We start from the raw sequence: 57,671 nt of genomic DNA, 5'->3' as shown, positions 1-57,671 counted from the left end.
CCGCACACCAATTCCTCGAATCGACACCCGAATTCAAGTCGGTCGTCGACGCGTTGGACCGCGCGACCCCCGACATTCTCGATACCTTGGCAGCCGCCACAACCGTCTCGAGCAACATGGTCGCCAACAGAGCGAATCTCGAGTCCTCGATCGGCGCGGCCGCAGTCTTCGCCGCTACCGTCGACGATTTTGTCGTGGAGAACAACCGAAACATCATCACTGTGATCGATTCCGCCGGAAAGATACTCGCAACCACCGCGGCCAATCCCGGAGGACTGCGTTCCACCCTCGCCAATGCCAGTACGTTCGGCGCCGCGGGCGCGCGGGTCTTCGCCACCGGTAAGTTCGACATCACAGCAGTTGCCACGTTCGCCGAACCGCTCCCATACACCGGCGATGATTGCCCGCAGTACGGGGACTCGCGCGGCGCGCAGTGTTCAGGCTCCAACCTGACGCCTGCACAACCCGTCAGTGCCCCGGTCGTGGGCGGCGAAGCCGAAGCGGCCACGCTGCGCTACCTCGAAGATCAGCTACTGGGCGGATCGCCGGAACGCTCGGACACCCCCAACCCGGCAACAACACTGATGTTGGGGCCGATGGTCAGAGGCAATGAGGTGACCGTCCCGTGAAGGTCCGTCCTGGCCAGGTAATTCGGTTGTCACTCTTCTGTCTCACCGGCGTCGCTTGTGCGTCGTTCGTGGCGAACACGTTGTCGGTCCCGGTTCGCGGAAGCACCGATTCGTATTCGTTCGAGTTCACCGATGTCGAAGGCCTCAACCCGGGTAACCCGGTCACGATGTCCGGTGTGCGTATCGGCCGCGTGGACTCAGTTGCGTTTGCCGACAACGGCGGCGGCACGAGCAAGGCGATCGTCGACGTCGAAATCGAGTCGCAATATTCCCTCGAGTCGGATGTCCGTGCCGCCGTGCGCTACGGCGACATGCTCGGTGCTCGATATCTGGCACTGACGCAGGACGACAGCGCGACAACGGTATCCGCACGACAGCTCGAACCAGGTGACACGATACCGCTGGCGCAGACAACACCGCCGATCAACTTGACGGCACTGATGAACGGGTTCAAACCGTTGTTCGCCGCGCTGCAGCCCGAGCAGGTGAACACGCTCACGCGAAGTTTTGTCGAAACCTTCAACGGCCAGGGCCAGGCGATGACCACCCTCCTCGACCAGATCGCGACCATGAGCTCCGGCCTTGTCGACCGTCAGGACGTCTTCGCACAACTACTCACGAACATGAACACTCTTCTCACCTCCGTCGACGAACGCCAACCCGAATTGGTCGGTCTGCTGGACGGTTTGAACGATCTGAGTACTTCCGTCGTCGGGCAGAACGATCAACTGGTCCCGCTCTTGGATCAGGGAAACCGAACTGTCTCGTCGTTGGCTCAGATCATGGCCGGGTCGAACGGCGCATTCGGTCAGACCGTGCAACAACTCGAAAGTGTCACCGGGAGTTGGATTGCGAGCACCGACGAGTTCAACAGACTTCTCGCCAACCTTCCCCAGTTCGCCGACGCCGCCAACCGGATCGGAAGTTACGGAAGTTTCATCAGCCTGTATCTGTGCAATTTCACTCTGAAGGCAGGCGACATGGAAGCCAACATCTTCGGTCCGACACATTCGCCGGTGTGCTCATGATGTTCCTGGTCAAGCTGATCGACGTGTTCGTCGGCATCATGCTCTTCCTGTTCAAAGGGGATCGCCGTCGCAGCGGTAGCGGCACCGCTCTCGCCCTGGGTAGTCTCGGAATCTTCGTTCTGGTGGTGGGACTCGGCGCCGCCTTGGGCATTCCGAAGCTCTGGTACAACGTACGCACGTCGGCATACACAGCGGAGTTGGCCAATGCCAGCGGGCTTTCCGACACCGATCCGGTTTACGTGGCCGGGGTTCCCGCGGGCCGAGTGGATTCGATCGACCTTGCCGGCGACCACGTCGTCGTCAACTTCCGCTTGGACAAGGACCAGCCTTTGGGAAACCAGAGCACGGCGACTGTCAGGCTCAAGACGGTCCTTGGCAAGCGCTACCTGGAGATCGTGCCGGCCGGAGTCGTCGACGACTCCGATGCGCGGGTCATCCCGCTCTCCCGCACTACCGTGCCGTACAGCCTCGACGACGTCAGCAGTGATGCCACCACTGCGGCTACCGGCGTCGACCTACAGGCGATGGAGTCCATGATGAACACCCTTTCGCAGGTGATTCCAACTGATTCCGATCAGGTGGGCCGGGCTCTGGCCGGAATCAGCGGCGCCTCGGCGGCTTTCGCGCAGAACAGTGAACAGATCGACCAGATTCTCATCATGTCCCGCGAGCTGTCGGACATGGCTGCGGCACAAACCGATTCGATAGTCGGTACTGCGGCCAATGCTCAGACGATCGTTCGTACTCTTGCGATGCGCAAGGACGCACTGACTCAGCTGGTCGACAACCTGACAATCATCATCTCGAAGCTCTCCACCACTTTCGTCGATCGTCAGGACGAGTTCGGAGCCATGACCGACAACCTCGTCGAGGTCACCACCACGCTGAAGAACAACGCAGATCAGATCGACCTGCTGTTGACTCGTCTTCCTTCCGCGCTGCGTTCGGTCACCGATTCCACCGGCACCGGCAATTGGACCGACGTCAACGCGCCGGCCGCCGTGATCCCGGACAATCTGCTCTGCGCGCTCGGCATCATGGAGGGCTGCAAGTGAATACACGAAGAGCCGTCACGGCCATGCTGGTCGTGACCCTGGCGATTGCACTCCCCGGTTGGTACATCTTCGGACGAACGGATCAGTCCAAGACCGTCTACGCCGATTTCAGCTACGTCGGCGGAATCTACGAGGGAAGCAAGGTCACCGTCCTCGGAGTCGGCGTCGGGACGGTCACGTCGGTGGAACCTCGCGGAACTTCTGTTCGAGTGGCGATGTCGATGCCCAACTCCGTGGACCTGCCCGCCGACGCCTCAGCCTATGTACTCAATCCATCGGTGATCAGCGATCGCCACATCGAACTCGGCCCGGCTTACACCGGCGGAGAGACGCTGAAAGACGGCGACCAGATTCCGATCGAACGTGCCCACTCCCCCATAGATTTCGACGGCTTGATGGGAAGCGTCAGCACTTTGGCCGACGCATTTGCCGGGGATGGGGGCAATCTCGGCGATCTCGTGAGCCGCGGCGCTGCCGGATGGCAGGGCCAGGGCGATCAATTCAACACCGCAATTCGCAACCTCAGCACGGCAACCGGAGTTGTCGGCGCTCGGTCGGAAGACATCGGTGCCCTTGTCGACAATCTCAACACCTTGATGAATGCTCTGGACGCACGGCAGGTCAGCCTCGACGAACTTGTCGGTGACCTCGGCACATTGGGCGATCAGTGGGCGAACCAGAACATGGACATCTCACAGCCTCTGCAGGATCTGCAGGTGGTCTTCGACCAGTTGAACAGTTTCATGACAACTCACGGCGATGATGTCGGTGCCATAGCCGACAACGTGCGAGTTCTCGGTGACACTCTGGCTGCCAAAGAACCCGGCCTCGCTGAGTTCATGGACCTGGTGCCGTTGATGATGCAGAACCTCTCCCAGACAATCGGTCCTGATCAGCGCGGGCGCATTCGGCTCAACGTCTCGACTGCATTGACTCAGTTCGCGGTTGCGAAACCGCTGTGCGACACCTACAAGTTGCCGATCTGTACCGGAGCCGGGTTCACGAATCCGATTTCCTTCCCCCTCAGCACTTCTGATCCGCTCGGAATCGCCTCCGCGATTTCCGGCGGAGCCGTCCCCGGAGGTGGCAATTGACGCGGCAATCGGTTCGAATAGTCGCCGGTATCGTGATCATCGGCGTGGGTTCTGTGGCCGTGTTCGCCTTCGGCGGCTGTAGCGCAGGCATTCAAGACCTACCCCTGGGTCGTTCGGCCGACGGTGATGCGTACAACGTGGCGCTGCAGCTGGCCGGCGCCGACGGCCTGGTGTTGGGGGCAGACGTCCGCAGCGGCCAGAAAGTCATCGGCCGAGTATCCGCGCTGTCCGCCGACGTCGTCGGAGCCGATGTGACGCTGAGTCTGGACGCCGCGACGCCGTTGCCGGACAACGTCGAAGCATCCGTCGAACTCCCGTCCGCACTGGGCAACCCGTTCATCAGACTATTGGTGCCGGAGGTTCCGTCCGGCTCGATGCTCAGCGACGGCGACACAATTCCGGAGTCTCGCACCGAGATCGGTCCGCAGGTCGAAAGTGCGCTTGCCACGCTCGGTACGGTTCTGACCGGAAGCGGCATCGATCAACTCGACACCGTGGTGCGCGAGCTGAACACCGCGTTTTCCGGGCGCTCCGGTGAAGTTCGTTCTCTGACCGACACCCTGACCTCGCTCATGGCAGAGGCAAGCAGTCACCGCAGCGAGTTCGACGAGGCCGTCGACCTCGCTGCCAGGGTCTCCTCCCAACTGGCCGGCCAACGCGACGTCGTCGACAACTACCTCGATTCCGTTCCACAGCTGGTGTCGATTCTCGTGGGACAGAAGGATCAGATTGCAAGCCTGTTGAACTCGACCGTTCAGCTCGCCACCAACGCAAACACCATCCTCGACTCGTCACCCGACGGCCTCGACGCGATGCTGCACGATGCGTCGACCGTTGTCGGGACTCTGGATTCGTTCAACTCGGAGATCGGTCAGACACTGGCGAATATGAACGGATTGCTCGAGAACTTCACCAGTGCAGTCCAAGGTGACTACCTCGTTTTCGACGGCGCCCTGGATATTCCGGGAACGATCGACAAGCTCTGGAGCGGCGGGATGGCCGGTCAATCGATCGCACCGGCGGGAACTCTCACCGATCTACTTCAGGGAGGTCTGCGTTGAGTCGCCTTGCGCTTGTTCAACTTGTCCTGTTCGCTCTGATCGCTGCTGTGGTAATCCCTTTCGGAATCGTCTACGTGGTCGGCCCTCAGGGTTTCGGTGGCCAAATCCGGCTGCACGCCAACATGTCCGACGCCTTCGGGCTGACCAAGGGCACGGTCGTCACGTATCGCGGCGTACAGGTGGGGAAAGTGAGTGAAGTCGAACTCGACGCAGGCACCCGCTCGGCTCGGGTGGAACTCTCACTCAACGACAACACCGAGATACCTACCGACAGCGTCGCCAAGGTGACGATGGGAACCGCAGCCGGAATTCAGAATGTCGACATCTATCCCAACACAGACCACGGCCCGTATCTTCGGGACGGCGACGAAATCGCCATGCCCGCGGATCAGCAACCGGTCCAGATGAGCCAGTTGATGCTTCAGGCGTCCGGTGTCCTGGAAGGGATTGATCCGCAAGCGATCAGCGACATCGGGACCGAACTGGGAAATTCGTTCAACGGGCTCGGCCCGAGCTTGGCGACGATGATCGACAACGGTGGGACCATGTCCGCGCAGTTGAACGACCAGTCGGCCGAACTCGCCGCGCTGCTGTCGCGAACCTCCACGTTGGTGGACTCCATGGCGACACAATCGGATTCGTTCGTCCGAGGAATGGCAGCTGCCAAGAACTTCACCGAACAACTCGAATCCAACGCTCCGGTACTGATCTACCTCACCGATCATTCGCCCGCCGCCCTGAACAGCGCTCAACAGTTGTTCGACAAGTACCACAACACTTTCGGAGCGGTCCTGGCCAATCTCGTCACTGTCGCACCGATCATCTCCGACCGCACAGACGCCCTCGAAACCGGACTTGTCACGATTCCTGAAGGTCTCGCCAAACTGGCATCCATCGTCAAAGGCGATCGCGCCGACTTTGCCTTGGTTGCCACACAGGGGCCGGTCTGTAACTACGACACCCCTCGGCGTGAGGTCGGCGATCTGTCTCCCACCAGTCCAAGTCTGGCGATGTACTGTCCCCCCGCCGACGACCTCGTCCAACGCGGAGCACAGAATGCTCCCCGCCCGAACGACCTCGGATTGCAGAACTCGACGGTCCCCGGTACGCCGATCGGACCGCCCGTCGTCGCAGATCCGATTCTCGTCCCGACCGGAGTCGAAGCCCTGAACTACTGGAGATTGATGTTGGAAGGACTGGGAAATGGCACACGGTGACAACGCACTACTCGACGAGGCTGAAGCCGAGGTGGCCGAACATCCGACTTCTCCGTCGCTACTTCGCCGCCTCAAGGAGCCACGCAACGCACTGATCTCACTCATAGCGGTAGCGCTGGTCGCAGCATTGGTGGTGCTCGGATTCCAGATGTACTCGGCGAATCAGGAAGACACGCTGCGGCAGGAGGCTTTGGACACCGCGCGGGATTACTCGACCATCATGTCCTCCTTCGACTATCAGAACCTCGACGCCAACAAAGACAGCATCGCCTCGATGTCGACCGACGAGTTTGCCGGCACCTACCGAACGATGGTCGATTCACTGCGCGAAGTCGTCGCCGGGGGGCAAGGCCAGGCGAGCGCAACGGCGACAGACGTCGGCATCGAATCGCTGGACAATTCGTCGGCCAAGGTGCTCGTGTTCGTCGACCAACAAGCGAAGAATGTCGCAGCGCCAGAGGGAAACACACAGAAGTACCGCATGGTCGTGTCCCTGGTCCGCTCGGACGACCGGTGGCTCGTGAGCAACGTCGAGACCAAGTAACTCACCACGCGCGGAGGAAGATCCATGCCCACTCACTACCTGGATTCGGAAAAGTCCGAGTCGTCTCTTCGGACCGATCAGACACGCATCACCATCACGGCGGAGCGTAGGCGGTGGGCACGTAAACCCGCACACATCACCGACGCACTCGATTTCTGGTCGTTCGCCGGAGCCGCTGCCAACGTCATCCTGCAACTCGGTTGGCCCGAGGTGGCGTACGGCGTCATGGAGAGCAAGGTCGAATCTGGTGCTCTGACAGCGCATCCGTGGAAGCGCGCACGAACCACAACGCAGTACCTGACGGTCGCGATCCTGGGCAACGAGGAAGAGCGAAAGGCCTACCGCGAGGCCGTGAATTCGGTACACCGACATGTGAAGTCGGATGCGAACAGCCCGGTCAAGTACAACGCCTTCAATCGCGAACTCCAATTATGGGTTGCTGCTTGCCTGTTCATCGGTTTCGAAGACAGTCATCAGTTGCTGCACGGCAAGATGTCGGAAGAACAGGCGGAGTCGTTCTATCAGTCCGCATCAACTTTGGGAACGACACTGCAGGTCACCGAAGAGATGTGGCCGGCCACACGCGCAGATTTCGAGCGCTACTGGAACCTCGGTTGCGAACGCGTCGTCATCGACGAACGCACCAAGCAGTATCTGATCGACCTGGTCAATCTACAGATGATCGCTTGGCCGATACGCTTGGTGTTCCGAAACTTGTTGCGGTTCCTGACGGTCGGATTCCTTCCACCGATCTACCGCGACCAACTCGACCTCGAGTGGACCGAAGACGACCGCCGCCGGTTCGAACACCTCTTCATTTTCGTGTCGTTCGTCAACAGGTTCATTCCACGCTCCGTTCGTCAGGCCGGCAACACCATTCAGATGCGCGACATCCGTCGTCGGATCAAGGCGAGCAAGAATCTCGTCTGAGCCAGCAGCGCGTAATTCGTTTTCAATTCTGCTGCCCCACAGGTAAATCGGGGCGGTCGGTCGACAACAAATCGCGGTTCGACACAGCCTCCTGTGTGACCAGAACTGGGGCCGGAAAATCGACAAAACCGGCCGATGGAGCGCCACATACCGACGCCATCAAGACGCATTTCCAGTGACTTGCATCACACTTTATCTCGATTATGTAACGCCGAGAGAGGTGGCATATCGCCACGCGACCTGGGAAAACACTCTTTGATGCATTTCTGTTGCACAAACATGCGTCGACACGCCGACCCGTGACCAATCCGTAATCATCTCTTATGGTTGGTGACAGCCCGATCAACCGGGCATTACCGAATCGCCACCGCCCGTCCCACCCCGCGGTTCGGACTCGACAACATTCCTAGTGGTGGGAGCGGAGCTGAGACGGTCACCGTCCTCCGTCGGCGGGACTCGAGAGGATTTACCAAAAATGACCAAGACCACCGTTACCCGTGCCCTTGCCTCTGTCGCCGCAGCCGGAGCCCTCGCAGCCGGAGCCCTCGGACTGAGCGCCGGCACCGCGTCCGCAGCCACCCACGACTGGTCGGGTGTCGCAGAATGCGAATCTTCGGGCAACTGGGCCGCGAACACCGGAAACGGCTACTACGGCGGGCTCCAGTTCAGCCAGAGCACGTGGGAAGCCTACGGCGGAGCCGGCAGTGCCGCCAACGCCAGCCAGGCAGAACAGGTCCGCGTCGCGGAAAACGTCCTTGCCGGTCAGGGTGCCGGCGCATGGCCGGTTTGCGGACAGTACCTCCGCTGAGCCCAGCCCAAGTAGTGCGTCACTGCCCGGTGTTCGTCGAGAATTCGACGGCCGCCGGGCAGTGTTGTACACCGATACCTATTTCCCACCACCACTACTGTTGAAAGATGTTACAGCGGTGCGTGATCCGTCGGGATGACGCGGTGCGAGCGAGGTATATCGACTCGCCTTCCGATCCCCCATCATCCCGCGAAGAATTATCGACAACCTTTGGAGCATCCTTCTGAACCGGTTGCGAGAACTGACCGGCGCAGCCGTAGACGCGTATGGGATGGGCTCCTTGCGCACGTAGTGCTCCATAACCCCAGCGTAGCCGTGTTTCGATGCCGAAATGTTCGATTTCAATCACTACCTCGCATCCCTCACGGCGACCGAACAAATCGATCCGGCGCACTCGACGGCCCATCCTTGACCAGGCGTACAAACCGGTCGGGTAAATCGCGTGGCCCGAACACTTCTCGACCATTGTGTGACAGAAGGCGGTCAACGCTCCACCACTCGAAGTGCTCGACCAGCTCGGCGGCCAGCGCTTCGCGCCCCAACGACCCACAGGGCTCGAATGCGGCCGCTACCGGCACGAGGAAGTAGTCGTTGATCGCACCGTCCCAACCCGGCAATATCGTCGGATCATGGATCTCCTCATGCCACACATGGGTGGCGGCGCCGTAGTCACGCAAGCCGATCTCCTCGTCCAATTCGCGCGCGAGCGCCTCGGGCGGGGTTTCGTCTCCTTCCAAGCCTCCGCCCGGAGGACACCAGACCGTCAGCCCGCCCCCGGGTGCGATGTATCGGTAGAGCAGAAGACGAGACTGGTCGTCAACGACCAACCCCCTGGCCGAATGCCTCAGACGCATGAGTGCCACTGTAAGTCAGCAGGTCAGGCCACAACGGCCAACTCCGGCAGTCCGGCAACCACAACCGCGAGGTTGTAACCCGACATCCGCAGTTCTCCGTTGTCCCCGGTTCTCGCGTACTCCGCATGACCGAAAGCCCGCTCGTGCTTGACACCGTCCGGGGTGATCCCCTCGGCCGTGGACAATCGGTGGAACTCGGTGCGTGTCGGATCGCCACCGAAACGGCCGAACCCCGCGATACTGTCGCCTTCCGCTTTCATGACGTAGACGTGGCGGTCGGCGATACCGAGGTCCGACTCCACCTTGGCCCGCACGCCGGGTGAACCGTAGAACACCACGTCGTCGACCGCTGCGCTTGCCCCGCGTTGCAGCGCAAGAGAAGTCGCAAGCGATCCGTAGGAGTGACCCAACGCGGTGATATGGACTCGGTCGTTGACCGACGCAGCACGAAGACCGTGAAAGAAGCTACCCAATGCGTCGGCGGCTATGCCTGCTTTGGACGATCGACTTACGTCGAAGCTGGCCCGACCGATGTCGAACTTTCCCGGCCCGATCACCTGTGGCGCGTCGTATCCGATCCAGGCGATGGTGGCCACGCTCTCCTTTCGGCCGGCCAGTTCGAGTTGGCGCATCGCCTCGGCTCGTAATCGTGTTGCCTCGCCGACCATTCCGCGCATCGAGTCCTTGACGTTGGTGTTCAGTCCGGGAATCGTCACGGAGATGTGATCCGCTGTGTCCGGATCACCGATCGCGATTGCCGCGAAGCCGCGTTCACCCGAGCGCATGTCCATGAGCAGTAACCGTCGACAAGGTTCGGCGCGAAACAACTCGTCAAGCGCGTCCAGATCCTCGAGTTTGCGTTCGGCGTACCACTGGCCCGCCCCTGTGTTACTCAGCCTGCCGCCGAAGAACTCACGGTGGAGTTCTTGCGAGATTCGGACTGAATCATCTTGCAGCCGTGCTCGTTCCGATTGAATTCGATCGAGATTGGCCGGACTACGAACCGCAGAAGGAATTCCGTCGAGGTTGGCGATCAGGCCGGGTGCATGACGCAACATCTGACGCTGCCGATCAGGGCTGAACGCTCGCCACTCCTCCCCCACACGCACAGCTTTGTCACGGAGGTCGGTGCCGACCTGAGACCGCAGAGACAACGCATGATGAAGATCCGCGCTGACCAGCAGTGCCTCACCGATCAGTTCTCGCACCGCGACCTCGAGCAACTGGGCATGCACGTGGAGCGGGTGACCGTCGGCGATGGGCGCAACGGCAGAGACGGTTCCGTCCTGACGAATATGCAAGTCGTCGGCGACGGCCTCTTTGCGCAGCGTATCCAGCCGTCGCCGGATGTCGCGGACACGATGAGCGACCAGAACGCCCTCCAGCCCAGCTGACAGCTGATCCAACGGTTCGACGTCCCATACGTCGATATCTGTGAGATCCACTCGGGTCAGGACGAACGAGCAGCGATCCGCGCCTGTACTTCCGGACGACGCAACGGAGGGACGGTCTGAGGTGGCTGTCTGCGAGGCGGCAATGCGCTGAGCAGGCGCGTCGTCGTTTCGGTCACCTCACGCACCGCCTGTTCGAAGGCGTCTCGGTTCGCGTCGGACACCTTGGCTATTCCACTCACCTTACGTACGTATTGGCGAGAGGCGGCCTCGATCTCCTCGGGCGTAGCAGCGGGCTCGAGTCCACGAAGTTCAGTGATGTTTCGGCACATAATTCGACGATAACCCTGCTCACCGACGCCGTCACGGTTCGATACACCAATGTATCCAAACTGCCACGCAGATCCGGGCATCACGGTAGTTTCAGTGAAATTCCCCCAGTGACTGGAAGTAGCCACTAACTCATGGACTCTGCACTCACCTCCGTCGGCCTACCCGCCGCACTCGCCATCATCATGTTCGGCCTCGGGCTTTCCCTGACGGTCGGAGATTTCGCCCGCGTGGCAAAAGCGCCGAAGGCCGTTTCGATCGCCCTGATCTGTCAGTTGTTGTTGCTCCCGGCCGCGGCCTTCGGATTGGTCACGTTGTTCGACCTCGACCCACTGCTCGCGGTCGGCATGATGCTCCTCGCCGCATCACCAGGCGGCACGACGGCAAACCTGTTCAGCCATCTGTTCCGCGGCGATGTTGCTCTCAATGTGACACTGACTGCGGTCAATTCGGTGATAGCGGTGGTCACTCTCCCCCTGATCACCAACTTCGCGTTGGGTTACTTCGAACCCGAGGACGCGGACGGCACTCTCGGGCTTCAGTTCACGAAGGTGCTCCAGGTCTTTGCCGTCGTATTGATTCCTGTCGCCCTCGGAATGTGGGTTCGGTTGCGCTCGAGCGCCTTTGCCGAGCGGATGGACAAGCCCGTCCGCATCGGATCCGCGGTGGTTCTGGCACTGGTGATCGTCGGAACGGTTGTTTCCGAGCGCGAGAACATCGCGGACTATCTCGTCGACATCGGCGTCGTCGCTGCCTTGTTCTGCCTGCTGAGCCTCTCGATCGGTTACATCGTTCCCCGCATCTTCGGTATCGAGGATCGTCAGGCCATCGCCAGTTCCATGGAAATCGGCATCCACAACAGCACGTTGGCGATCACCATCGCCGTCAGTCTCCTGGACAATGTGCAATTGGCAGTGCCGGCTGCGGTGTACGGCGTTCTCATGTTCCCGCTCGCCGCCGCCTTCGGCGCAACGATCACCCGCAAGTCACGGACAATGGCCGAAATCGACTAATATCAGGCGGTTTTCGATATAGGTGATCTGGTATCGCCGACCCTACGATCGATACGGACTCAGACCGAAGGGTATCGAAAAATGCTGACCACCACACCTACCGTGCTGGACGAACGCGCCTGGCAAGAGCTAGTCGACGCACTGACCCGTCGCCAATTCGGCATCGGAGCCGGGATGGCAGCAGTAGCAACAATTCTGTCGTCCTGCAGTTCGAGTGACGGTTCGGGTACATCTGACGACACTCAAATGCGCACCGTCACCACACCGTTGGGAACTTACGACATACCGACCAACCCCAAGCGGGTCTTGTCCGTCGACGCCCGCACCGACCTCGAGCTCGCCATTGCCCTGGAACTACCGGTCTTCGGATACAACATCTCGCCCGCCACCGAGTGGGTTCCCGTCGACGGCTCGGCCGAATACCTCAGCGACAAGCCCAATCTGGAGCAGATCCTCGGACTCGCACCCGATCTCATCATCTGCGTCAACGCCGACAACGAGTACTGGCCCGCTGCAAAACTCCAAGCCATCGCTCCTGTCCTGACGACCGAATCGAAGCAGACGTGGCGAGAAAATCTCACCCGACTCTCCGATTGGTTGGGCCGAACCCCCACCATGGATCGCCTGATCACCGACTATGACGCTCTGATCACCGACATCCGCTCTCGACACGCTTCGGCGATCGCGGGAAAGACCGTCGCGAGTTTGTCCTACAGTCCGGACAAGGCCACGATCTACATCGACAGCCTGCCTGTGTCGGAGGAAACCGGTAAGAAGAATCGCCAGCCCACCGACATGACGCTCGCCGACATCGGTGGAAGAACATTGAACACAACCGGTTTCGACAATCAGGGGCGACTGAGCATCGAGGAGATGGATCGCCTTCGCGATTGCGACGCGTTCATGGTTTCCGTCACCGACAGCAGCGACACCACCTTCGATCAGCTCTCGGACAACAAGTTGTGGCAACGACTTCCGGCTGTGCAGGCCGGGAACGTCACCGTTCTGCGCGGCAGTACGTACTACGGATCCATCTACACCAACATGTACCTAGCCAAGGGCTGGGACGATCTCTATTCGACGCTCGACTGATCAGACTTGTCCGTGGAAATGCCGGCCGCTCCCACGCGGTCGGCATTTCACGTTTCGAGGTCGATGCCCAACGCTCCGGAGAGGGTCCGCAGACAAATCACTCTCAACTCTTCCTGCGGTATGGAAGGTTGATCGAGCCAGTCGAGGCAGACAGCTCGGACGAATGCGATCCATCCCCGAACTGCGACGGCAGCGATCTGTCTTCTTTCACCCTCGAATTCCAGTGCGTCGAGGATTCGAATCTGCTGCTGTTCGAGTTCCCGTTCGACGATCGCTCGGATACCGGCCTCGGCGGAGAGCGTCCCCACGTTGATGGCGCGTACTCCCCTGCTGTGCGACTTCACGTACGCGAAGTAGGCGTCCAACCCGGCTGCCACCTGTTCGCGCACCGGTAGCGTCGCGTCCGGTGCGGTCACCTCGAGCAGGTGCTGCGATTCGCGCTCGACGATTGCGGCGAAGAAGTCTCGCTTGGTCGGAAAGTAGTGGTACATCAACCCGCGCGAGACGCCCGCAATCTCGGCGACCTCTTCGATCCAGACGTCCTCGTACGAACGATCGGCAAAAAGTTGCGCGCCGATGTCGAGCAACTGCGTGCGCCGCTGCTCTCGGTCCAGGCGTTTTCGTGGTGCGACCATAGACAAGTCAGATTACTACTTGACACCGATTCAGTAAGGCGTACTTTGCGTACTAGACACCAATTCAGTAAGCGATCTCACCCGGGGGACACACCATGAGCGTCGACACCACTCCAGAGGCGACGACCGATGCTCGGATTCCGCATCCGGCATGGCGCCTGCCAGTCCTCGGGGACGTCCTCGGGATCAATATCCGGACGCCGCTGCAGAACTCCGTGAGCATCGGGCGCGAACTCGGCCCGATCTTCGAGAGAAATGTCCTGGGAAATCGCTTCGTCTTCGCCTCGGGCGCGGACATGGTGGCAGAACTGTCCGACGAGTCCCGGTTCGCGAAGCACCTTGCGCCTGGAGTCAAAGCACTCCGCGGAATCGGCGGCGACGGACTGTTCACTGCGTACAACCACGAACCCAACTGGGGCAAGGCGCACAATCTCCTGGCCCCGGCGTTCAGCCAGACTGCGATGCGCTCGTACCACCGCACCATGCTCGACGTGGCCGGCGAGCTGGTCGATCATTGGGACAGTCGTGACAGCGACTCCCCCATCGACGTCTCGGCAGACATGACCAAGCTGACGTTGGAGACCATCGGACGCACTGGATTCAGCTACTCGTTCGACTCTTTCGAACGTGAAGAGCAGCACCCGTTCGTCAAGGCGATGGTCGGCGCTCTCTCCCATTCACAACGCACGACGTTCTTGAAGTCGACGGCCCTGGGGCGAGTCCTCGCACGTCGGGCCGATCAACGTGACGAGGTCCGCAAGGCGTACATGGCCGAGGTTGTGGACGAGGTGATCCGTGCCCGGCGGACAAGTACCGAACCGGGGCCGGAAGATCTTCTCGAACTGATGCTGCGGGCGGCACGCGAAAACGATCCCAACCGTATCGACGAACTGAACATCCGCCATCAGGTCGTGACCTTCCTCGTCGCGGGACACGAAACCACCTCCGGCGCGTTGTCGTTCGCGCTGTACTACCTGTCACGAAACCCTGACGTGCTGGCCAAGGCGCAAGCCGAGGTCGACAAGGTCTGGGAGGGCGAGGAGCCCGCCTTCGAGAAGATCGCGAAACTTCGATACGTACGACGCGTCCTCGACGAATCGCTGCGTCTGTGGCCGACCGCTCCCGCCTACGGCCGTGCGGCGCTCGAAGACACCACGCTCGTCGGCAAGTATCCGATGAAGAAGGGCGATTGGATGCTCGTGCTCATCCCGTCACTTCATCGCGATCCCGTGTGGGGCAACGATCCCGAGGCTTTCGATCCGGATCGCTTCCTACCTGCCAACATCAAGGCCAGGCCGGCGCACGTGTACAAGCCGTTCGGAACAGGTGAACGCGCCTGCATCGGAAGACAATTCGCCATTCACGAAGCGGTCCTCGTGTTGGGCACCATCTTGCAGAAGTATACGATCGAAGCCGATCCGGACTACGAGTTGAAGGTGGCCGAACGGCTCACCCTGATGCCCGAAGGCTTCAACTTGACGGTCCGCCGACGCTGAGCTCGGCAAACGGCGTCGAGTAAGTCGGTTGAACAGTCCCGAATGCGGTAATCCCTGAGGTGGCAGCAGCGAGCACCGGCGCACCCTGGGAGTTCACATGACAAAGAGGCCTGCAGTTGGAATCGTCTTGCTCTCGGCGGCATTGGCCACGGGAGCTTGCTCGGCAAGCGTCGGGACGCCGCAAGTGGACAAGTCCGAAGTCGCAAGTCAGATCTCCACTCAACTCGCCGAGAAGATCGGCGAGCCACCTGACGACGTGACGTGTCCGGAGAACCTCGACGCAGAAGTCGGCGCATCGATCACGTGCATCCTGACCGAGCAGGGCACCGAATACGACGTCACAGCTACCGTGACCAGCGTTGACGGTGAAAGTGCGAACTTCGACATCAAGGTTGCGGATGTGCCGAACAACTAACTGCTGTGCGCCTTTATTAACCGCCGGCGGTTAATAAAGGCGCACAGCAAGGCGTCAGAGCCGCTCGATAATCGTCGCGTTTGCGGTGCCACCACCTTCACAGATGGTCAGCAGGCCATAACGACCGCCGGTGCGCTCGAGTTCGTTGAGCAGGGTTGCCATCAGCTTGGTGCCGGTCGCGCCGAGCGGGTGACCGAGTGCGATCGCGCCGCCGTTGACGTTGACCTTGGCCGGATCTGCGCCGATCTCCTTGATCCAGGCCAGGACGACTGGGGCAAAAGCTTCGTTGATCTCGACGATGTCGATGTCCTCGATGCTCAGACCGGCCTTCGCGAGAGCATGCTTCGTGGCCGGGATCGGCGCACTGAGCATGAAGATCGGGTCGTCGCCGCGAGCGCTGAGGTGATGAATCCGGGCGCGGGGCTTGAGGTTGTACTTCTCCACCGCTTCCGCCGACGCCAGCAGCAGCGCACTCGCACCGTCGGAGATCTGGCTGGCCACCGCTGCGGTCATGCGGCCGTCTTCGACGAGAACCTTGAGCGTCGCCATCTTTTCGAGGCTGGTCTCGCGGGGTCCTTCGTCGACGGTCGCGTCGCCCATGGCAACGATCTCGTTGTCGAAGCGACCCGCGGCGATTGCAGCCTTGGCGCGCTCATGGCTCTGCAGGGCCCACTTCTCGAGCTCTTCGCGGCTGATGTCCCACTTCTCGGCGATCATTTCGGCGCCCTTGAACTGCGAGACTTCCTGGTCACCGTAGCGCTCGGTCCAACCGACCGAACCCGAAGTCGGCGTGTCGAATCCGTACTGCTGACCGACGATCATCGCTGCCGAGATCGGAATCTGGCTCATGTTCTGAACGCCGCCGGCAACGATCAGATCCGCGGTGCCCGACAGGATTGCCTGAGCGCCGAAGTGCACTGCCTGCTGGCTCGAACCACACTGACGGTCAACGGTCACCCCGGGAACGTGCTCCGGGAATCCCGCTGCGAGCCAGGACATACGGGCGATGTTGCCGGCCTGGCCGCCGATGGCGTCGACGCAACCGAAGATCACGTCGTCGACGTCACTGGGGTCGATACCGGTGCGCTCGACCAGTGCCTTGACGACGTGCGCACCGAGATCGATGGGGTGCACGCCGGACAGCGCGCCACCCCTCTTGCCGATCGGTGTGCGAATGGCGTCGACGATGTAAACCTCGGACATAGCGTTAGCTCCTAGTTTCGTTGTGCAGCAATAGTTCTTGAAGTTGATTCAGCAATAGCATCTGAAGTTGTAGCCGGATCGGAGAGCCCGTCGAGCACGATCGCGAGATATTGAGCCGCGACGGCGTGAGCCGACAGGGATCCACCCGGGCGGTACCAGCGAACCGCGACCCACACGGTGTCTCGCATGAATCGGAAGACCAACTCGACGTCGATGTCGGAACGGAAGGTCCCGTCCGCGACGCCGGCTTCGAGGACGCCGACCCACAGGTCCCGGAATTCGGTGTTGCGCTCGGCCAGGTAAGCGAAGCGCTCGTTCCCGACGAGGTGCTTGACCTCGTCCTGGTAGATCGCCACAGCCGAATGTGAGGCGTCGATGGCCTCGTAGGAGGTCACCACCAGCGCTTCGAGCGTCGCGCGACTGTCCAACCCCGCCGCGACGATCTCGCGGTATTTTCCGAAGAGTTCGTCGAGGAACTGGTGCAGGATCTCGTCGACCATCGACTCTTTGGAATCGAAATGGTGATACAGGCTGCCGGACAGGATCCCGGCGGCGTCGGCGATGTCGCGGACGGTCGTCGCGCGCACTCCGCGATCGGCGAACAGCCCCGCCGCGATCTCGAGCAGCTCGTCGCGGCGCCCGGACTTGCCGTTTGATTCGTCGGAATTTCGAGGTGGCGTCATGTATTCAATCCTATCCAGGGCCTTCCCCTGTGCGCGGTCAGCGAGTCCGGGGACTCCTTAACCGCGCACGGGGACGCTAGGCCCTCTGCGAAGAAACGGAGACGATCTCGCCGGTCATGTAGGTGGAGTAATCGCTGGCGAGCATCGCGATGACCGTTGCGATCTCCCAGACCTCCGCGGCGCGGCCGTAGGCCTCGCCGGAAGCCAACTGGTCGAGCAGTTCCTCACTGGTGACCTTCGCCAAAAACGCGTGACGCGCGATGGAGGGCGAGACCGCGTTGATACGGACTCCGTACTCCGCGGCTTCGATAGCGCTGCACCGAGTCAGTGCCATGACGCCCGCCTTGGCTGCGGCGTAGTGAGCCTGGGAATGCTGCGCCCGCCAACCGAGAACGGACGCGTTGTTCACCAGAACACCGCCGTGGGGAACGCTCTTGAAGTACCGCAGCGCGGCACGCGTCGAACGGAAGGTGCTGTTGAGGGTGATGTCGAGAACGCGATCCCACTGATCGTCCGTCATGTCGACGACGGGTGTCTCGCCGCCCAGGCCCGCGTTGTTGACGACGATGTCGATACGTCCCAACTTCTCGGCCGCGCCGACGAACAACGCGTCGACCTGCTCGGTGCTGGAGACGTCACAGATGATGGACTCGACCTGCTGGCCGGGAAACTCTGCCTTCAGCTTCTCCACCGTCTCGCCGAGCCGACGCTCGTGGAAGTCGGAGACGAGAACGTCGCCGCCCTCGAGAAGCACCCGGCGCGCGGTAGAGAAGCCGATGCCGGTTCCGGCTGCGGCGGTGATGATCGCCTTCTTGCCCGCGAGCAGTCCGTGGCCCGGGGTTTCCTCGGGCGCAACGGAAAGCGGGGACGCGGCTTTGGTGTCAGACATTAACGAGCCTCTCGGGGAAGACCGAGCACGCGCTCGGAAATGATGTTGCGCTGAATTTCGTTGGAGCCGCCGTAAATCGTGTCGGCGCGGGTGAAGAGGAAGAGGCGCTGCCACTCGTCGAGTTCGAGATGCTCGGGGTCGGTGATGTCCGAGGCATTGCCTTCGGAATCCGCCCACGGTGCAACCAACGACGACGCACCCTGCACGTCCATCGCCAGCTGTCCCAGGTCACGATGCCAGTTGGCCCACAACAGTTTTGCGACGGACGCTTCGCCGCCACCGGTTCCGGCGTCGACCGCGTCGAGAGTACGCATCGCGTGGGCGCGCATCACGCGCAGTCCGACCCAGGCGCGAGCGATCTTCTCGCGAATGTGCGGATCCTGGTCACTGCCATTGGCCTTCGCCAGGTCGACGACGCCCTGGAGCTCGCGAGCGAATCCGATCTGCTGTCCGAGCGTCGATACCCCGCGCTCGAAGGTGAGCAGCCCCATCGCGATCTTCCAGCCCTCGCCAGGTTCCCCGACCACCAGATCGGCGTCGGTGACGGCGTCGTCGAAGAAGACCTCGTTGAACTCCGACGTACCGGTGAGCTGCTGGATGGGCCGAACTGTCACACCAGGCTGATCCAACGGGACCAGCAGGAAGCTCAAGCCCTGATGACGCTTGGAGCCCACCTCGGTGCGGCAGACCACGAAGCACCACTGCGCGACGTGAGCCAGTGAGGTCCACACCTTCTGGCCGTTGATGATCCACTTGCCGCCTTCGAGGCGTGCGGTGGTGGAGACGTTCGCGAGGTCTGAACCGGCGCCAGGCTCGGAGTAGCCCTGCGACCACAGTTCGCTGACCGTGTTGATGCCAGGAAGGAATCGGCGTTTCTGCTCGTCGGTTCCGTACGCGATCAGCGTCGGGCCGAGCAGCTCTTCACCGATGTGGCTGACGCGAGCGGGCGCACCGGCCTTCGCGTACTCCTGATGGAAGATGACCTGCTGAGAGATGCTCGCTCCCCGCCCGCCGAACTCCTTCGGCCACCCGAGGCACGTCCACCCTGCGGCTGCGAGGTGCTTGTCCCACTCGAGTCGTTGCTCGAAGAACTCGTGCTCACTGCCGGGGCCGCCCTTACCCTTGAGCTGGGCAAATTTGCCCGTCAAGTTCTCGGCCAACCACTGCGCGACCGTGGCCGCAAACTCGTCGTCCGTCATCTGCCCGTCCGGGCTCTCGCTCTGGTCCACATATGTAAGATAACCTACCAAGCACTTGCTAGGTAGCGTGTCAGGTAGGAGTCCAGTGACCGAACAACCGAGAACCATCCCATCAGCCCTCATCCGGGCCGCCGAGGAGTTCGGTGAGCGCGCGGCTATCGCCGATGGCGACACCCGACTGACCTTCGCACAGCTACATCAACGTGTCCGCGATTTCGCCGGCGCGCTGATCAACCGTGGGGTGAAGGCAGGCGATCGCGTCGTCATCTGGTCGCCCAACACGTACCACTGGGTGATCGCCCTGCTCGGCGCTCAATATGCCGGCGCGGCCATCATCCCGATCAACACTCGATACACCGGCACCGAAGCTCTCGACATCATCGAGCGCGTCGACGCCGCGGCCTTGGTGGTCGTCGGCACGTTCCTCAAGGCCGATCGCTATCAGCAGTTGCTCGACGCCAACCCGGACCTGTCGATCCCGACCGTCATCCAGGTACCGATCGACGGGGACGACGACCGTGACGGCGTCATCGAGTTCGAGGACTTCCTCGCGCTCGCCAGCGACGCCGCCCGCACCGAAGCCGATGCGCGTGCTGCGAAGGTGCAGCCAGACGACGTCAGCGACATCCTCTTCACCTCCGGCACCACAGGACGCAGCAAGGGTGCGATCACCGCGCATCGTCAGTCCATCGCTGTCGCCAAGTCGTGGGGTGAATGCGCCGAGGTCACCGCCGACGACAACTTCCTCATCATCAGCCCGTTCTTCCACACCTTCGGGTACAAGGCCGGAATCCTGGTCTGCCTGCTGAACGGCGCGACGATCGTGCCGGTGTCCGTCTTCAACATCGACGACACCCTCGCGCTGGTCAACAGCGAAAAGATCAGCATCCTGCCCGGTGCCCCGACGATCTACCAGACCATTCTCGATCACCCCCGCCGCAGCGAATACGACCTGTCCTCGCTCCGCATCGCGATCACCGGCGCAGCACCCGTGCCGGTTGCTCTCGTCGAGCGCATGCAGGCAGAGCTTTTCGACGCCGTCCTCACGGCATACGGTCTGACCGAGGCAGTGGTCGCGACCATGTGCCGCACCGACGACGACCCGGTCACCGTCTCCACCAGTTCCGGCCGCGCGACAGCCGATTTCGAGGTCAAGATCGGTGACCAGGGTGAGATCCTGCTTCGTGGACCGAACGTCATGCTCGGATACCTCGACGACCCCGAATCCACCGCCAAGGCAATCGACGCCGACGGCTGGCTGCACACCGGAGACGTCGGAACCCTCGACGAGCGTGGCTATCTCGACATCACCGACCGTCTGAAAGACATGTACGTCAGCGGCGGATTCAACGTCTACCCGGCCGAGATCGAGGGCATGTTGGCTCGCCTGCCCGGCGTCCACGAGTCTGCTGCCATCGGCATCCCTGATCACCGAATGGGAGAGGTGGGCCGCGTATACATCGCCCAACTCGACGGTGCCGGCCTCACCGAAGAGTCGGTGATCGCTTTCCTCAAGGAGAAGATCGCAGGCTTCAAGGTGCCCCGCGAGGTGCGCTTCGTAGATCATCTGCCCCGTAACCCTTCGGGCAAGGTCCTCAAAACGGTTCTGCGCGAGGAACAATCATGACCGTTCCCTTCGAAGCCGACGTCGTGACCTACGAGGTTCGTGACTCGGTCGCCGTCGTGACCTTGAATCGACCCGACTACCGCAACGCCCAGAACTCGGTGGTCACGTACGCCCTCGACGCGGCATTCCAGCGCGCCGTCGAGGACGACGACGTGAAGGTGATCGTCCTGGCAGGCAACGGACCTCACTTCAGCGCCGGACACGACCTGGGAACTCCGGGACGCGACCATCACGTCGAGTACGAGAACAAGGCCACCATGTGGTGGGATCACGTCGACAAGCCAGGCGGTGACCAGCGTTTCGCCCGCGAGATGGAGGTCTATCTGGGCATGTGCCGCCGTTGGCGGGAGATCCCCAAGCCCACCATCGCGATGGTGCAAGGCGCCTGCATTGCCGGTGGGCTCATGCTCGCCTGGATCTGCGACATGATCGTCGCGGCCGACGACGCCTTCTTCTCCGATCCCGTTGTCCGCATGGGCATCCCCGGCGTCGAATACTTCGCGCACCCGTGGATGGTCGGTTCACGTTTCGCGAAGGAAATGCTCTTCACCGGCGATCGGTTCACCGCGCAACGCGCCTACGAAATCGGCATGGTCAATCGCGTCGTCGCCCGCAAGGATCTCGAGAAGGAGACGTTCGAGCTCGCCGGACGTATCGCCGAGATGCCGCGCTTCGGACTGGCTTTGACCAAAAAGGCCGTCAACCAGTGCGAGGATCAGATGGGGATGCGTAACGGCATCGACTCCGTCTTCGGTCTGCATCACTTCGCTCACGCTCACAACGCCGAGGTCGGCAAAGACTCGCTTGGTGGTCTCGACGCCAAAGCCATGGCTGCCAGTGCTCGCGCACCGCAGGAAGGAACAAACTAGTGGATCTCGTATTCGACGACGCCACAACCGCATTCCGTGACGAGGTCCGCTCGTTCCTGGAGGCGAATGTGCCCGCCACTCCCCTGAAGTCGATGGATACCGCCGAAGGCTTCGAAGAGCACCGTCAGTGGGAGCACACTCTCGCCGACGCCGGCTACGCCGTCGTCTCCTGGCCCAAGGAACTCGGCGGACGCGATGCGTCCCTGCTCGAATGGGTCATCTTCGAAGAGGAGTACTACCGCTCGGGCGCGCCCGGCCGCGTAAGCCAGAACGGCATCTTCTTGTTGGCTCCCACACTGTTCGAGCATGCAAATGCCGAGCAGTTGGCTCGCATCATGCCTCGCATGGCTCGTGCCGACGACATCTGGGCCCAGGCCTGGTCCGAGCCCGAATCCGGTTCCGACCTCGCGAGCCTGCGTTCGAGTGCGAAGAAGGTCGACGGGGGCTGGCTGCTCAACGGTCAGAAGACGTGGAGCTCACGCGCAAGCTACGCAGACTGGGGCTTCGGCTTGTTCCGCTCCGATCCGGATGCGCAGCGCCACAAGGGCATCACGTATTTCATGTTCGACCTGCGCTCGAAGGGCGTCACCGTTCGCCCGATCGATCAACTCGACGGCGAGCCCGGCTTCGCCGAGATCTTCCTCGAAGACGTCTTCGTGCCGGACGACCCGGCCAACCCTGGTGAGTCGGGTGTGATCGGCAACGTCAACGAAGGTTGGCGCGTCGCGATGAGCACCGCGAGCAACGAGCGTGGTCTCTCGCTGCGCAGCCCCGGCCGCTTCCTCGCCACCGTCGACCGACTGCTCGAGCTGTACAAGTCCAGCGGACGAACCGACGACAGCGCTCTGCGTAACCAGGTTGCCGACGCCTGGATCGGCGCTCGCGCCTACCAGCTCAACACATTCGGTACCGTCACCCGTCTCGCCGACGGTGGACAACTCGGCGCCGAGTCCTCGATCAACAAGGTCTTCTGGTCCGAGTGGGATATCGCCACCCACGAGACTGCTCTCGAACTGCAGGGCCCTGAAGCCGAGCTGGCCGACAACTGGATGGACGGATACCTGTTCTCCCTGTCCGGCCCGATCTACGCAGGCACCAACGAGATTCAGAAAAACGTCATCGCTGAGCGTCTGCTCGGCCTACCGAAGGCGGACCGATGAGATTCGCGCTCGACTCCTCCCACCAGGACTTCGCTGCAAGCATCGATGCACTGCTGACCAAGTCCGACATGCCCTCCGTCATCCGTTCGTGGAACGACGGTGACACCGAGCCGGGCAAGAAGCTCTGGCAGCGCCTTGCCGAGACCGGCGTCAACGGCCTCGTCATATCCGAAGAACACGACGGACTCGGCGCCGACGCCGTGGACCTGGTCGTTGCACTCGAACAGCTCGGTCGGCACGCAGTACCCGGACCGGTCGTCGAGACCATCGCAGTAGCACCGACGCTCCTGGCTTCCGTTGCACCGGAACGTCTCTCTGCTCTCGCCGAGGGTTCGCTGGCAACCGTCGCCGCTCCCCCGCGCACACCGTTCGCGCTCGACGCCAATGCGGTCGATCTGGTTCTACTCGCGCAGGACGGCACCGTCTCGCTCGGCGTCCCTGGCGAAGCCAAGGCATCGGTGGATCTCTCCCGCAAGCTCTACGAGGTTTCCGCCGGCGAATCGCTGGGCTCCGCCGACTTCTCCGCAGCCTTCGACATGGGCGCTCTTGCCACTGCCGCGCAGTTGCAGGGCCTGGGCCAGACACTGCTCGAGGTCACCACCGACTACGCGAAGCAGCGCAAGCAGTTCGGCAAGGTCATCGGACAGTTCCAGGCAATGAAGCACCACCTGGCCGAAGTTGCCGTTTCGCTCGAAATGGCTCGCCCCCTGCTCCACGGTGCCGCTCTGTCGGTTCGCGATCAGTCGGACGACGCCTCGCGTGACATTTCTGCCGCCAAGGTCGCGTGCGGGGATGCTGCTTACAAGGCCGCCCGCGTCGGACTCCAGGTTCACGGCGCCATCGGCTACACGATGGAACACGATCTCTCACTGTGGCTCACCAAGGTACGAGCATTGCTCACCGCATGGGGCACACCGTCCGAGCATCGCGCGCGCGTCGTCGAAGCGCTGGTTGCATCATGAGCATCGACACCGAAGACCAGGCAGCACTACGTGCGTCGGTACGCGATCTCCTGAGCAAGCATTCCGACTCCGCTGCCGTCCGCGCTGCCATCACCACAGAGATCGGCTACGACGCCGCGTTGTGGAGCAAGCTGTGCGAGCAGATCGGCGTCGCCGCGCTGGCGATTCCGGAGGAGTTCGACGGCGTCGGAGCAGGTTTGGGCGAGGTACATGTGGTCCAGGAGGAACTGGGCCGCACGCTGACCCCCTCACCGATGCTGGGTTCGGCGATTCTTGCCGCACAGGCACTGCTGCTTTCCGGTGACAACGACGCATGCTCGCGACTGCTGCCCGGTGTCGCGTCCGGAGAGAGCACGCTCGCCCTGTGCTGGGCAGGGGCTGCGGGTTGGAGCACCTACGGCGTCGAGGCAACCGAGGATGCGTTGACCGGCACGGCGTCGTACGTCCTCGACGGACACGTCGCTGACACCCTGCTCGTTCTCACGGCCGACGGGTTCTACGAAGTGGATCCCGCGGCCGAGGGCGTCTCCCGCCGACGCGTCCCCACCATGGATCCGACGCGAACGCTGGCGGAGGTCACGTTCTCCGGTGTTCGTGGTCGGCCACTGGAGTGGTCCGAAGATCTGGTCGATCGCATCCGAACCGTCGTTCTGATCGCGTTGTCCGCTGAACAGGTCGGAGCGGCCGCAGCGATCGTCGAACAGACCGTGGAATACACCAAGTCGCGCAAGCAGTTCGGTCGCGCGATCGGTTCTTTCCAAGCCCTCAAGCACCGGATGGCCGACATGTACACGTTGGTCGAGACGGCGCGGTCGATGACGTACGCCGCCGTGGCGACGCAGTCGGCAGACGACGCGGCAGTGGCGAAGGTCTACTGCTCGGAAGCCTTGCAGCAGATCACCTCCGAAGCAGTTCAGTTGCACGGCGGAATCGCAATCACCTGGGAGCACGACGCTCAGCTGTACTTCAAGCGTGCACACGGCAGCGCTCAGCTCTTCGGACAGCCGAGCACCTACCTGCCGAGCCTCGCTCAGGCCGCGGGTCTCTAAGACACATCGGTGCTTGTTCGCTCGCAATCCCGGGCGAACAAGCACCGATGCTGCCCAGTCAGTGGAATGAACCGCAGATTTATGCGGCTGGATCACGCAGAATCGGTCACCAGACAGCTGTCCATCTCACAGACCGGAGTTTTCTCGTGAATCGATTCGACGACAAGCGCGTCCTCATCAGCGGCGCAGGGTCCGGAATCGGCCAGGCCACCGTTGCCCGCATCCTGGCAGAAGGAGGCACCGTCGTCGCCGCCGACATTTCCGAGACCGGCCTCGAACAGACGCTGAACGCCGCGAAGGACGCCGGCCACTCCGATCGCCTCACCACGGTGAAGGTCGACATCTCCAGCGAAGAGTCTGTTCGCGAACAGGTCGGCGCTGCGATCAAGGCTCTGGGCGGGCTCGACGTGCTGGTCAATGCGGCGGGCATTCTGCGCTCCGCGCACACCCACGAGATGACACTCGATTTCTGGAACACCGTCATCGGGGTCAACCTCACCGGAACATTCCTCATGACGAGGGAATCCCTCCCGGCACTGCTCGAAAGCGGAGCAGGTGTCGTGGTCAACTTCAGTTCCACTTCGGCGACCTTCGCCCACCCGTACATGACGGCATATGCGGCGTCGAAGGGTGGAATCCAATCCTTCACGCACGCACTTGCACTCGAGTACAGCAAGCAGGGTCTTCGCGCCGTGGCCGTCGCACCCGGCAGCATCGCGTCGGGCATGACGTCCGATCCCGGTTTCCCGGCCGACATCGACTTCACGCTGCTCGGCAAGCTGGCCCCGGCAATCGGTGAGGGTTTCGCGCCCCCGTCGGCGGTCGCCGGTGTGATCGCGATGCTCGCTTCCGAGGACGGCTCGTTTGTCACCGGAACGGAAATCCGCATCGACGGCGGCACGCATATGTGATCCCCTGCTGTGCGCCTTTATTAACCCCCGGCGGTTAATAAAGGCGCACAGCAGCGAGGCGGCATACTTGTCTGGCCGCCCGGAACCCGTCCGACGGTACGACGTGCGGTGGGGAGCCAGCGGTGAGCGAATCAACAGGCAGTACGAACCTCGAGCCCGTGCTGATCAGTCCTGTCGTCAGCGGAATGATTCGCACCTGGTCCGAGGACGAGACCCGCTTGTGGAGCGTCGACGATCCCGCCGCGCTCGGCGTACTGCTTGGACGCGGCCTCGTAGCTCGTACTGCTCTGCCGGACAACAAGTTCCGAGAAGTTGCGTTTCTGGACACCCAGACCCAGGCCCTCACTGTGCAGTCGCGCTTCGCTACCCCGGACAGCACTGCCCTCGCCGCACCGTTCAAGCTCACCGACGCGTCCTCCCCGACCGGCGACGCTTGGGAAGATCTCGAATCGGTACTCGCGTCCATCGCGATCTCCGCTGCTGGACGCGGCGAATTCTGGCTCGCGGAACTCGGCGGGTGGGATTCTCCGCACGAGCCGAACTGCCTCTTCACGACCGTCGACGAATCGGGCCTGGCCAACGCAGTCATGGAGGCAACCCCCGCACCGGTGGGCACAGGCGTCTGGCCGGAGGTTCCGAGCGACCAAACCGGCGTTTCGGTGTCGGCACCAGCCTCACAGGACACCATCGAGGCTGCCGGAATCTTCGCGGTTTCAGCGATCGAGACGTGGGGCGTCACACCGTGGGACATCAACCTCACCTTCGGCAAACTGGTCGATTTCGCCTGATCAACGGCGCCGACACGCGGCGGTGAGTTGTACGTCTCCTCTCAGCCGACGGCTCACGGTTCGTCACAACACGCCCGATGGCCACGACATCGACCCCCTCGATGGGCATACTGAGGGAACTGGGGTTACTCCCGGTCACAAATACCCGTGGATCCGCGTCGGGGCGGGTGCGGTCCGACAACACGCGAGCAGCCACAGACACTGGCGGCTCCGAAAGGTTCAATCATGGCAACCGACCAATTACAGACGGTTGTATTGCACGGCGACCAGCTCAAATACGTCGACCAAGGCAGTGGCCCCGTCGTGGTGCTCATTCACGGCCTGCTGGGCGCGCACTCCAACTGGGAACCGCAGATCGAGACGCTCTCGCGTCATTACCGCGTGATCGCCCCTGATCTCTTCGGACACGGTGCGTCGGACAAGCCTGCCGGCGACTATTCACTCAGTGCTCACGCCGCCACTGTGCGTGACCTCCTCGAAGCCCTCGACATTCCGTCGGCCACCCTGGTCGGACACTCCCTCGGTGGTGGGATCGCGATGCAGACGCTGTATCTGTTCCCCGACCGGGTGGAGCGGCTGTGCCTGGTGGCCAGCGGTGGACTCGGCCCCGAGGTGAGTCCACTCCTGCGCGCGGCGACTCTGCCCGGCAGCGAACTGGTACTTCCCGTCCTCGCGTCGAGGACGCTGACCGACGTGACCGACAAAGCGCTCGGACTTTTCAACAAGATCGGCCTGTTCAAGCTCGGTGCCAGCGCGAGCGAGGCCCGTAAGAGCTTCGCTTCGGTATCGGACGCGTCGACACGTCAGGCATTTCTGGCGACGGCACGATCGGTCATCAATTACAACGGTCAAACCGTCAATGCCACTCCGCATTTCGCCAACTTCAAGAATCTGCAGGCACTACTGGTGTGGGGTGAGGAAGACACCATCATCCCCAACGCCCACACCGAGAACGCTCGCGCCGAACTACCGCTGGGGCGGGTGGAGATCTTCAAGCGCGCCGGACATTTCCCGCACCTTGACTACCCGGATCGCTTCGACCGCGTCTTCTCCGAATTCATGACGGACTGCGGAGTCGGTATCGGCACCGGACCCAAGGCCGTCAGCAGCTGAACTAGCGCCCCGCAACCAACTCTTCGAGGTAGCTCGCCACGCCGTCCTCGTCGTTCGTGGGCAAAATTCGGTCGGCGAGCTCGATGACCTCGGTTCTCGCGTTGGCCGGCGCCAGAGCCGTTCCAGCCCAGGTCAGCATGGCAACGTCGTTGAAGGCGTCACCGGCTGCGGCCACTTCCGACGCGTCGATGCCGTCGATCGCGCACAACTGCGCGAGAGCGCTGGCCTTCGAGACGCCCGCTGCAGCCATTTCCATGTACGGGGCGCCGGAGTGGGTCAACTCCACGCCCTCGATGCCCGCAGCGACGGCTGTTCGGTACAGGTCGGCGCTGGAAACCTCCGCATGCCGGGCCACGATCTTGACCATCGGCTCGACATCGAGCGGCAAGGTGTCGGCCAGCACCATCTCGTGCAGGTGCCGGTGATGGTCCGCGAACTCGCACATAGCGGCGTACTCCGGCTCAGCAAAAAATTGGGTGGGTCCGACGTTCGCGAACACGACGCCCGGAACCAGCGCCCGAACTTGCTCCATAGCCGTTGCAGCCAAGGACATTTCGATCGAGACGGTGTCGACGATCTCCGGCGTCCCGTCGGCGAGGTCGAGAATCACAGCTCCGTTGGCACACACAGCTTTACCGCGAAATCCGCACGAGTTCGCCAATGTGTGTACCGAATGCCGGGCGCGGGCCGTCGCCCACACAACTTCGATTCCGGCGAGCCGCGCGTTCTCCATGGCCTGCGCGGTGCGCGCCGAAATCGTTCGGTCGGAGCGCAGCAGGGTGCCGTCGAGGTCGGTTGCGAACATACGAATGCGGGTCACCAGACAATGATGGCAGTCCGTTCGCAGCCCTCACCAACTACGTGACGTGGACCGTTGCTCTGTCAATTACCTGACTGGGTCTCGAGAAGGTGCCGACGCATCTCGCCGAAGACCACACCGAGCCGCTCGACATCTCGCGGGCTCAGCAGATCGAACATGCTCTCCCGCACTGCGGCTACGTGCGCCGGGCTTGCCGACACCAGTTTGTCGGCACCCGAGTCGGTCAGCTCCGCATTGGCGCCCCTCTTGTCGTCGACACACTCAACCCGGCGCACCCACCCTGCGCCGACCAATCGATTTACGGCCCTGGTCACACCACTTCGGGTAGCCATCACAGCGTCGGCGAGCTCACTCATGCGCAGTTGCCGCCCGGGCGCTTCGGCGAGAGCGACCAGCAGTTCGAAATCGGTGAAGGAAATGTCGGAGTCTCGCACCAACTGCTGATCGAGAACACGCTGGAGCAGTCGGGTCGAGTCCAGGTAAGCCCGCCAGGCCGTTTGCTCCGAGTCGCTCAACCACCGCGTCGATTCCATGACACCAGTATATCCGAAGTAGTTGACAACGAAATCAAATGATCTATTCTCAATGTAGTTGATCAGTCAACTACCTGTTCGAAGAGAAGGTTCAACCGAGAGGCGGGCGCCATGAGCGACGACAACGCAGTGCAGTTCGACAACGCAGTGCAGTTCGAGGAACGCCGGGCCGAGATCAGGGATCGACATCTGCTCCCCGCCGACAGACGACCCGCATCGACCGCACGCGGCCTGCACCATACGGCCCTGATCAGCAGTGACGTCGAACGAACCGTGAAGTTCTATCAGGATCTCCTCGGATTCCCACTCACCGAGTTGATCGAGAACCGTGACTATCCCGGGTCGTCGCACTTCTTCTTCGACATCGGCAATGGCAACCTGCTGGCCTTCTTCGACTTCCCGGGTCTCGACGTGGGCCCGTACCAAGAAGTACTCGGCGGCCTCCACCACATCGCGATCAGCGTCGAACCTGCCAAGTGGGCGAAGCTGCGCACCCAACTGACCGAGGCCGGCGTCGAACTGATCGAGCACAGCGAGGTTTCGTTGTACTTCCGCGATCCCGACGGCGCTCGACTCGAGCTGATCGCCGACCCGCTCGGCGAGATGTACGGCAATCACGTCCTCTGAAAACTTGCTCTCCCCCACACCATTCGGAAGGCACACCATGACCTCCACTCTGTCGCAGCCGAACCTCGATATCCGTCGATCCGGGGATCGCTTCAAGTCCAATGCCGGCTGGCTGGACTCGAAGCACTCGTTCTCGTTCAGCAATCACTACGACCCGAAGAACACTCACCACGGTCTTCTCCTGGTCAACAACGACGACATCGTCACGCCCGGAATGGGATTCGACACCCACCCGCACCAGGACATGGAGATCGTCACCTGGGTACTGAGAGGTTCTCTCGTACATCAGGATTCGATGGGGCATTCGGGCGTCATCTACCCCGGTCTCGCCCAGCGGATGAGCGCTGGAACGGGAATCCTGCATTCGGAGAAGAACGATTCGTGGCGACTCGGTGACGTGGCGGGTGCGCATTCCGACAAGCACAGCGACCCGGTTCACTTCATCCAGATGTGGGTCGTCCCCGACGAGGCCGGAATCACGCCCGGATACGAGCAGTTGGAGATCGACGCCGAATTGCTTGCCGGTGGACTGGTTCCCGTCGCGTCGGGCATGGACGCGTACGCCGATCACTCGGCAATCCGGATCAAGAACAAGTACGCCGCGATGCACGTTGCGCGTCTGCAACCCGGACAACCTGTGACCCTGCCGGACGCACCGTTCCTGCATGTTTTTGTCGCCGACGGTCATGCCGCCATGGAAGGCGTCGGAGTGCTCGAACAAGGTGACGCGGTGCGAGTATCCGGCGGTGGAGGTCAGCAGCTCAGCTCCGATACCGGGGCAGAGGTCATCGTCTGGGAAATGCACGCCACCGTTTCGCAGGGATGACATGAAGCCCTTCTCGTACGACGCTTCACCGGCTCGAATTGTCTTCGGCCAAGGGATGATCGATACGATCGCCGAAGAAGTGCGGCGGCTCGGCCGTAGCCGAGTGATGGTGCTGGCAAGTCGTCGACTCGACGCGGTTGCCGCCGCCGTGACCGAATCTCTCGGCGACATGGCGGTGGTCCGCTTCGACGGCGCTGTGATGCATACTCCGATCGAAGTCACGACAGCCGCGCTGAGACTTGCCGAGAACCATCACGTCGACACGGTCGTCGCGATCGGCGGCGGTTCGGCAACCGGGTTGTCCAAGGCACTGGCACTACGAGCGGGGTTCGATCAGATCGTCGTTCCGACAACGTACGCGGGATCAGAAGTCACTCCGGTGTTGGGTGAAACAGAGAACGGACGCAAGACAACTCGCTCCTCTCCCCACATCAGACCCGAAACCGTCATCTACGACGTCGACCTCACTCTCGATCTGCGGCTGGATACCACCGTCACCAGCGCCGTCAACGCGATGGCGCATGCGGTTGAAGCGTTGTACTCCACCGAGTCCAACCCGATCACGGACTTGATGGCGATCGAGGCGATCGCCGGGATCGCCCGTGCGCTGCCGAGCATTGTCGATGATCCGAAAAATCTGGAAGGTAGGGCCGAACTACTGCAAGCGGCCTGGTTGGCCGGAACTTGCTTGGGCACAGTCGGTATGGGGCTTCATCACAAGTTGTGCCACACCCTCGGTGGCAGCTTCGGTTTGCCGCATGCTCCCACCCACACCGTTGTCCTCCCCCACGCAATGGCATTCAACGCGCCTGCTGTCCCGGATGTGATGTCGCGAATAGCGACTACTCTGGGCGCATCCGATGCCGCTACCGGCGTTTTCGACCTCGTCACCGCGTGCGGCGGACCGACCACTCTGCAAGAACTGGGAATGAGTCACGATCAAATCGAAAATGCAGTCGAATTCGCCACCTCCGCCGCGTATCCGAACCCGCGTGAGATCACCCCGCCGGGCCTGAGCGAACTCCTCGAGAACGCCTGGTCCGGGCGTCGACCCGCCATCAGGTGAGAACTAATCAGGCAGTACCGCCTCGAGGCCTGACGTGTTCGAAGATCAGAATCGTCTCGGTCGCAGCAACCGCTGGATGTGCCGAGAGATTGTTGACGACGAAGTCACGCAACTGCGCCGAATCCGTCGTTGCGACGTGCAGCATGTAGTCGTCGACACCGGCAACGAAGTACACGTTGAGCACCGAGTCCAGCTTGGCGAAATCGTCGCCGAGCCGGTTGAGGTGCGACCGTGCGTTGGCCTGCAGTCGAACTGCGATCATCGCCTGCAGATCCATTCCGAGAGCGGCGGGGTCGATGTCCGCGTGAAATCCCCTGATCACGCCGTTGTCCACCAAGGCGCGCACACGGCCGAGGCAAGTCGACGGCGCAATTCCCGCGATCGCGGCCAGCGCATTGTTCGGAATCCTCGCGTCTTTCGCCAGCTCTTCGAGCAGAACCCGGTCGACCTCGTCCAACTTCACGGCAGCCCGAACATGCTTCGGCGAGGCGGCCGTCTGAATACCGATTTTTGAACTTTCGCGCACCATGAATACAGCCTAGAGAATTATCTTCACTTCTCTTCACTATCTGACGACGAAACTTCATGCTTGGCACCTGCCATTCGAAGAAACAACAGACTCAGTTCGGAGCCGTGTCATGAAGGTCGGAATCCCCCGCGAAATCAAAAACCACGAGTACCGCGTGGCTATCAGCCCAGCAGGCGTCCACGAACTGGTCGGCCGAGGGCACGAGGTCGTCATCGAAACGGGCGCAGGCGTCGGCTCCTCGTTCAGTGACGAGGATTTCAAGGCCGCGGGCGCGCAGATCCTCGGGTCCGCCGATCAGGTCTGGACAGACGCAGATCTGCTCCTGAAGGTCAAAGAACCTATTGCAGAAGAGTATTCGCGACTCCGTAAGGATCAGGTGCTCTTCACCTACCTGCACCTGGCGGCGTCGAAGGAATGCACCGACGCACTCCTGGCCTCGAAGACCACTTCCATCGCCTACGAAACCGTTGTCGGTTCCGACGGTTCACTGCCCCTTCTCGCACCGATGAGCGAAGTAGCCGGACGCCTTGCGCCGCAGGCCGGCGCCTACCACTTGATGCGTCACGGCGGCGGACGCGGAGTGCTGATGGGCGGCGTCCCCGGAGTGCGCCCCGCCAAGGTCGTGGTGATCGGTGCTGGCGTCTCCGGCAAGAACGCCATCGCCGTGGCCTACGGCATGCAGGCCGACGTCACCGTTCTCGATCTGTCGATCGCGCGCCTGCGGGAAATCGACGAGCTGTACCACGGCCAGGTCAAGACGATCACGTCCAACGGCCTCGAACTGGAACAGGCAGTACTCGACGCCGACCTCGTCATCGGCGCAGTGCTGGTCCCCGGGGCGAAGGCGCCGACTCTCGTCTCCAACAGCCTGGTGGCGCGCATGAAGCCGGGTTCTGTACTGGTCGACATCGCCATCGACCAGGGCGGCTGCTTCGAGGATTCACACGCGACCACGCACGCCGATCCGACGTACCAGGTTCACGGTTCCGTCTTCTACTGCGTTGCGAACATGCCCGGAGCCGTCCCCCGTACGTCGACGTACGCGCTCACCAACGCGACGCTTCCGTACGTCGTCGCATTGGCAGACAAGGGGTGGAAGGACGCGGTCACGGCAGTTCCCGGCCTGGGGTCAGGACTGAGCACACACGACGGCCTGCTCCTGTCCGACAGTGTTGCAGCGGCACACGGGTACTCGGCTACGACTCTCTGACCCAGGCGGCTCTGACCCAGGCAAGGAAAGCTCGAGATCGCTAGCCTTGATCCATGAGCAATCCTGACATCACGCTGAATTCCGGAACCACGATCCCGCAACTCGGCCTCGGAGTCTGGCAGGCCACCAACGACGAAACCGAGCATGCAGTGCGGTTCGCTCTCGACGACGCCGGCTACCGGCACATCGACACCGCTGCCGCATATGGGAACGAAGAGGGCGTCGGACGAGGTATCGCCAACTCGTCCGTCGCGCGAGAGGACATATTCCTCACCACGAAGCTGTGGAATGCAGATCAGGGCTACGAGCCGGCGTTGAAGGCTTTCGACAGCAGCATCGACAAGCTGGGCGTCGATTACGTCGATCTGTATCTGATCCACTGGCCACTGCAGGACAACGACCGACTCCTCCGCACTTGGGACGCGCTCGAAAAGATCGCGGAATCGGGCCGCGCGAAGGCAATCGGGGTGTGCAACTTCGAGCCGCATCATCTGCAGCTTCTCGTCGATCGCGGCGGATTGTTGCCGGCAGTCGATCAAGTGGAACTGCATCCGCACCTCACGCAGCACGCGATCCGCGACAAGGCCGCCGAGCACGGAATCAAGGTCGAATCGTGGAGCCCACTCGGCGGTACCAGCAACGCGGGTTGGGGTAAGGCATCGAAGCCCAACACGCTGCTCACCGATCCGATCATCACTCGAATCGGTGACCGCCACAGCAAGACTGCCGCGCAGGTCCTGATCCGTTGGCACCTGCAGAACGGCCTGATCGTCATCCCGAAATCAGTGCATGACGCCCGGATCGCTCAGAACATCGACGTATTCGACTTCGAACTCACTGATCTCGATCTGAGCGAAATCGACACTCTCGACGACGGTACCCGCGTCGGCGCGCATCCCGATGAACTCAACATCGGTGCACCGAACTGATCAAGCCGCTCGTTTGGTGGGGCGAAGCGCATCGATTCCGTTTCGCCTCACCATGGTCCCGAGGGTTTTCCACCACGGCCGAGCCGGATCCGGCTCGCTGCCGTCACCCATTCGATGCAACTGATCGGTGTGCCACTGCAGGTCGAGTGCACCGTCGAGCATCGAGATGTCGGCAACCTTCCCCAACAACTTCCGCGCTCCGAACTCCACAGTCGGGACGATCAATCGTTCCCGATTCGATTCCAGGAGAACGGTTGCCGCGTCGGGAATCGTGATCGTCGGCCGGCCGAGACCGATCACGTCGCACGCGCCGGAAGCGAGCGCCTCGACCATCGCCGATCGCGAGCGGAAGCCGCCGGTGACCGCCAACGGAATGTCGCCGGCAATCGCTCGAACCGTCTCGGCATACTCGAGGAAATAAGCCTCTCGATCGCGAGTGCTCTGCTTCTGTGCTTTGCCCATCATGGCCGGCGATTCATAACTGCCACCGCTGATCTCGATGAGGTCGACCGACTCTTCGGTCAACGCGCGTACTACTTCTCGCGACTCGTCTTCCGAGAATCCGCCGCGCTGGAAATCAGCCGAGTTGAGTTTGACCGACACCGCGAATCCCGGAGCAACGGTAGAGCGTATGCGCCGAACGATTTCGATCAGAAAGCGTCGTCGACGCTCGGGATCTCCACCCCACTCGTCCGTCCGCTGATTGGACAACGGCGAAAGGAACTGCGCAACAAGATAACCGTGCGCGGCATGTATCTGCACGCCTCCGAATCCGGAGGACTCGGCGACGCGAGCGGTTTCCGCGAACTTGTCGACGATCCCTTCGATCTCAGCAGTCGAGAGTTCTCGCGGCGTCGCCATTCCCGGAATCTTCAGCGCAATCGCGCTCGGTGCGACCGGTCGACCTCTGCTGGCGATCGGGTTGGATTGCCGCCCTGGGTGGTTCAGCTGCATCCAGATCTCGGCGCCGCCGTTCTTGGCAGTCTTGGCCCAGGCAGTCAGCGCTTCGGCATCACGATCGTCGTCGACGACGACGTTGCCCGGTTCGGCGATCTGCGATCGATCGACCATGACATTGCCGGTGACGAGCAATCCGAACCCGCCACTGCCCCAACGACCGTACAGCGTTTCCAAGCGAGTGGACGGTCCATGAGTCCGGTCACCCAGAGCCTCGCTGAGCGCAGCTTTCATCGTGCGATTCCGCAGTATCTGCCCACAGGGCAAAGTCAACGATTCTCCGAGCGTGGTCATGGATGCCTCTCGCATGAAGGGAAGAAAGTCAATGGCGTGGCGCAGAACCGAAGTGCCGCTTGGTATCGCGCACGAAGCTCGAGAAGATCAGTGAGTTGACCGGTAGCCCGCCGCGCACCGCGAGCGACAGCTTCGGACGCGGCGAGAATGCAAAATCCCACTGCAATCTCGAACCCACTGCGAGCTCGTCGACGCGGTAGTCCTCCGCGAAGGATTGGAACAGCGGAACATTGGACTGTTCGACGTAAAACGAGTGCCGACGCGTTTCGTCGTCCCAGGTGATGAACTTTTCGCGCATCTGCATCGCGCCACCGCCCACCTCCGCGATTCGGCGCGTGCCGACGCCGTAGGGGCGCGGCGAGGTGTAGTGCACTTTTGTGAGCAGTCGGCACCACGACAAAGGCTCGTCGGCGGTCAGACCGGCCCAGACGGCATCAGGTTCGGCGGCGAGGTCGATCGAGTACGTGAAGATATGCGGTGCCGTGTCGAAGAAATCGACACCGACCGGTTCGAGGTCGAACCAATGTGTCATCGCCTACTCCTGCCTAATTAGCCGTTACATGAAGTTACGGATACTTGATGGCCGAAGTCAACCCCCGAAGGCTCAGCGGGACCAAGCCTCAGAACGAGAGAGCCCCTGCAGTGAAGCGATGACCTGTTCGAGCGGCTCGATACTTCGAGTCGTCTGGCACACCGCCACTGCACCTTCGACCGACGTGATCGTCAGGTTTGCCATCGACTTTGCTTGCACTGCAGGATAACCCGCAGTTTCGAGTTGCGATTCGATCAACTTCTGCCATCCCAGCATGACCTCAGCCGATACTTCCGCGACTTCTGGCTCACTGGCGCGTGCCAACCCGCCGGCAATCACCGGGCAGCCGATCGCGAAGTCCGAGCGCGTGAGATTGAGTCGCCAGATGTCTCCGACCGCTTCGATCACGTCGGCAGTGGAACCGGTGGCCGCAGCCGAGCTGATTCGTCTGGTGATGATCGCACCAGCCGCGCGCACGGCTTCGACCATCAGCTCGGTCTTGCCGCCGGGGAAGTGATGGTAAATCGACCCACGGGGCGCGCCGCTGTGCTTGATGACGTCGCTGAAGGATGTCGCATCGACACCGTTGCGGCTGATCAGTTCGACCGCACTACGAATCATGCGATCACGTGAGCTCAGCTCTGCCATGTCACAGATCCTTCGGCCGTCGGTACACCTGTCGACTCATACGCTACGTTATGTATGACGACCTACATAGTGATGGGATGAAACAATGAGTGACGAGACAACCGCAACCGTCGATCCGGCGCAGATGACAGGCCTCGAACTTCTCCGCTGGATGGGAACGCAGGTCAACGACCGCCCCAGCATCGGACGCCTCCTCGGCATGGAGATGCGCGAGGTCAACGAGGGATCGGTGAGCTTCGCCCTGACCCCGCGTGCCGATTTCAGCAACCCGCTCGGCACTGTCCACGGCGGAATCTGCGCAACGCTGCTCGACTCGGTCATGGGCTGCGCGGTACACACGATGCTTCCGGCCGGCGTCGGCTACACGACCCTCGAACTCAAGCTCAACTACATCCGCACGGTGCCTCTCGACGGTGACGAACTGACAGCCCACGGCAGCGTCATTCACGTGGGCGGGCGTACCGCGACGGCAGAGGGCAAGGTCTTGGACAAGAACGGCAAGTTGGTGGCGCACGGAACTACGACGTGCATGATTTTCCGCTGAGCCGACGGAGGATGGCGAAAATGTCGCTGAGCCGACGGAGGATGGCGAAAATGTAGCCGCGCCCGACGTGAGCAGGGTGCGAGTACCGATGTACGATCGGCTCGTGACCCTGCTCACTGCGCACCTCTGGTGGCCCGACCGCTGACGGTCAGCCGCAACTGCGTGCTGCCCGGACCGACATCGGGTGGTCCAGCAGGCTCCTCTCCAGGATCCCCGATCCGGCAAATGCCGTACGCGTCGTCGCTACGACCGCCAAGATCAGGTACCGAATCCACGAAGGAGAGTTAGTTGACCACCACCCCACTCAACCGTTCGCTCGAGCCTTTGGGCGTCTCCATCCCGTCGAAAGTGCCGACGCACTGGTACAACCTGGCGGCTGACCTCCCCGAGCCCGTTCCCCCGCACCTGCATCCGGGCACTCGTGAGCCGCTCGGCCCCGAGGACTTGGCGCCGCTGTTCCCGATGAACCTCATTGCGCAGGAAGTCGCAACCGAGCGCTACATCGAGATCCCGGAGACGGTTCGCGAGATATACGGCATGTGGAGGCCCTCTCCCCTGTTCCGTGCGCACCGACTCGAGCGCGCTCTGGGCACACCTGCTCGCATCTACTACAAGTACGAAGGCGTGAGCCCGGTCGGTTCGCACAAGCCGAATACTGCTGTCGCGCAGGCGTACTACAACGCGATCGAAGGAACCACCAAGCTCACCACCGAAACCGGCGCAGGCCAGTGGGGTGCGTCGCTGTCGTTCGCGGGCGCACTGCTCGGACTCGACGTCGAGGTGTGGCAGGTTCGCTCCTCCTTCGATTCGAAGCCGTACCGACGCATCCAGATGGAGGCGTACGGCGGAATCTGTCACCCGTCGCCTTCCGACCTGACGGAAGCCGGACGCGCACTGTTGAAGTCGCATCCCGACACCACCGGCTCGCTTGGTATGGCGATCAGTGAGGCCGTCGAGGTCGCTGCGCAGGATCCGAACACGCACTACTCACTCGGTAGCGTGCTGAATCACGTCATGCTTCACCAGACCGTGATCGGTCAGGAAGCAATGGTCCAGCTCGAAGAAGCCGGCGACGCCGTCCCCGACACCGTGTTCGGTTGCGCCGGTGGCGGTTCCAACCTCGCCGGACTCACCTTCCCGTTCCTGGGACGAAACCTTCGCGAAGGCACCAAGACTCGTCTGGTCGCCTGCGAGCCTTCGGCATGCCCGTCCCTCACTCAGGGCGAGTACCGCTACGACTTCGGTGACGTCGCCGGCCTCACCCCGCTGCTCAAGATGCACACTCTGGGTAAGGACTTCGTTCCCCCGGCGATCCATGCCGGTGGCCTTCGCTACCACGGCATGTCGCCGATGGTCTCGCATGCGGTCAACCTCGGACTCATGGATGCGATTGCCGTCGATCAGGACGACGCGCTCCAGGCCGGTCTGATTTTCGCCCGCGCCGAAGGGATCATCCCGGCTCCGGAATCAACCCACGCGGTTGCCGGCGCCATCGCTCACGCGCGCGCCGTCACCGAACCCGAGGTGATTGTGATCGGGCTGTCGGGCAACGGTCAGTTGGATCTCCCGGCGTACTCGCCTTACGTCTGACGCCGTCGGTGTGGTGGTCTCGTGTGTACGAGGCCACCACACTTCGTCACACCGAGCACGTTCCCTATTCGGATCCCAATTCGTCGACCGGCCGGACAGTGATCGAACTTGTCCCCAACACGGTGCCGGGGGCTATCCAAGGATCTTCCGGAGTTGCGCCCGCGACCCGTCGTTCACCGATGAACTCACCGGTTCCCGGATCGATGATCAAGTCGCGACGCTCGTGAACACCGCTGAGCCCGAGTGCGATTCCGGATCGACCGTCGAGCGTGGTCTGTTCCACGGTCTCCACACCATCGATTCCGGCGATCGCGCGATACCACTGCGCTTTGACGTCAGGCGGCATCATGCCGGCTCTCAGTATTTCAATCGCGATGTGGAACATCGCTTCCGGCGTCGAACCGCGCGGCGCCGTGTAGTCGCGAAGCCATCGAAGCAACCCCTCGGGGTCAGCGGGCAGCGACCGATAGAAGTTGGGATCGTCCCAGTCGTCCGGAACGCAGTTGATGTTGTCGCGATTGTCGTCGAAGAATCTGCCGCAGCGGGCACGCCATTCCCCGTTTCGGGTTTCGTCGATGTACAGAGCTGATTCACTCTCCGGCGTCGTGCCGCCGAGCCACCGCGACTGGCCAGTTGACCGCCGCTCGAGCCATTCTTGTGTTTCGTCTGCCGGAATCCATAGCTGCGAACGGGTTTCGAGCAGGTAGGTGTAGCCGTTGCGTGGAGCGTCGGGCCCTGCTTCGTAGGGAGATCCGTACTCCATCCCCTGTTGGACCCACGCGTGCTCCTCGACGAGTCGAAACGGTCCCTGTTGAACGGAGATCATCTCGATCGATTCGAGAGAGCGCGCGGCTTGCTGTAGGACGTGTTCGGCGGAGGCGAGTTCGACGGAAGGCACCGGCAGCGACACACCACCCGTAGTGCCTGTCTGCTCTGAAGGTGTGAACTGCACCAGCATCGCAGCCAAGCAGACGGCCATGAGCACCGCGGCACCGGCGTAGACCGAAGCGGGCACGCGCCGCAGAGCGAACCTGCGACTGGGTACCGGCGGAGAACTTTCGGCCGCTTCCGCGTCGGCGAGGACCCGATTCCGGATCGCTGCCAAGGCGTCGACGTCCGGCTTGTCGAGCGCATCGCGGAGTTCGAGCAACGTGTCGTCCAGGGGATCGGTCCGACGATTCGGCATCAGTTCTCTCCCGAGGCTTGTTGGAGGTTTTCGGAGTCGAGCAGCAAAGTCCGCAGGCGAGTGCGTGTGCGGTGCAGCCTGGACCGGACGGTGCTGGCCGGCACGGACAGGATCTCCGCGATCTCAGCCGGCTCGAGATGGGCCCAGGACGAGAGGAGCAGCACGTCGCGTTCGTCCTCCGTCAGCTCGGCGAGTGCCGACGCGATCACCTCGAGGCGGCGGGACGCGTCCACCCGAGCCGTGACAAGGTCTTCCGGCGCAGTCTCGGACACGGCACGTTCGCCATGTACCCGCGCGAGTGCGCGTTCGGCGCGATCCTGGGAGCGAAAGTGTGCCCTGAGCAGGGTGTGGGTGATGCCGAACAACCAAGCGCGAACGGGAGCCCGGCTAGGGTCGTAGGTGGATCGACGATCGATCGCGACGGCAAAAGCCTCGGCGACGAGGTCGTCGGCATGATGTTCGCCGGCTCGGGCACACACGTAGCGACGAAGATCGGCGGCATGGGCGTCGAAGAGTTGAGCGAAGACCTCCGCCACGCGCGGGCTGTGCAGGTCCGGGTCCGGTGTGCCGCGATCACCGGGTGGGCTCGAAGATGTCACGGTGATACTTGGTCGGTGCGGCCCATAGCGTCCCTGGAGTGCCTGAGCGGGCGGCGATAACGAGGGACGATCCGCAATTTCCCCCCAAGTTTTTCACTACGCAGCGACGGTTCTCAGTCTCTTGGTCGGAGACAAACGCTACCCGGCCCTGACGCGGTAGGCCGTGGGATCGATTTCGAGGTCGACATCGAGCCGGCCGTCCGCGAAACGAACCGATCAGTTTGCTCGATCGGTTACGGTCTTTCGATGCAGCTTCGGTTGAAGGAACACTGGAAACTGGTCGCCCTCGGACTGGCGTTGATCGTGGCGATCGCGTTCATCGTCGTATCGGCACTCTCCGACTCCAGTGAGGCGGCCTCGCCGAAGCAGAAGATAGGCGGTCCGATCGTCGAGCAGGGCGTTGTCGACGTGGACCTCTCCGATCCTCCGCAACAAGCTTGGGAACTCGATGTTCGAACGCTCACGGACAACTCCGGCGACGTACTGCTGTCGATGCCTTCCGGCCTCGATCGCTACTACGGCTACGGCAACACGTACCAAGTCGGTGACGTGCTGGTGGCCGCGACTGCTTATCCCCTTCCCAAGACCGACGAGTCTTCGTCGAGTCAGGGAGTCGGTGCCGTCACACTGGTCGGTGTGAATCCCGACGACGGAAGTCCGCTGTGGAAAACGCGAATCGGCGGAGTCATCGGCCAGTGCAGTCAGCAGAACGAATCCACGATCATCGCGTGCTGGGGCGATCGACGGATGATCTTTGTAGATACCGCGACCGGAACTCTTATGTCCGACCTCGGAACCGACTTCGATCTCAATGGCGCCGTCATCACCGGAGACACCGTGTACACGTCCGGCGAAAGGATGGACGGAACGATTCGAACACGAATTCTCGCCAGCGGCAACACAACCAACTTAACGGCCAACTTCGTTCGCACCTTCGAACCAAGTGAGAAGTTCGGGGCCGTCTACACGGCCCCTCACACCGACACTGTCTTTGCGATGGAACAGGGCGATGGCGGGGACCCACAGTACCGCTATCGAATCTACGATCTGGATTCCGGCGCCGAACGATTCAGATTCGAGGGCGATTCGCTTGTCCCGGCCGGGAATGGATTGTTCCTCACCAGTGTCGGAGGCAGATCAGGCTATGTAGGAACCCAAAACCTCTTGGCTTCAAATGGATCCACGATTCGTGCGATACCGATTCCCTCGTACTCATCGTCGTCCTACCCAAGTAAGTCCTCGACGGGCCTGCCGATGTTTCTCGGCGACGGCGCCTACGACCCGGATTCCGGTGACGAACTTTGGCGCAGTTCACAAATCGTCAACACCGCGATGGCCGGGACGGGAAGCGCCATCGCCGCAGTGGTAGGAAAAACAATCCTGGTCACGTCGCCGGAGACCCGCACAATCTCGGGTCTCGACATCGAGAGTGGCCGACAGTTGTGGCAAACGCCCTGGCAAGACGCGTACTGGGTTCGCAGCGGGGTAACCGATGGCGACCACTTCGTCTTCAGCGACTACACCGGAATGCATTCGATCCGGGCTCGCGACGGAAAGATGATGTGGTCGGTTCCCCTTCCCCCAGAGGTTGATCCGCGCGGAGTCGTCGTCTCGAATGCCGGCAAAAACGTGTCGTTCTCCTGGCAGAACCATCTCACCGTTTGGCGTTAGGCCGGCAACATCACCGATACTGTGTCGTACTGACCAGCCAGTTCAGCAGCAAGCAAATGGTTAGACGTGCAGCATCAATGGCCACAATCCAGTCGGGCGCGTTTGTTCAATTTCGGGGGAACGATCTCGAACAACTGCATATATCTCCGCGACTCCAATTTCGGAAAGATCAGACCAGACCTGCAGTGAAGGGGTGCGTAAAAATCGCACCGGCTCAGGTATCTGATCCAATCCAACCGTAAAGGGAGCCAACGGGATGGACGCGAAATCCCCTGTGTGCAGTCGGCAACAAATAGTCCAGTTTGCGCGCAAACATCTGCGTACCGGGGGACCGAACTCAGACCAAATTCGTCGTCATTTCGGTTTGCAAAAACGCGCGTTCTTCACGCAGCTCGACACCCATCTGGACGATTCTGCACTTTCAATGCCCGAAAAAGTTGCACTCCGCCGCATCTGCCGACAGGAGGATAGAAGGTGCCCGATCAAACGTATGAACGTCTCAGCAGGTCAAGCCAACCCACCCCGGCCGATGTACGACGCGCTTCCTTTCCCACCCCAGAACCATCCCGCTTGACGATCGAAAGCCCCGAACTACGTTGAGCCGCTGGATTCTTCCGCAGTCCCCTCTTCTCGGTTGGGATCATCGGAGATCTAACAACCGCGCGACTTTCAGACTCAAATGCAATGCCAACCGGTCGTCGCCGTTTGCCAAGTCCGCGCGTGTTATCTCCTGAATTCGCCGCAAACGATAGTACAAGCTCCCTCGATGCACACAGAGCGCCTCGGACGTTCGCTTTACGTCACCGGCATTGTCCAAAAAGCTCTCCAGCGTCGCGAGAAGAGCCTCACTTTTTGAGTCCTCATGGCTGAGCAAGGACTGCAAACCTGAGTGAATACTGTTCTCGAGTCGATCCTCCGACAGTTCGGCCAGAAGTCCGTAGACGCCGAGATCCCGATAATGCACAACATTTCCGAGCACCTTGACGACCTGGGCTACATCTGCGGAGCGTCTGGACTCTTCGTAGGATTCGCGCACGTCTGCAACCGAGGTTCGCAGTTCACCGATACCAACCCAACATTCGATGTTCTGGCGCCCACTTTCAGACAAGACTCGCTCCCGGGCTGCCACGATCAACGAGTCCAGATGGGTTTGAGTCGAGCGTTCGGCCACCGATACGATCAGCAGACTGTGGTCGGGGCGGTCGAGTTGGATTGCACTGTTCCGCGGGAGCCTCCGCCGAAGCTGATCGACGCCGACGGCAACACTCAGACGATCTCTTTCGGTCAATGTCGACCGGTGCACGGGACGAAGCAACATAGTGACCGCGACTGCTGGACCCGCAGCCATCAAGCCCTCATCAGCCAATCTGCTTGCCGCGTCCTCGCGCAGCGACCGCTCGCCAGACAGTACGTCTCGAGTAAGTTCCCGCTCCCGACTTCGGGACAACTCGTCCAGCAACTGTTCGCGATGAAGGATCATCGCCGCCGCATCAGCCGTGCGCCTCAAGACCTCGGCTTGATCCTCGTCAACTTCGCCCTCTGAAGTCAACAGCCAGACGAAGCCCAGCAGCGCATTGCGGTACCGGATCGGCATCCCGACCCGGCCAAGGGTCAGCCCTAGTTCTTCGTTGACGGGAACAGTGAAGAGATCGAGGGCTTCACGGCCTCCACTCGCGTAGATGAAGTCCACAATCTCGCGTGAAACATTCCGCTGTAGAACGGAATTCATTCTGACTGAATCGACGGCACTGTCATGCGAGTTGTACGCGAGTAGACGGATCTGTGCATCGTCGATCGCAACGGAACGGTCCAGTCGTCGCCCGGTAGTATCCACCAAATGCTGTAGTTCTCCGGCCATGGTCGAACTGTACGAGCCACGCTCGCCGTTTTGCAACATATGACTAAATTCGTCCGCGACAGTTTTAACGAATGACAGTGATGCAACTAACTTTCGCGCCATAAGCTCGCTACATGCCGAAGCACATGAGACCCGGAACGTGTTCGCTCGGCCCGCGACCAGGCATACCCAGCAACGACAGGTTGCACGACAGCGACGAGATTCGTTGCAGCCGTGAGATTTGCATTGTGGGTCGAAGCCAGCCGACACGCTCTCGCGTGAGAAAGCGTTGTCCCTGATCCGGAATCGATCGCAACCTCCGTTCGCCAGATCAACGTGGGTCCGGTCGGCCTCTTTCAATTTCGCATGCCTCCGAACGACATCGGCCACCGTGACGTCGCAAAACCGTTGCTATTCAGCAGATCCCGAGAGGAATCATCATGACCGGCACAGCAAATGCTTCTGTAGAGCATCAAACCGAGACGTCACCCGGACGTCGATCGGCGCGCCGTAGGGCCCTGATTGCCGGCGCGACAGGCAACATCGTCGAATGGTTCGATTTCACGATCTACGGTTTCACTGCCGCAGTTCTCGCGACAGTGTTCTTCCCTCCGGAGTTCGGCAGTGGCGCACTGCTTGCCACCTTCGCTCTTTACGGAGTCGCCTTCTTGGCCAGACCTGCCGGCGGCATATTCTTCGGACGGCTTGGTGACCGCCTCGGCCGACGGAGGTCACTGTCCCTGGCAATTACGCTCATGGGCTGCTCGACGGCGGCAATCGGTCTCCTACCGACGTACGCTTCGATCGGTGTTGCCGCACCGCTGTTGCTGCTGCTGTGCCGTTTGGTTCAAGGATTCTCGGCCGGGGGCGAATACACCGGAGCTGCCACCTTCGTCGTCGAGCATGCGCCGTCCCACCGCCGAGGCTTGTACGCAGGGATAATCAGCTCTTCGTCATTTGTCGGCAGCATCTTGGCCACGGTCACAGTCTTGTCATTCAGCTCGGTCGGCGCTGAGCACTTCGCCGACGGAGGATGGCGTTGGCCGTTCATTATCGGAGGCGTTGTCGCCATGGTGGGCCTGTTCATGAGGCTTGCCGTCGAGGAGACTCCGGCGTTCAAGGAAATGCAAGAAAACGATTCCCTTCCAACCCGCCCACTCGCAGATCTGTTCCGCAATCACTGGCGGACTCTGCTCACGTCCTTCGTGTACTTCGCCTCGCTCGGTGTCGTTACTCATATGCTGCTCGGCTACATGCCGACATTTCTGGTTCTCTCAGCCGATGTTCCGAGCACGGTTGCACTGCTGATGACAACCGGCGCTTTGGTTCTCGCAGTACCGCTGTTCATCTTCTTCGGCGCCACAGTCGACCGAATCGGCCGGAGGCCACTCGTCAGAATCGGCATGGTGATGTCAGTTTTCGTCTCGGTGCCCAGCTACATGCTCATCGGCACCGGAAACATTTTCGCGATTGCCATTGCACTGGCTGCTCTGGTCATCGCGCTTTCCCTACTCGCGTCCGCTTTGCTCGTAATCCTCGAAATGATGCCGACGCATGCTCGATTCACCGGCACGGCAATCCCCTACAACATCGCATATGCGCTCTTTGCAGGAACTGCGCCGCTGGTGTGCGCAGCACTGGTCAACGCCACTGGAAGCGATCTGTCGCCTGCCTTCTACGCGACCGCCATCGCTTTGATCGCACTTCCCATTCTGTGGCGAGGGATTCCGGAAACGAAAAACTGGTCTGCCACGCAGGGCAGCCCGACGAAACATTTCTGACAACGGACGCGCCACGGCTGTGATTTTTTGCGCAGCTGTCGATAGCGTTCCGATGGCCGCCACGAGAGAGTTGAGGACGACGAACACCTCTGGACTTTCAGGTGCCAAATTCATTAAGGCAGAGCCGAATCCGAGAAGTCGGGATGAAGCTCTCCAGAGGAAGTCGACGGCGTCGGAATTACCAGAACCCAAGCTTGCCGGATCGAACAGCTGTGCTTTCGATCCGGCAAAGCCATCAGTAGAAAGAGAGGCCGAAAGTGCCTACCGACAAGACCGATGCAGTTGTGGTCGGAGCTGGAGTGATCGGCAGCTCCATCGCCTACGAACTGGCCGCTCGAGGCTACGAAGTCCTGGTCATCGACAAGTCTGGTGGTCCGGGCTACGGCTCGACCAGTGCATCCAGTGCGGTTATCCGGTTCAACTACTCCACATTCGACGGTATGGCTGCGGCTTGGGAGTCGCTGCATTGCTGGCAAAACTGGAACGAGCATCTCAACGCGACAGTCGACGGCGCGCTTGCGAAGTTTCGGCAATGCGGGATGGCACTGCTCGATGTCGACGTCGCACCCCACGCGCGCACGATTGGACTGTTCGAGAAGATCGGAATCGACTACCAACTTTGGGACGCAACGACACTCGTCGAAAAGATTCCCGGTATCGACGCAGGTAAATACTATCCACCGAAGCCAGTCGACTCGGAGTCCTTCTTCGCAGATGCGGAAACCACGCTCGGCGCGCTGTACACACCGCAGGCGGGGTTCGTCGACGACCCGCAACTGGCAGCCGCGAATCTTGCTGCGGCAGCACGTTCGCACGGTGCGGTATTCGCATACAACACGCGTGTGGTGGCAGTCGAGCAGTTGCCTGACGGCACCTGGCAGCTAGGGCTCGACGACGGGGAAAGTGTGAAATCCAAGATTGTCGTCAACGCCGCCGGCCCCTGGTCAGGAGCGTTCAACAAGCTGTCGAATGTCGGGTCCGACTTCAAGGTTTCGGTTCGGCCCTTGCGTCAGGAAGTCCATCACGTCACCGCACCCACTGGGTACAACGAAAACGAGATCCTCGGCCCGATGATCGCCGATTTGGATCTCGGAACCTACATGCGAGCCGAACCTGGAAACGGTTTCCTCGTCGGCGGAACCGAACCGGATTGCGATCCGCTCGAGTGGATCGACGATCCTGATACCGCAAACCCGAATCGCACTGTTGCCCGATTCGAAGCGCAGGTTTTCCGCGCCGCCAGGCGTTTCCCCACCCTGGAGGTCCCTTCACAACCGAAAGGTATTGCCGGCGTGTACGACGCAGCGTCTGACTGGACCCCGATCTACGACAAGACAGACAGACAAGGTTTCTACGTCGCCATGGGCACCAGCGGGAACCAATTCAAAAATGCGCCCATCGCTGGGCGCCTCATGTCCAGGATCATCGACGAAGTGGAAGCTGGACACGATCACGACGCTGATCCCCTGACCTATGTCGGGATGCACACCGGGCTCGAAATCGACCTCGGCGCATTCTCCCGCCTTCGGGCACCCAATGCCGAGTCGACCGGGACGGTCATGGGTTAGAAGTCTTGTCCGGCTTGGAGAATCGATAGCCGCGACAACTGAATAGACACGGCTGTGGGTGTCCACCACGTGGTGGACACCCACAGCCGACTTCTCCTTCAACGGCGTCTACGGAAAATCGCCCTAGAACGTGTCAGCGGCACATCGTCTCCGGGACGGAGAGCTAACGTGCATGGCAGGTCTTCAAGTAGCTCAGGAACGATGCCTGCAGCCCGGTGACGTGCGTCTCGTGCAACAACGCGGTCGAAACATCCTGCGACCGTCCCTTCCCATGCAACTGCTCCACGACGGCGAGAACATTGCGTGACAGTCCGCGATAGATCGGAATGGGTCCAGTCAGTTCGGCTTCGTTCAGCGTGACGTGCAGCTGCGGCACAACTGAGCCCACGCCACGCTCGGGCAGTGCCTCGACCAGTGTGTGGATCTGGCTGTCGGCGTTCACAACTCCGGGACTACCCGCACCGAAGGTCGCGAATGGGGGCGCGTCGCGCAGCCATGCGTAGAGGGTGAAAAGGCCTCCGTACGAGTACCCGAAGAGTCCGTGCCCGGACTCGCTGACACGTAGCTCCGACGAGTACAGGCGAGGGTGGAGTTCGTTGGTCAGGAAGTCGAGGAAGACGTCCCCGTGGGTGTCTGCCAGCTCCTCGAGGTAGGCGTCCACGTACTCCTGGGTCATTGCACCAGAGTCGCGAGCAGCGGCAAGAGTAGCCATCATTTCTTCGCCTACCGGTTCCCCAGGCGGCACGAGATCGCGGTTGCGGAGCCGTGCCCAGTTGGCGGCTTCCTCACCGGCATATCCGACACTGACCTGGATGTACGGGGCGACCGTCAGGTACGGGTCTGCCTGCGTGACGATGAGCGGGGCGGTAAGACCTACAGCCCAGTTGCCGTCCATCACGTAGATCAGCGGTAAGGGATCCGTGGAGTCCGCGTAGCCGGGGGGTGTGGTCACCCAGACGCCGTAGCTGTGTCCCGACTTCGCCGTGATTTCGAAGTACTCCGTGTCTGCAAAACATCCGTGCAGCATTGCGCTCATCGAACGTCTCCCTTGACGATATTTCCGGACTTCACGACGAGAGCAGCCATGTCCGGATCGGCGAACACCTTTGCGTCTCGGAGTGGGTCTTGCTGCCAGGCAACCATGTCCGCCTGCATACCGACGCGGATAGTCCCGACGGTTTTCCCGATACCGAGAATGTCGGCATTGACGCTGGTGGCCGAAACGAGTGCATGCATCGGCGACTCCAACTCCGCGCGCAAGCGCAACTCCTCACCTCGGCGCTTTTGGTGCGGCCCGATGAGGTCCGAGCCCAGGCCGATCCTCAGGCCTGCTGCGCGAGAGGCCGCGAGCGCTCTGGCCATGCGTTGACGCACTCCGGCTGCACGTTCTCGTATTGCCGGGTCCAGGTCCATGCTTTCGGTGTCCGTCAACTGCTCGACCACGGCGAAGGTAGGGACCAGAGCCACGTCATGCTCGCGCATCAACTGGGCAGTCTCCGCGTCGATGTCGGTGCCGTGTTCCACGCACCGCACTCCCGCCCGCACTGCGTTGCGAATGCCCGCATTGTTGTGCGCGTGGACCGTGACGTAGGTGCCGCGCGACGCTGCTTCTTCCACTGCCACGGAGATTTCCTCGACGGTGAACTGTGTGTCGGTGAGGCGGTCATGGCCTCCGACGACACCGCCGGTGACGCACAGTTTCAGAAATGTGGCCCCTCGGCGGAACGATTCGCGCACGTTGCGTCGTAGCTCGTCGGCATTACCCGACATCAAGGACAAGGCGCAGAGCCCTGGAATGTGGTGCATGTTCCACAGCTCGGTCGGCTCCCATGCGGCCCCGTAGTAGCCGTGTCCACCGGTCTGGCACTGCACAGGACCACACGAGAGGACACGCGGACCACGCACCTTGCCGCTCGCAATAACGTCGACGACTCCGCCGTCGATGCCACCGACGTCTCGCACCGTGGTGAAGCCCGCGTCGAGGGCATCGCCCGCGGTGGCGAAGATGCCCGCAGCCAGTTCCGCTGCCGAGAGCTCAAACCCGAATTGCCTTCGGATCGGACTCGAAATACCCAGGTGGACATGAGCATCGATCAGCCCCGGAGTCAGAAGCATGCCGTCCAAGTCAACTGTCGTCGAACCCGACGGCGCCTGTCCGATCGCTGTGACAATGCCGCCACTCACGCACACGTCGACTTCGACCGGGTCGGTACCCGATCCATCCGCGACCATGCCGCCGGCAAACCATACGTCAGTCAAAGGGACCTCCCGAGCATTAGAAACCACTCTCCTAAACACTGGTGAATTCGATATGCGGTACCGTACTCAACAGTGGTGAACCCGTCAATGGAGGTAGCGTGAGATCGCCGGTTGGGGAGGGTCGAGAGCGACTGTTACAAGCACTGTTCGACGAGTTCGGTGAAACCGGCCCAAGTCCGAAGCTGTCGATGCGCCAAGTAGCGGAGCGACTCGGAGTGCACCACACGCTTCTGACCTATCACTTCGGATCACGACCAGGTCTGCTCAGCGCCGTACTGTCGGAAGCGCGCCGCCGTGACAACCTCGTCATAGCCGCGATGGGCAAGGATCTCGGGTTCGCGGCCCTGTGCAGGGCGATCTGGAGTTTCTACTCGAACGCCGAGCATGAAGATCGAAGCCGCACCTTTTTTCACCTGGCCGGACTTGCGGTTTACGAGCACAAAGCATTTCAAGATTTCGCCGCCGACCTCGACGACTTGGCTCACCTCCTCGAAGCGGCAGCACTTCGCGAAGGATTCACAGTGGTGGATGCAAAGCAGCAGAGCATCATCGCAACCGCATGTCTGCGAGGACTGTTGCTGCAGAGGTTGCTCACCCCCGACGCCGAGGTCGACGCGGCAGCCGAGCGCTTCATCACCTCGTTGACAGCGTCCACCACGTAAGGCCTCACAACCGATCACCCTCGTTCGAAATCACCGACGCGGGGCCGTTTGCCATTGGCTCGGTCACGTTTCGGCGCGAGCCGGGTCTCTGAACCCCGGTTGAATGGTGGCCGATCGCACTTTCGACATCTGTACGAGCGAAGTGCCGAAAGATGCGACAAGTGAACCTATCCCGACCCAGCAGACACACGACATCATCGACAAGTCCGATGATTCACATGAGTTTCGAAAGTCAGGATTGAATTGTGACCATTACCTTCCGTGCCGCAGAGTTGAACAGCGCAAGTGGGATCTTCCAGCAAGCACTGCTCGGCCAACCCAGTGCAGAGCCACTCGGCGGAGACATCATCACTCGTGCAGATGTCGAGTTCACCAGTGACGACGGCCGCATTCAATCCGGAGTCTGGGAGAGCGAACCGGGAAAGTCGCGGTGGGAGTTCCTCACCCGCGGCGAGATCATCACCATCGTCTCCGGCGCCATGACCGTCGAGGAGGACGACGGCGATCCCGTACATCTCGTTGCCGGTACGAGTGCAATCTTCCCAATCGGATGGAAGGGTACGTGGACGGTCACCGAGACCGTGCGCAAGGTGTTCGTCGTATACAACGAATGACCAAGAGAATCCGCAACATCCGACTTTTACGGCCCGTCGTACGGACGGATCTCCCGACGCAGCCCACTTGCCCTGAGCACCTGTCGCTGAACTCCCGCCCTCACGGAATCCTCCGTGCCGATTACCCTCACATGGTTTCTGGCGCGAGTGATCGCCGTGTACAGCAACTCCCGGGTCAGTAGTGACGACGCTTCGGCCGGCAGCATCACCGATACCGTGTCGTACTGGCTGCCCTGGCTCCGGTGAATCGTCATCGCGTAAACGGTCTGCACCGACGAGAGTTGGCTCGGGTGAATCAGAAACGCATCACTCCCCCGCTGGAATGCGGCAATAGGAACGCCATCCTCACGCTGCACGATCACCCCGGCATCCCCGTTGTAGATCTTGGCCTCGTAGTCGTTGGCCGTCACCAACAGGGGTTGGCCCGGATACCACCTCGTCGGATCCAGGAATTGCCCTGATGCCGTGCCGACCCACTCCATCGCCTGCTGCGCCCACCGCCCGACACCGTACGGTCCGTCACGGTGCGCGCACAGAAGGCGGTGCGATTCCAGGCCTTTCAGGGCGCCGATCGCATCACCCTCCTCGGCCGACCTCGTCACCACCTCTGAACTCGCAACGATATCGGCGCGCAATGCGTCAACGTCCTCGGGAGAATGGAAGGAGACTGCGGGATCGCCACTACGCAGGATGCGCAGAACCTCAGCGGAATCTCCCGCTCGAACTGCCCTGGCCAACGACGCGATGGTTCCGTCGAAGCGGCGCCCGCGTGAGAGTTGAATGATCCCGCCCCGCAGACGATCCTGCTCATCCGCACTCAGCGCCTCTTCGGAACCGGTGGCCGTGAGATCGTCACCCACCAACTGTGTCAGCGCCGGATTTCTACTGACTTCTACCGGGCGGGCGACAAGGTCAGCAAGAACAGCGCCGGCGTCGACGGAGGTCAACTGATCGGGATCGCCGACGAGCAGTAGCCGGGCATCGGGGCGAACGGCCTCGAGCAGGCGCGCCATCAAGGTGAGGGAGACCATCGACGTCTCGTCGACGACGACCACATCGTAGGGAAGTCTGTTGGTCGCATTGTATTTGAAACGACTCGAACTCCCCCGCTGCCAACCGAGTAGCCGGTGCAAGGTCATGGCCGCGAGTTCCTCGGGAAGGCCAAGGCTCGCGGTCTGCTCACGTACGGACTCTTGCAGACGTGCTGCGGCCTTGCCCGTCGGTGCGGCCAACCCGATGCGAGCATTCAAACCCAGCTCCTCCGACAGGAGAGCGAGAATACGTGCGACCGTATGGGTTTTGCCGGTTCCGGGCCCACCGGCGATGACCGTCGTCCACTGTGTCGTGGCGAGAGCAGCGGCTATCCGTTGACGATCAGGGCTGGTGGTCGGCCCGTTCTCGTCTACGAACAGCGAATCCAGGCGCGTTCGGACCGCTTTCAGGTCGGCGGGTGGCCACGTGGACGCACGCTCGTCGAGCACTCGCCGAATCGTCTGCTCCTGCAGAAAGTACCGATCGAGGTAGAGAAGCTCACCGTCGTCCGTGTCGACCAACCGGAGTGGCCTGAGCGGTCCGGCGTTGCCGCCGATCACCAGAGGGCTCAGCCGAAGGGCGGCAACGATCTCCGACGGTTCGGGCCACGGCAACGACGTGAGTTCGTCTTCCGTCGCATTGTCGACGCTCACATCGCGCATCCGTCGTAGATCGAGGCACACCGAACCTGATCGCACGGCCCGAACTGCCAACGCCGCGGCCAGCATCACTTCTTCGGAAGTTTCACCGCCCAGGCTGCACACTCTCGTCGCGACATGAACGTCGGCGGCAACCAGAACCCCGGCTTCATTGAAGATTCGCACGATCCCTTGGGCGCGCTGCGCCAATTGCGCCTCGGTCATCGAATCTTCTCCCCTACTGTGTGGGACGCATCAAGACCGGCCAGCAGATCCGATAGTTCAACCGTCAGCTGAGCAGGCGGTTTCCATTCGAATACACCACATTCCGGCGGACTGTCCGGGCCGAGCATCCCCCGCACGAATTGATACTGCGCGCCTCCGAGATGGCGATGCGGATCGTAGTCGGGCAGTCGCCACCGCAGATACCGATGCAGCGCAACCGAATACAGCAGTGCCTGCAATGGATAGTGCGAGCGCATCATCTCCGTCGCCATGAGTTCGCGCGTGTAGTTGGCAGCCGTCAGATCGCCGCGGCCCAGCCGATTTGTCTTGTAGTCGACGATCACGAACGACGGGCCCGGGATCCGCAAGACGGCGTCGATACTGCCCGTCAGGAACCCACGCATCGGTGATGTCTCGACACGGTCAAGATGGTCGGCGTACGACGCCAGAATGTCGTCCGGGGGAAGGTGGCGCCTCAACAGTTCCGACACTCCGCGAAGTGTGACACTCATCGACACCGGATCGTCGCCACCGGCCAGTGGGAGTTCGAAATCGAGTTCGGGAAGACGATCCTTCGGCGCGATCGTGGCCAAGGTTCCGAATCCCAGTGGAGTCTGCATCACCAGCAACAACGCATCCGCGAGTGCTCCGGAGTCGACCTCGGCCGCCCGAACCGAGACCGCCTCCGCGCAGCGTATACCGAGTTCCGCTCTCAGGTCTGAAGCAGCAGTGTCCACCACCTCGAGCACTTCATGCACCAGCGTGCCGAATGCGGCGCCCGCGGGAAGACCGTTCATCGGTGAAGGCAACGCCTCCAGCGGCGAGGGGGTGACGGTCCCGACGTCTACGGAATCCTCTGGCTCGTCGTCCTTTTCGGGATCCTCTACCTCACTGTCGGTGCTCGTGACCGCGTGGTGAGCTCCGGCGGTCAGTGCCGAGTACGACGTACGACGCCAGAGAGTGTCCAGGTCTCGATCGAAACGCGCCGCGGCCAGTTCGGTCACGTTCGCGGCTGCACCGGACCACTGGACGGGCGACGGTGGATGTGGACCAACAGGTTCCACCGAGATCACATCGGAAGCTGCTGCCGGCCACGTCGCGAGTCGTGCTGCGGTTGTACCGTCGTCGAGCACCTTCACTACCCGAGCAGGTTCGGCGATGCCGGGTGTACGTCCGAGCATCAACCGGTGCAGTGGCGAGCGTGAGGTCCCGTAGCTTGGCGCCCACCAGAGCACTAGTTGGCACTGCGCCCGGGTCAGCGCCACGTACAGCAGCCGCAGTTCTTCGCCCGCTTCTTCAGCCTCCGCAACAGTCTTTCTGGCGTTGTGCCCCGGGCCTTCCTGCCCACCGACGTCGAGGATGCGGCGCCCATCCGGATCGTGCAACAACTGCGTCGGAGAGTTGAAGCCGCCTACGCTCTCCCAACTGAACGGGACGTAGACGATCGGGAATTCGAGCCCTTTGGTGGCGTGCACGGTTGCGATTTGTACAGCGGCAGCATCGCTGTCGAGGCGACGGCTTCTGTCGGTGGCACTCCCGGACGTCGGGTCCTTGATCCGATCGGAGAGCCAGCGAACCAATGCGCTCAACCCGAACGCTTCCTCGGTGGCGACGCGGCCGAGAAGTTGTGCGACGTGCCGCAGATCGGTGAAATCTCGTTCGCCGGACGGGGCCGCGAGTACACGCTTCTCCAGATTCGTTTCGGCGGAGATCCTTTCGAACACGGCCGCGAACCCGACGCGCGCGAACAACCCGGAGTATGAGCGCAGTTGACCCGCGAGTTCCGCGACGACGTTGTCGCCGTCGAGGTCCAATTCTTCGGCGGTGCGCCCGAAAATCGGAGAGAGGGCGGTCAACCGGACGCGATCAGACCGGTGCGGCTGCTCGATCGCCTGCAGCAGCCACAGCCACTGTGTTGCGCTGGGTGTCGCGAAAACACTGGAACCGCCGGTCAATACGGACGGTACACCTACGGCATCGAGGGCATCGCGAATCATCGCCACCTGCTTGTGGGTGCGCACCAATACCGCGACGTCTCCCGGCTCGACCGGGCGCGGATCACCGTCGACTGCCAAGCGGGCATCGCTGCCCAGCAGTCCGACCACGTCTGCTGCGACGTCGTCCGCGACGCGACTGCGAAGTCTGCCTACGGCCGGAAATCCCGAACGATTGAGCGGTCCGGCTCCGGTACGCGGCAGATGGCGTACACGCATCGGCACCGGGCCGGACAACCGAGACTTCTTGTGCGAAGCCTCTACTGGATGCGCGACGATGCCCTCGTTACCCAGTGCGGCGCCGCCGTATAGGTGTTCGAGTGCCGCCAACAACCCTGGATCGCTGCGCCAATTGGTGGTCAACTCCTGGTGCGCATCCGCCTGATTGACCGCATCGAGATAACTCAGGACTTCTGCCCCGCGGAACGCATAGATGGCTTGTTTGGGATCACCGACCAGGACCAGGGTGGTGTGACCGTGGAAGGCCAACCGCAGAATGTCCCACTGCAACGGATCGGTGTCCTGGAACTCGTCGATCAGCACGACCTTGAACTTTTCGCGCACCCGACGGCACGCGACGGGGCCGTATTCCGGATCCGTCAATACACCGTGCAACAGCGTCAGCAGATCGTTGAAGTCGCGAATTCCTTTGGTCCGCTTACGTCGTTCGACCTCGAGACGAGCAGCCGCCGCGAACAGGACTCGCTGACCGGGAGCGGTCTCCTCCTCGCCGTCGGGTTCGAGAATTGCCTGACCATCGCCGACTGCGCTTCGGGCAATCGCCAGCGCGTCCTTCGTGGAAAACGGTGGAGACGAGTCCGTCCGGCTGTAGCGGCTGAGGTACAAATCCGAGACGACCTCACTGATCAGGTCGTCGACCGACTCCACAAAAGTTGTGTCCGGTTCGCGTTCCCCGGCGATGCCGAGTCCGTCGAGCATCCTCTGACAGAAACTGTGGGTGGTCGTGATGGTGCCGGCGTCGAACTCCGCGAGAGCGCGCAGGAGTCGACGACGCCGCACGCCGATCTCCTCGTCGTCAGCTGTCGCGAGGTACGCCACCAGATCATCATCCGACCGCCTCGCCGCCTCCGGGTCGACCAGAGCGGCGGACACTCCGGCGAACCTCTCCCTGGCACGCTCACGAAGTTCCTGAGTGGCGGCCCGGCTGAATGTCACCAGCAGAACTTGCGAAATGTCAGCGAGACCTTCGGCAACACAACGGGTTGCGAGTCCGACGATCGCGTAGGTCTTGCCAGTTCCGGCGCTCGCTTCCAACACCGTGGTGCCGGTCGGTAGTGGCCCCAAAAGGTCGAAGTCCACGGGTTACTCCGCTCTTTCGTTGGTCAGCAACGGATCCCACAGTCGTCGGGCGAGAACTCCGAATCGAGTCGGTTCCTCGGCCCAGACGAATTCGTCGTCCGACGGCGGATCCGCAGCCAACTCCGCCAGTGTTCGAGCTTCTCCGAAAACGTAAGCGTTGCTCGGCTCGATCATCTCGCCGTACTGCCCGGTCCACTGGGTGTCCGCACCGTTTGTCGCATCGTCGACCGACTCGCCACCAAAGCGTCGACGCGCGTATTCGGCTGAAGTAGCGGCCCACATCGGCAACGGACGCTGCAGCCCCCGCTCGCGTAGGTCCACCAGTTGCTGCAGGATCTCGACCGCATTGCCTGGCGCATCGAGCACCGATCGTGCCGCTGCTATCTTTCCCCGACCCCGTCCGATGGAGACTGCATCGAGCGCACCGGGTCGGCCGTGTGCTTTCAAGGCGAGCAGGTTGATCCAGGCCGTCATCCGATGTTTAGGCGCCAGTGAGGAATACGACGCCCGCACCACTGAATTGCCGTGCACACCGGTTACCGTTCCGGTGAGACGATGCCCGTCACCGAGGTCGATGTCGACGTCGACAGCCTCGGAGTCGCCCTCGAGGTGTGGCAATGCAAGACCGGCAAGTTGGTCTACCACCCACTCGACGTTGCCCAGAACCGAGGCGCCCAGGTTGTAGGGCGGCAAAGTACCGCGGCGCCACTCGGCTGCACGGAAATCCGCAGAGCTGCGTCCAGCCAAGCGCGAGAGAAGCATCCGGTCACCCAGAGCCCAGGTGGACAGTGGATCGAGCTCGGTCGCCAGCGAATCCGCGATGTCGTCGTCGAGTTCCGGTACCCGGACGCCGAGGCGTTGGCGCAGAAAACCACGGGCGGGGTGTACGAGGAAGTTCACCAGGTCGGCAAGGTTCACTTCCTTCGGATGCACCTCGAGTAGCTTGGCCGACAAGACTGTCGGCAATTCGATCGGTGTTCCGGCAGCAGCCCTGGCACCGGCCAGCGCTGCCGTGTCGAAGCTGAACGGCTGATCCGGCGAGAAGTTTCGATTGTCGAACGATTGCAACGGGTGTCGAGTCAGCACCCCGTTAATCGCTTCCGGGCCCACCGTCGCACTGAGTACATCGAGAAGG

The 57,671-nt window shown here is 61.7% G+C and carries 54 protein-coding genes and 1 pseudogene (2 of these 55 running past the window's edge); 33 read left to right on the top strand and 22 right to left on the bottom strand.

Features of this window, described 5'->3' with window-relative positions; all coding sequences use genetic code 11:
• The 9 genes and pseudogenes from RA302_RS04395 to RA302_RS04355 all read left to right on the top strand — a co-directional run.
• Window positions 1–629: the 3' portion of an MCE family protein gene (locus tag RA302_RS04395; RefSeq protein WP_225320275.1), read on the top strand. Its footprint begins 565 nt before the window's first position; 629 of the gene's 1,194 nt are visible here — the last part of the coding sequence; the start codon falls outside the window, past its left edge; the stop codon is at window positions 627–629.
• Window positions 626–1,657, top strand: a complete 1,032-nt coding sequence (locus RA302_RS04390; RefSeq protein ID WP_166501854.1) for an MCE family protein — start codon at window positions 626–628, stop codon at window positions 1,655–1,657. Before RA302_RS04395 ends, RA302_RS04390 begins: the two co-directional genes overlap by 4 nt.
• Window positions 1,657–2,712, top strand: a complete 1,056-nt coding sequence (locus tag RA302_RS04385) for an MCE family protein (protein WP_029537558.1) — start codon at window positions 1,657–1,659, stop codon at window positions 2,710–2,712. Before RA302_RS04390 ends, RA302_RS04385 begins: the two co-directional genes overlap by 1 nt.
• Window positions 2,709–3,806, top strand: coding sequence for an MCE family protein (locus RA302_RS04380; RefSeq protein WP_166501853.1), 1,098 nt, complete (start codon window positions 2,709–2,711; stop codon window positions 3,804–3,806). The genes RA302_RS04385 and RA302_RS04380 overlap by 4 nt, the downstream gene beginning before the upstream one ends.
• Window positions 3,803–4,867 (top strand): MCE family protein, encoded by a 1,065-nt coding sequence (locus RA302_RS04375; protein WP_166501852.1) that lies wholly within the window; start codon window positions 3,803–3,805, stop codon window positions 4,865–4,867. The genes RA302_RS04380 and RA302_RS04375 overlap by 4 nt, the downstream gene beginning before the upstream one ends.
• Window positions 4,864–6,084 carry an MlaD family protein gene (locus RA302_RS04370; RefSeq protein ID WP_020968479.1) on the top strand — a complete coding sequence of 407 codons (1,221 nt, stop codon included), beginning with the start codon at window positions 4,864–4,866 and terminating at the stop codon, window positions 6,082–6,084. Before RA302_RS04375 ends, RA302_RS04370 begins: the two co-directional genes overlap by 4 nt.
• On the top strand, window positions 6,071–6,628 hold the full coding sequence (locus tag RA302_RS04365) for a hypothetical protein (protein WP_019746957.1): 558 nt from the start codon (window positions 6,071–6,073) through the stop codon (window positions 6,626–6,628). The genes RA302_RS04370 and RA302_RS04365 overlap by 14 nt, the downstream gene beginning before the upstream one ends.
• Before the next feature lie 24 nt (window positions 6,629–6,652).
• The gene (locus RA302_RS04360; protein WP_020968478.1) at window positions 6,653–7,558 is read left to right on the top strand and encodes an oxygenase MpaB family protein; all 906 of its coding nucleotides are present in this window, start codon (window positions 6,653–6,655) and stop codon (window positions 7,556–7,558) included.
• A 475-nt stretch (window positions 7,559–8,033) separates the two neighbouring features.
• Window positions 8,034–8,360 (top strand): annotated as a pseudogene (locus RA302_RS04355) (transglycosylase family protein); the annotation flags it as partial.
• Between the two features lie 368 nt (window positions 8,361–8,728).
• On the opposite strand, the gene RA302_RS04350 reads toward RA302_RS04355, so the two are convergent.
• The 3 genes from RA302_RS04350 to RA302_RS04340 are packed head-to-tail and all read right to left on the bottom strand — an operon-like array spanning window position 8,729 to window position 10,943.
• The gene (locus tag RA302_RS04350; RefSeq protein WP_166501851.1) at window positions 8,729–9,220 is read right to left on the bottom strand and encodes an NUDIX hydrolase; all 492 of its coding nucleotides are present in this window, start codon (window positions 9,218–9,220) and stop codon (window positions 8,729–8,731) included.
• Window positions 9,221–9,243: 23 nt separating this feature from the next.
• Complete coding sequence (locus RA302_RS04345; protein WP_029254493.1) at window positions 9,244–10,665, bottom strand: alpha/beta hydrolase; 1,422 nt, start codon at window positions 10,663–10,665, stop codon at window positions 9,244–9,246.
• A gap of 5 nt (window positions 10,666–10,670) precedes the next feature.
• A complete protein-coding gene (locus RA302_RS04340; RefSeq protein ID WP_003945457.1) occupies window positions 10,671–10,943 on the bottom strand; it encodes a DUF2277 domain-containing protein in 273 nt (90 codons plus the stop codon).
• Window positions 10,944–11,075: 132 nt separating this feature from the next.
• Between RA302_RS04340 and RA302_RS04335 the strand changes: the two genes are divergently transcribed.
• Entirely contained in the window at window positions 11,076–11,954 is an 879-nt protein-coding gene (locus tag RA302_RS04335; protein WP_046377957.1) for a bile acid:sodium symporter family protein, read from the top strand.
• Between the two features lie 81 nt (window positions 11,955–12,035).
• Entirely contained in the window at window positions 12,036–13,046 is a 1,011-nt protein-coding gene (locus tag RA302_RS04330) for an ABC transporter substrate-binding protein (RefSeq protein ID WP_166501850.1), read from the top strand.
• A 47-nt stretch (window positions 13,047–13,093) separates the two neighbouring features.
• On the opposite strand, the gene RA302_RS04325 is transcribed toward RA302_RS04330, so the two are convergent.
• Window positions 13,094–13,681: a TetR/AcrR family transcriptional regulator gene (locus RA302_RS04325; RefSeq protein WP_020906279.1), complete on the bottom strand. Its 588-nt coding sequence runs from the start codon at window positions 13,679–13,681 to the stop codon at window positions 13,094–13,096.
• Window positions 13,682–13,776: 95 nt separating this feature from the next.
• On the opposite strand from RA302_RS04325, the gene RA302_RS04320 reads away from it, so the two are divergent.
• Both RA302_RS04320 and RA302_RS04315 read left to right on the top strand, forming a co-directional pair.
• Window positions 13,777–15,177 (top strand): cytochrome P450, encoded by a 1,401-nt coding sequence (locus RA302_RS04320; protein WP_020906278.1) that lies wholly within the window; start codon window positions 13,777–13,779, stop codon window positions 15,175–15,177.
• Window positions 15,178–15,274: 97 nt separating this feature from the next.
• Window positions 15,275–15,592, top strand: coding sequence for a DUF4333 domain-containing protein (locus RA302_RS04315; RefSeq protein WP_020906277.1), 318 nt, complete (start codon window positions 15,275–15,277; stop codon window positions 15,590–15,592).
• Window positions 15,593–15,646: 54 nt separating this feature from the next.
• On the opposite strand, the gene RA302_RS04310 is transcribed toward RA302_RS04315, so the two are convergent.
• The 4 genes from RA302_RS04310 to RA302_RS04295 all read right to left on the bottom strand — a co-directional run bounded on the left by RA302_RS04310 (window position 15,647) and on the right by RA302_RS04295 (window position 19,596).
• A complete protein-coding gene (locus tag RA302_RS04310) occupies window positions 15,647–16,795 on the bottom strand; it encodes an acetyl-CoA C-acetyltransferase (protein ID WP_003945727.1) in 1,149 nt (382 codons plus the stop codon).
• 11 nt (window positions 16,796–16,806) lie between these two features.
• On the bottom strand, window positions 16,807–17,478 hold the full coding sequence (locus tag RA302_RS04305; RefSeq protein ID WP_003945807.1) for a TetR/AcrR family transcriptional regulator: 672 nt from the start codon (window positions 17,476–17,478) through the stop codon (window positions 16,807–16,809).
• Window positions 17,479–17,554: 76 nt separating this feature from the next.
• Window positions 17,555–18,367 (bottom strand): SDR family oxidoreductase, encoded by an 813-nt coding sequence (locus tag RA302_RS04300; RefSeq protein ID WP_003945582.1) that lies wholly within the window; start codon window positions 18,365–18,367, stop codon window positions 17,555–17,557.
• Window positions 18,367–19,596, bottom strand: coding sequence for an acyl-CoA dehydrogenase family protein (locus RA302_RS04295; protein WP_020968470.1), 1,230 nt, complete (start codon window positions 19,594–19,596; stop codon window positions 18,367–18,369). The genes RA302_RS04300 and RA302_RS04295 overlap by 1 nt, the downstream gene beginning before the upstream one ends.
• A 55-nt stretch (window positions 19,597–19,651) precedes the next feature.
• Between RA302_RS04295 and RA302_RS04290 the strand changes: the two genes are divergently transcribed.
• The 8 genes from RA302_RS04290 (at window position 19,652) to RA302_RS04255 (ending at window position 28,045) form a co-directional block, all read left to right on the top strand.
• Window positions 19,652–21,193, top strand: a complete 1,542-nt coding sequence (locus tag RA302_RS04290) for a FadD3 family acyl-CoA ligase (RefSeq protein ID WP_238054131.1) — start codon at window positions 19,652–19,654, stop codon at window positions 21,191–21,193.
• The gene (locus tag RA302_RS04285; protein WP_046377954.1) at window positions 21,190–22,062 is read left to right on the top strand and encodes an enoyl-CoA hydratase; all 873 of its coding nucleotides are present in this window, start codon (window positions 21,190–21,192) and stop codon (window positions 22,060–22,062) included. Before RA302_RS04290 ends, RA302_RS04285 begins: the two co-directional genes overlap by 4 nt.
• Window positions 22,062–23,222: an acyl-CoA dehydrogenase family protein gene (locus RA302_RS04280; protein ID WP_007734181.1), complete on the top strand. Its 1,161-nt coding sequence runs from the start codon at window positions 22,062–22,064 to the stop codon at window positions 23,220–23,222. Before RA302_RS04285 ends, RA302_RS04280 begins: the two co-directional genes overlap by 1 nt.
• Window positions 23,219–24,184, top strand: coding sequence for an acyl-CoA dehydrogenase (locus RA302_RS04275; RefSeq protein ID WP_238054130.1), 966 nt, complete (start codon window positions 23,219–23,221; stop codon window positions 24,182–24,184). The genes RA302_RS04280 and RA302_RS04275 overlap by 4 nt, the downstream gene beginning before the upstream one ends.
• Window positions 24,181–25,233 (top strand): acyl-CoA dehydrogenase family protein, encoded by a 1,053-nt coding sequence (locus RA302_RS04270; RefSeq protein ID WP_166501848.1) that lies wholly within the window; start codon window positions 24,181–24,183, stop codon window positions 25,231–25,233. Before RA302_RS04275 ends, RA302_RS04270 begins: the two co-directional genes overlap by 4 nt.
• A 146-nt stretch (window positions 25,234–25,379) precedes the next feature.
• Window positions 25,380–26,144 carry an SDR family NAD(P)-dependent oxidoreductase gene (locus tag RA302_RS04265; RefSeq protein ID WP_003945543.1) on the top strand — a complete coding sequence of 255 codons (765 nt, stop codon included), beginning with the start codon at window positions 25,380–25,382 and terminating at the stop codon, window positions 26,142–26,144.
• Window positions 26,145–26,266: 122 nt separating this feature from the next.
• A complete protein-coding gene (locus RA302_RS04260) occupies window positions 26,267–26,932 on the top strand; it encodes a hypothetical protein (RefSeq protein WP_166501847.1) in 666 nt (221 codons plus the stop codon).
• A gap of 225 nt (window positions 26,933–27,157) precedes the next feature.
• On the top strand, window positions 27,158–28,045 hold the full coding sequence (locus RA302_RS04255) for an alpha/beta fold hydrolase (protein ID WP_003945464.1): 888 nt from the start codon (window positions 27,158–27,160) through the stop codon (window positions 28,043–28,045).
• A 1-nt stretch (window position 28,046) separates the two neighbouring features.
• Here the strand turns inward: RA302_RS04255 and RA302_RS04250 are convergent, their stop codons facing one another.
• Together RA302_RS04250 and RA302_RS04245 are read right to left on the bottom strand one after the other, a co-directional pair.
• The gene (locus RA302_RS04250) at window positions 28,047–28,865 is read right to left on the bottom strand and encodes a Cof-type HAD-IIB family hydrolase (RefSeq protein ID WP_166501846.1); all 819 of its coding nucleotides are present in this window, start codon (window positions 28,863–28,865) and stop codon (window positions 28,047–28,049) included.
• A 62-nt stretch (window positions 28,866–28,927) separates the two neighbouring features.
• A complete protein-coding gene (locus tag RA302_RS04245; protein WP_166501845.1) occupies window positions 28,928–29,398 on the bottom strand; it encodes a MarR family transcriptional regulator in 471 nt (156 codons plus the stop codon).
• A gap of 111 nt (window positions 29,399–29,509) precedes the next feature.
• On the opposite strand from RA302_RS04245, the gene RA302_RS04240 reads away from it, so the two are divergent.
• Genes RA302_RS04240 through RA302_RS04230 form a run of 3 tightly spaced genes read left to right on the top strand, consistent with a single transcriptional unit; the run spans window position 29,510 to window position 31,917 of the window.
• A complete protein-coding gene (locus RA302_RS04240) occupies window positions 29,510–30,025 on the top strand; it encodes a VOC family protein (RefSeq protein ID WP_166501844.1) in 516 nt (171 codons plus the stop codon).
• Between the two features lie 37 nt (window positions 30,026–30,062).
• Window positions 30,063–30,851, top strand: a complete 789-nt coding sequence (locus RA302_RS04235) for a pirin-like bicupin family protein (protein WP_166501843.1) — start codon at window positions 30,063–30,065, stop codon at window positions 30,849–30,851.
• A gap of 1 nt (window position 30,852) precedes the next feature.
• Entirely contained in the window at window positions 30,853–31,917 is a 1,065-nt protein-coding gene (locus RA302_RS04230) for a maleylacetate reductase (protein ID WP_338479519.1), read from the top strand.
• Window positions 31,918–31,924: 7 nt separating this feature from the next.
• On the opposite strand, the gene RA302_RS04225 is transcribed toward RA302_RS04230, so the two are convergent.
• Complete coding sequence (locus RA302_RS04225; protein WP_019746936.1) at window positions 31,925–32,446, bottom strand: Lrp/AsnC family transcriptional regulator; 522 nt, start codon at window positions 32,444–32,446, stop codon at window positions 31,925–31,927.
• A 109-nt stretch (window positions 32,447–32,555) separates the two neighbouring features.
• Here RA302_RS04225 and ald point away from each other — a divergent pair, with 109 nt between their 5' ends.
• Both ald and RA302_RS04215 read left to right on the top strand, forming a co-directional pair.
• On the top strand, window positions 32,556–33,656 hold the full coding sequence (gene ald / locus RA302_RS04220) for an alanine dehydrogenase (protein WP_166501842.1): 1,101 nt from the start codon (window positions 32,556–32,558) through the stop codon (window positions 33,654–33,656).
• Between the two features lie 53 nt (window positions 33,657–33,709).
• The gene (locus RA302_RS04215; RefSeq protein WP_019746934.1) at window positions 33,710–34,585 is read left to right on the top strand and encodes an aldo/keto reductase; all 876 of its coding nucleotides are present in this window, start codon (window positions 33,710–33,712) and stop codon (window positions 34,583–34,585) included.
• On the opposite strand, the gene RA302_RS04210 is transcribed toward RA302_RS04215, so the two are convergent.
• The 3 genes from RA302_RS04210 to RA302_RS04200 form a co-directional block, all read right to left on the bottom strand.
• Window positions 34,586–35,836: an NADH:flavin oxidoreductase/NADH oxidase family protein gene (locus tag RA302_RS04210; RefSeq protein ID WP_069146995.1), complete on the bottom strand. Its 1,251-nt coding sequence runs from the start codon at window positions 35,834–35,836 to the stop codon at window positions 34,586–34,588. It abuts the gene before it with no gap.
• Window positions 35,837–35,864: 28 nt separating this feature from the next.
• A complete protein-coding gene (locus tag RA302_RS04205; protein ID WP_030534740.1) occupies window positions 35,865–36,368 on the bottom strand; it encodes an SRPBCC family protein in 504 nt (167 codons plus the stop codon).
• Between the two features lie 72 nt (window positions 36,369–36,440).
• A complete protein-coding gene (locus RA302_RS04200) occupies window positions 36,441–37,016 on the bottom strand; it encodes a TetR/AcrR family transcriptional regulator (RefSeq protein ID WP_007734151.1) in 576 nt (191 codons plus the stop codon).
• A gap of 85 nt (window positions 37,017–37,101) precedes the next feature.
• Between RA302_RS04200 and RA302_RS04195 the strand changes: the two genes are divergently transcribed.
• Together RA302_RS04195 and RA302_RS04190 are read left to right on the top strand one after the other, a co-directional pair.
• The gene (locus tag RA302_RS04195) at window positions 37,102–37,560 is read left to right on the top strand and encodes a PaaI family thioesterase (RefSeq protein ID WP_003945940.1); all 459 of its coding nucleotides are present in this window, start codon (window positions 37,102–37,104) and stop codon (window positions 37,558–37,560) included.
• Window positions 37,561–37,848: 288 nt separating this feature from the next.
• Window positions 37,849–39,150, top strand: coding sequence for a TrpB-like pyridoxal phosphate-dependent enzyme (locus RA302_RS04190; protein ID WP_003945451.1), 1,302 nt, complete (start codon window positions 37,849–37,851; stop codon window positions 39,148–39,150).
• Between the two features lie 64 nt (window positions 39,151–39,214).
• On the opposite strand, the gene RA302_RS04185 is transcribed toward RA302_RS04190, so the two are convergent.
• Window positions 39,215–40,336 carry a CU044_5270 family protein gene (locus RA302_RS04185; protein WP_166501840.1) on the bottom strand — a complete coding sequence of 374 codons (1,122 nt, stop codon included), beginning with the start codon at window positions 40,334–40,336 and terminating at the stop codon, window positions 39,215–39,217.
• On the bottom strand, window positions 40,336–40,935 hold the full coding sequence (locus tag RA302_RS04180; RefSeq protein WP_019746930.1) for a sigma-70 family RNA polymerase sigma factor: 600 nt from the start codon (window positions 40,933–40,935) through the stop codon (window positions 40,336–40,338). The genes RA302_RS04185 and RA302_RS04180 overlap by 1 nt, the downstream gene beginning before the upstream one ends.
• A gap of 246 nt (window positions 40,936–41,181) precedes the next feature.
• On the opposite strand from RA302_RS04180, the gene RA302_RS04175 reads away from it, so the two are divergent.
• Window positions 41,182–42,606 carry a PQQ-binding-like beta-propeller repeat protein gene (locus RA302_RS04175; protein WP_166501839.1) on the top strand — a complete coding sequence of 475 codons (1,425 nt, stop codon included), beginning with the start codon at window positions 41,182–41,184 and terminating at the stop codon, window positions 42,604–42,606.
• Window positions 42,607–43,246: 640 nt separating this feature from the next.
• Here RA302_RS04175 and RA302_RS04170 read toward each other — a convergent pair.
• Window positions 43,247–44,803 carry a helix-turn-helix domain-containing protein gene (locus tag RA302_RS04170; RefSeq protein WP_243617284.1) on the bottom strand — a complete coding sequence of 519 codons (1,557 nt, stop codon included), beginning with the start codon at window positions 44,801–44,803 and terminating at the stop codon, window positions 43,247–43,249.
• 80 nt (window positions 44,804–44,883) lie between these two features.
• Between RA302_RS04170 and RA302_RS04165 the strand changes: the two genes are divergently transcribed.
• Together RA302_RS04165 and RA302_RS04160 are read left to right on the top strand one after the other, a co-directional pair.
• On the top strand, window positions 44,884–46,224 hold the full coding sequence (locus RA302_RS04165; RefSeq protein ID WP_166501838.1) for an MFS transporter: 1,341 nt from the start codon (window positions 44,884–44,886) through the stop codon (window positions 46,222–46,224).
• Window positions 46,225–46,481: 257 nt separating this feature from the next.
• Entirely contained in the window at window positions 46,482–47,792 is a 1,311-nt protein-coding gene (locus RA302_RS04160) for an FAD-dependent oxidoreductase (protein ID WP_166501837.1), read from the top strand.
• A 163-nt stretch (window positions 47,793–47,955) separates the two neighbouring features.
• Here RA302_RS04160 and RA302_RS04155 read toward each other — a convergent pair whose 3' ends face one another.
• On the bottom strand, window positions 47,956–48,828 hold the full coding sequence (locus tag RA302_RS04155) for an alpha/beta hydrolase-fold protein (RefSeq protein WP_166501836.1): 873 nt from the start codon (window positions 48,826–48,828) through the stop codon (window positions 47,956–47,958).
• A complete protein-coding gene (locus RA302_RS04150; protein WP_225320273.1) occupies window positions 48,825–50,051 on the bottom strand; it encodes an amidohydrolase family protein in 1,227 nt (408 codons plus the stop codon). Before RA302_RS04150 ends, RA302_RS04155 begins: the two co-directional genes overlap by 4 nt.
• Before the next feature lie 98 nt (window positions 50,052–50,149).
• Here RA302_RS04150 and RA302_RS04145 point away from each other — a divergent pair, with 98 nt between their 5' ends.
• Complete coding sequence (locus tag RA302_RS04145; RefSeq protein WP_029254476.1) at window positions 50,150–50,713, top strand: TetR/AcrR family transcriptional regulator; 564 nt, start codon at window positions 50,150–50,152, stop codon at window positions 50,711–50,713.
• Between the two features lie 245 nt (window positions 50,714–50,958).
• The gene (locus RA302_RS04140; RefSeq protein ID WP_007734139.1) at window positions 50,959–51,327 is read left to right on the top strand and encodes a cupin domain-containing protein; all 369 of its coding nucleotides are present in this window, start codon (window positions 50,959–50,961) and stop codon (window positions 51,325–51,327) included.
• 26 nt (window positions 51,328–51,353) lie between these two features.
• Here the strand turns inward: RA302_RS04140 and recD are convergent, their stop codons facing one another.
• The 3 genes in view from recD to recC are tightly spaced (at most 3 nt apart) and all read right to left on the bottom strand, a layout consistent with a single transcriptional unit that may run on beyond the window.
• Window positions 51,354–53,222 (bottom strand): exodeoxyribonuclease V subunit alpha, encoded by a 1,869-nt coding sequence (gene recD, locus RA302_RS04135; RefSeq protein WP_205907425.1) that lies wholly within the window; start codon window positions 53,220–53,222, stop codon window positions 51,354–51,356.
• Window positions 53,219–56,536, bottom strand: coding sequence for a UvrD-helicase domain-containing protein (locus RA302_RS04130; RefSeq protein ID WP_166501835.1), 3,318 nt, complete (start codon window positions 56,534–56,536; stop codon window positions 53,219–53,221). Before RA302_RS04130 ends, recD begins: the two co-directional genes overlap by 4 nt.
• A 3-nt stretch (window positions 56,537–56,539) precedes the next feature.
• Window positions 56,540–57,671, bottom strand: partial view of an exodeoxyribonuclease V subunit gamma gene (gene recC / locus RA302_RS04125; protein WP_166501834.1) — the 3' portion only. It continues 2,150 nt past the right edge of the window; 1,132 of the gene's 3,282 nt are visible here — the last part of the coding sequence; the start codon falls outside the window, past its right edge — the gene reads right to left on this strand; it ends in the stop codon at window positions 56,540–56,542.

It is taken from the genome of Rhodococcus sp. DN22 (assembly GCF_036669995.1).
Taxonomy (GTDB): domain Bacteria; phylum Actinomycetota; class Actinomycetes; order Mycobacteriales; family Mycobacteriaceae; genus Rhodococcus_F; species Rhodococcus_F erythropolis.
The sequence above is the reverse complement of the archived record's forward strand: the minus strand, read 5'-3'. Positions and strand labels throughout refer to the sequence as shown.

Excerpts from the sequence above, each read along its gene's own strand:
- RA302_RS04385 (WP_029537558.1), top strand. The coding sequence starts at position 1,657 with ATGTTCCTGGTCAAGCTGATCGACGTGTTCGTCGGCATCATGCTCTTC.
- RA302_RS04365 (WP_019746957.1), top strand. The coding sequence starts at position 6,071 with ATGGCACACGGTGACAACGCACTACTCGACGAGGCTGAAGCCGAGGTG.
- RA302_RS04360 (WP_020968478.1), top strand. The coding sequence starts at position 6,653 with ATGCCCACTCACTACCTGGATTCGGAAAAGTCCGAGTCGTCTCTTCGG.
- RA302_RS04350 (WP_166501851.1), bottom strand. The coding sequence starts at position 9,220 with ATGCGTCTGAGGCATTCGGCCAGGGGGTTGGTCGTTGACGACCAGTCT.
- RA302_RS04340 (WP_003945457.1), bottom strand. The coding sequence starts at position 10,943 with ATGTGCCGAAACATCACTGAACTTCGTGGACTCGAGCCCGCTGCTACG.
- RA302_RS04335 (WP_046377957.1), top strand. The coding sequence starts at position 11,076 with ATGGACTCTGCACTCACCTCCGTCGGCCTACCCGCCGCACTCGCCATC.
- RA302_RS04330 (WP_166501850.1), top strand. The coding sequence starts at position 12,036 with ATGCTGACCACCACACCTACCGTGCTGGACGAACGCGCCTGGCAAGAG.
- RA302_RS04325 (WP_020906279.1), bottom strand. The coding sequence starts at position 13,681 with ATGGTCGCACCACGAAAACGCCTGGACCGAGAGCAGCGGCGCACGCAG.
- RA302_RS04320 (WP_020906278.1), top strand. The coding sequence starts at position 13,777 with ATGAGCGTCGACACCACTCCAGAGGCGACGACCGATGCTCGGATTCCG.
- RA302_RS04315 (WP_020906277.1), top strand. The coding sequence starts at position 15,275 with ATGACAAAGAGGCCTGCAGTTGGAATCGTCTTGCTCTCGGCGGCATTG.
- RA302_RS04310 (WP_003945727.1), bottom strand. The coding sequence starts at position 16,795 with ATGTCCGAGGTTTACATCGTCGACGCCATTCGCACACCGATCGGCAAG.
- RA302_RS04305 (WP_003945807.1), bottom strand. The coding sequence starts at position 17,478 with ATGACGCCACCTCGAAATTCCGACGAATCAAACGGCAAGTCCGGGCGC.
- RA302_RS04300 (WP_003945582.1), bottom strand. The coding sequence starts at position 18,367 with ATGTCTGACACCAAAGCCGCGTCCCCGCTTTCCGTTGCGCCCGAGGAA.
- RA302_RS04285 (WP_046377954.1), top strand. The coding sequence starts at position 21,190 with ATGACCGTTCCCTTCGAAGCCGACGTCGTGACCTACGAGGTTCGTGAC.
- RA302_RS04275 (WP_238054130.1), top strand. The coding sequence starts at position 23,219 with ATGAGATTCGCGCTCGACTCCTCCCACCAGGACTTCGCTGCAAGCATC.
- RA302_RS04270 (WP_166501848.1), top strand. The coding sequence starts at position 24,181 with ATGAGCATCGACACCGAAGACCAGGCAGCACTACGTGCGTCGGTACGC.
- RA302_RS04255 (WP_003945464.1), top strand. The coding sequence starts at position 27,158 with ATGGCAACCGACCAATTACAGACGGTTGTATTGCACGGCGACCAGCTC.
- RA302_RS04245 (WP_166501845.1), bottom strand. The coding sequence starts at position 29,398 with ATGGAATCGACGCGGTGGTTGAGCGACTCGGAGCAAACGGCCTGGCGG.
- RA302_RS04240 (WP_166501844.1), top strand. The coding sequence starts at position 29,510 with ATGAGCGACGACAACGCAGTGCAGTTCGACAACGCAGTGCAGTTCGAG.
- RA302_RS04235 (WP_166501843.1), top strand. The coding sequence starts at position 30,063 with ATGACCTCCACTCTGTCGCAGCCGAACCTCGATATCCGTCGATCCGGG.
- RA302_RS04230 (WP_338479519.1), top strand. The coding sequence starts at position 30,853 with ATGAAGCCCTTCTCGTACGACGCTTCACCGGCTCGAATTGTCTTCGGC.
- RA302_RS04225 (WP_019746936.1), bottom strand. The coding sequence starts at position 32,446 with ATGGTGCGCGAAAGTTCAAAAATCGGTATTCAGACGGCCGCCTCGCCG.
- ald (WP_166501842.1), top strand. The coding sequence starts at position 32,556 with ATGAAGGTCGGAATCCCCCGCGAAATCAAAAACCACGAGTACCGCGTG.
- RA302_RS04215 (WP_019746934.1), top strand. The coding sequence starts at position 33,710 with ATGAGCAATCCTGACATCACGCTGAATTCCGGAACCACGATCCCGCAA.
- RA302_RS04210 (WP_069146995.1), bottom strand. The coding sequence starts at position 35,836 with ATGACCACGCTCGGAGAATCGTTGACTTTGCCCTGTGGGCAGATACTG.
- RA302_RS04205 (WP_030534740.1), bottom strand. The coding sequence starts at position 36,368 with ATGACACATTGGTTCGACCTCGAACCGGTCGGTGTCGATTTCTTCGAC.
- RA302_RS04200 (WP_007734151.1), bottom strand. The coding sequence starts at position 37,016 with ATGGCAGAGCTGAGCTCACGTGATCGCATGATTCGTAGTGCGGTCGAA.
- RA302_RS04195 (WP_003945940.1), top strand. The coding sequence starts at position 37,102 with ATGAGTGACGAGACAACCGCAACCGTCGATCCGGCGCAGATGACAGGC.
- RA302_RS04185 (WP_166501840.1), bottom strand. The coding sequence starts at position 40,336 with ATGCCGAATCGTCGGACCGATCCCCTGGACGACACGTTGCTCGAACTC.
- RA302_RS04175 (WP_166501839.1), top strand. The coding sequence starts at position 41,182 with ATGCAGCTTCGGTTGAAGGAACACTGGAAACTGGTCGCCCTCGGACTG.
- RA302_RS04165 (WP_166501838.1), top strand. The coding sequence starts at position 44,884 with ATGACCGGCACAGCAAATGCTTCTGTAGAGCATCAAACCGAGACGTCA.
- RA302_RS04155 (WP_166501836.1), bottom strand. The coding sequence starts at position 48,828 with ATGAGCGCAATGCTGCACGGATGTTTTGCAGACACGGAGTACTTCGAA.
- recD (WP_205907425.1), bottom strand. The coding sequence starts at position 53,222 with ATGACCGAGGCGCAATTGGCGCAGCGCGCCCAAGGGATCGTGCGAATC.